The 57,072-nt window shown below is 72.3% G+C and carries 52 protein-coding genes (2 of these 52 cut by a window edge); 38 read left to right on the top strand and 14 right to left on the bottom strand.

Annotated elements, in window-relative coordinates:
* Positions 1–97, top strand: partial view of a metal-sulfur cluster assembly factor gene (locus KIS93_RS01260; protein ID WP_080037109.1) — the 3' end only. The gene continues 263 nt to the left of window position 1, outside the view; only the last 97 of its 360 coding nucleotides appear in the window; the start codon falls outside the window, past its left edge; it ends in the stop codon at positions 95–97.
* A gap of 316 nt (positions 98–413) precedes the next feature.
* Entirely contained in the window at positions 414–2,375 is a 1,962-nt protein-coding gene (locus KIS93_RS01255; protein ID WP_230466014.1) for a DEAD/DEAH box helicase, read from the top strand.
* A 165-nt stretch (positions 2,376–2,540) separates the two neighbouring features.
* Here KIS93_RS01255 and KIS93_RS01250 read toward each other — a convergent pair whose 3' ends face one another.
* From KIS93_RS01250 to KIS93_RS01240, 3 genes are read right to left on the bottom strand one after another with little or no spacing between them, the layout of a single operon-like run.
* On the bottom strand, positions 2,541–3,422 hold the full coding sequence (locus KIS93_RS01250; protein ID WP_080037111.1) for a carbohydrate ABC transporter permease: 882 nt from the start codon (positions 3,420–3,422) through the stop codon (positions 2,541–2,543).
* Complete coding sequence (locus KIS93_RS01245; protein WP_080037112.1) at positions 3,422–4,330, bottom strand: carbohydrate ABC transporter permease; 909 nt, start codon at positions 4,328–4,330, stop codon at positions 3,422–3,424. The genes KIS93_RS01250 and KIS93_RS01245 overlap by 1 nt, the downstream gene beginning before the upstream one ends.
* Positions 4,331–4,342: 12 nt before the next feature.
* A complete protein-coding gene (locus KIS93_RS01240) occupies positions 4,343–5,602 on the bottom strand; it encodes an extracellular solute-binding protein (protein WP_080037113.1) in 1,260 nt (419 codons plus the stop codon).
* Positions 5,603–5,850: 248 nt separating this feature from the next.
* On the opposite strand from KIS93_RS01240, the gene KIS93_RS01235 reads away from it, so the two are divergent.
* The 8 genes from KIS93_RS01235 to KIS93_RS01200 all read left to right on the top strand — a co-directional run bounded on the left by KIS93_RS01235 (position 5,851) and on the right by KIS93_RS01200 (position 12,132).
* Complete coding sequence (locus KIS93_RS01235; protein WP_080037114.1) at positions 5,851–6,816, top strand: acetylxylan esterase; 966 nt, start codon at positions 5,851–5,853, stop codon at positions 6,814–6,816.
* A 99-nt stretch (positions 6,817–6,915) separates the two neighbouring features.
* Entirely contained in the window at positions 6,916–7,179 is a 264-nt protein-coding gene (locus tag KIS93_RS01230) for a phosphoribosyl-ATP diphosphatase (RefSeq protein ID WP_080037115.1), read from the top strand.
* Positions 7,180–7,244: 65 nt separating this feature from the next.
* The gene (gene hisG / locus KIS93_RS01225; protein WP_080037116.1) at positions 7,245–8,090 is read left to right on the top strand and encodes an ATP phosphoribosyltransferase; all 846 of its coding nucleotides are present in this window, start codon (positions 7,245–7,247) and stop codon (positions 8,088–8,090) included.
* A gap of 54 nt (positions 8,091–8,144) precedes the next feature.
* Positions 8,145–8,729 carry a carbonic anhydrase gene (locus tag KIS93_RS01220; protein WP_222107161.1) on the top strand — a complete coding sequence of 195 codons (585 nt, stop codon included), beginning with the start codon at positions 8,145–8,147 and terminating at the stop codon, positions 8,727–8,729.
* A gap of 70 nt (positions 8,730–8,799) precedes the next feature.
* Positions 8,800–9,684: an ABC transporter ATP-binding protein gene (locus KIS93_RS67200; protein ID WP_080037117.1), complete on the top strand. Its 885-nt coding sequence runs from the start codon at positions 8,800–8,802 to the stop codon at positions 9,682–9,684.
* Entirely contained in the window at positions 9,684–10,421 is a 738-nt protein-coding gene (locus KIS93_RS01210; protein WP_080037118.1) for an ABC transporter permease, read from the top strand. The genes KIS93_RS67200 and KIS93_RS01210 overlap by 1 nt, the downstream gene beginning before the upstream one ends.
* Positions 10,418–11,530, top strand: a complete 1,113-nt coding sequence (locus tag KIS93_RS01205; RefSeq protein WP_080037119.1) for a sensor histidine kinase — start codon at positions 10,418–10,420, stop codon at positions 11,528–11,530. The genes KIS93_RS01210 and KIS93_RS01205 overlap by 4 nt, the downstream gene beginning before the upstream one ends.
* On the top strand, positions 11,527–12,132 hold the full coding sequence (locus KIS93_RS01200; RefSeq protein ID WP_080037120.1) for a response regulator transcription factor: 606 nt from the start codon (positions 11,527–11,529) through the stop codon (positions 12,130–12,132). Before KIS93_RS01205 ends, KIS93_RS01200 begins: the two co-directional genes overlap by 4 nt.
* A 39-nt stretch (positions 12,133–12,171) precedes the next feature.
* Here KIS93_RS01200 and KIS93_RS01195 read toward each other — a convergent pair whose 3' ends face one another.
* From KIS93_RS01195 to KIS93_RS01175, 5 genes are all read right to left on the bottom strand, one after another.
* On the bottom strand, positions 12,172–12,945 hold the full coding sequence (locus tag KIS93_RS01195; RefSeq protein WP_080037121.1) for an endonuclease/exonuclease/phosphatase family protein: 774 nt from the start codon (positions 12,943–12,945) through the stop codon (positions 12,172–12,174).
* A complete protein-coding gene (locus KIS93_RS01190) occupies positions 12,942–14,216 on the bottom strand; it encodes an aminotransferase class V-fold PLP-dependent enzyme (RefSeq protein ID WP_080037122.1) in 1,275 nt (424 codons plus the stop codon). The genes KIS93_RS01195 and KIS93_RS01190 overlap by 4 nt, the downstream gene beginning before the upstream one ends.
* A 54-nt stretch (positions 14,217–14,270) precedes the next feature.
* Positions 14,271–15,203: an alpha/beta hydrolase gene (locus KIS93_RS01185; protein WP_080037123.1), complete on the bottom strand. Its 933-nt coding sequence runs from the start codon at positions 15,201–15,203 to the stop codon at positions 14,271–14,273.
* Positions 15,204–15,242: 39 nt separating this feature from the next.
* Positions 15,243–15,863, bottom strand: a complete 621-nt coding sequence (locus tag KIS93_RS01180) for a TetR/AcrR family transcriptional regulator (protein ID WP_080037124.1) — start codon at positions 15,861–15,863, stop codon at positions 15,243–15,245.
* 81 nt (positions 15,864–15,944) lie between these two features.
* The gene (locus KIS93_RS01175; RefSeq protein WP_080037125.1) at positions 15,945–16,604 is read right to left on the bottom strand and encodes an alpha/beta fold hydrolase; all 660 of its coding nucleotides are present in this window, start codon (positions 16,602–16,604) and stop codon (positions 15,945–15,947) included.
* 112 nt (positions 16,605–16,716) lie between these two features.
* Between KIS93_RS01175 and KIS93_RS01170 the strand changes: the two genes are divergently transcribed.
* Positions 16,717–17,679, top strand: a complete 963-nt coding sequence (locus tag KIS93_RS01170) for a helix-turn-helix transcriptional regulator (protein ID WP_080037126.1) — start codon at positions 16,717–16,719, stop codon at positions 17,677–17,679.
* Between the two features lie 40 nt (positions 17,680–17,719).
* On the opposite strand, the gene KIS93_RS01165 is transcribed toward KIS93_RS01170, so the two are convergent.
* Entirely contained in the window at positions 17,720–18,745 is a 1,026-nt protein-coding gene (locus KIS93_RS01165) for an EAL domain-containing protein (protein WP_080037127.1), read from the bottom strand.
* Between the two features lie 272 nt (positions 18,746–19,017).
* On the opposite strand from KIS93_RS01165, the gene KIS93_RS01160 reads away from it, so the two are divergent.
* On the top strand, positions 19,018–19,677 hold the full coding sequence (locus KIS93_RS01160; RefSeq protein WP_080037128.1) for an acVLRF1 family peptidyl-tRNA hydrolase: 660 nt from the start codon (positions 19,018–19,020) through the stop codon (positions 19,675–19,677).
* Positions 19,678–19,689: 12 nt separating this feature from the next.
* Here the strand turns inward: KIS93_RS01160 and KIS93_RS01155 are convergent, their stop codons facing one another.
* Positions 19,690–20,508, bottom strand: coding sequence for an NAD(P)H-binding protein (locus KIS93_RS01155; RefSeq protein ID WP_080037129.1), 819 nt, complete (start codon positions 20,506–20,508; stop codon positions 19,690–19,692).
* An 88-nt stretch (positions 20,509–20,596) separates the two neighbouring features.
* Between KIS93_RS01155 and KIS93_RS01150 the strand changes: the two genes are divergently transcribed.
* From KIS93_RS01150 to KIS93_RS01090, 13 genes are all read left to right on the top strand, one after another.
* The gene (locus KIS93_RS01150; RefSeq protein ID WP_080046522.1) at positions 20,597–21,175 is read left to right on the top strand and encodes a TetR/AcrR family transcriptional regulator; all 579 of its coding nucleotides are present in this window, start codon (positions 20,597–20,599) and stop codon (positions 21,173–21,175) included.
* Positions 21,176–21,329: 154 nt separating this feature from the next.
* The gene (locus tag KIS93_RS01145; protein WP_080037130.1) at positions 21,330–22,349 is read left to right on the top strand and encodes a LacI family DNA-binding transcriptional regulator; all 1,020 of its coding nucleotides are present in this window, start codon (positions 21,330–21,332) and stop codon (positions 22,347–22,349) included.
* 678 nt (positions 22,350–23,027) lie between these two features.
* On the top strand, positions 23,028–23,684 hold the full coding sequence (locus KIS93_RS01140) for a DUF1961 family protein (RefSeq protein ID WP_080046523.1): 657 nt from the start codon (positions 23,028–23,030) through the stop codon (positions 23,682–23,684).
* A gap of 123 nt (positions 23,685–23,807) precedes the next feature.
* Entirely contained in the window at positions 23,808–24,437 is a 630-nt protein-coding gene (locus KIS93_RS01135; RefSeq protein ID WP_080037131.1) for a YesL family protein, read from the top strand.
* 119 nt (positions 24,438–24,556) lie between these two features.
* Positions 24,557–25,993, top strand: a complete 1,437-nt coding sequence (locus KIS93_RS01130) for an extracellular solute-binding protein (RefSeq protein ID WP_080037132.1) — start codon at positions 24,557–24,559, stop codon at positions 25,991–25,993.
* 61 nt (positions 25,994–26,054) lie between these two features.
* Positions 26,055–27,032 (top strand): ABC transporter permease, encoded by a 978-nt coding sequence (locus KIS93_RS01125; protein ID WP_222107160.1) that lies wholly within the window; start codon positions 26,055–26,057, stop codon positions 27,030–27,032.
* An 11-nt stretch (positions 27,033–27,043) separates the two neighbouring features.
* Positions 27,044–27,955, top strand: coding sequence for a carbohydrate ABC transporter permease (locus KIS93_RS01120; protein ID WP_155126588.1), 912 nt, complete (start codon positions 27,044–27,046; stop codon positions 27,953–27,955).
* Positions 27,952–28,572 (top strand): rhamnogalacturonan acetylesterase, encoded by a 621-nt coding sequence (locus KIS93_RS01115; protein WP_080037134.1) that lies wholly within the window; start codon positions 27,952–27,954, stop codon positions 28,570–28,572. The genes KIS93_RS01120 and KIS93_RS01115 overlap by 4 nt, the downstream gene beginning before the upstream one ends.
* Positions 28,569–31,145 (top strand): exo-rhamnogalacturonan lyase family protein, encoded by a 2,577-nt coding sequence (locus KIS93_RS01110; RefSeq protein WP_080037135.1) that lies wholly within the window; start codon positions 28,569–28,571, stop codon positions 31,143–31,145. Before KIS93_RS01115 ends, KIS93_RS01110 begins: the two co-directional genes overlap by 4 nt.
* Positions 31,146–31,257: 112 nt before the next feature.
* Positions 31,258–32,856 (top strand): ABC-F family ATP-binding cassette domain-containing protein, encoded by a 1,599-nt coding sequence (locus KIS93_RS01105; protein ID WP_080037136.1) that lies wholly within the window; start codon positions 31,258–31,260, stop codon positions 32,854–32,856.
* Positions 32,857–32,969: 113 nt separating this feature from the next.
* Positions 32,970–33,185 carry a helix-turn-helix domain-containing protein gene (locus KIS93_RS01100; RefSeq protein ID WP_020547488.1) on the top strand — a complete coding sequence of 72 codons (216 nt, stop codon included), beginning with the start codon at positions 32,970–32,972 and terminating at the stop codon, positions 33,183–33,185.
* Between the two features lie 123 nt (positions 33,186–33,308).
* The gene (locus KIS93_RS01095) at positions 33,309–34,124 is read left to right on the top strand and encodes an enoyl-CoA hydratase/isomerase family protein (RefSeq protein ID WP_080037137.1); all 816 of its coding nucleotides are present in this window, start codon (positions 33,309–33,311) and stop codon (positions 34,122–34,124) included.
* 358 nt (positions 34,125–34,482) lie between these two features.
* Positions 34,483–36,360: an ABC transporter ATP-binding protein gene (locus KIS93_RS01090; protein ID WP_080037138.1), complete on the top strand. Its 1,878-nt coding sequence runs from the start codon at positions 34,483–34,485 to the stop codon at positions 36,358–36,360.
* Between the two features lie 6 nt (positions 36,361–36,366).
* On the opposite strand, the gene KIS93_RS01085 is transcribed toward KIS93_RS01090, so the two are convergent.
* A complete protein-coding gene (locus KIS93_RS01085) occupies positions 36,367–37,251 on the bottom strand; it encodes a sulfotransferase family protein (RefSeq protein WP_080037139.1) in 885 nt (294 codons plus the stop codon).
* Between the two features lie 30 nt (positions 37,252–37,281).
* On the opposite strand from KIS93_RS01085, the gene KIS93_RS01080 reads away from it, so the two are divergent.
* Genes KIS93_RS01080 through KIS93_RS01070 form a run of 3 tightly spaced genes read left to right on the top strand, consistent with a single transcriptional unit; the run spans position 37,282 to position 39,817 of the window.
* Positions 37,282–38,019, top strand: coding sequence for an SIR2 family NAD-dependent protein deacylase (locus KIS93_RS01080; protein ID WP_230466015.1), 738 nt, complete (start codon positions 37,282–37,284; stop codon positions 38,017–38,019).
* Complete coding sequence (locus KIS93_RS01075; protein WP_080037141.1) at positions 38,006–38,914, top strand: S66 peptidase family protein; 909 nt, start codon at positions 38,006–38,008, stop codon at positions 38,912–38,914. Before KIS93_RS01080 ends, KIS93_RS01075 begins: the two co-directional genes overlap by 14 nt.
* Positions 38,915–38,947: 33 nt before the next feature.
* Positions 38,948–39,817, top strand: a complete 870-nt coding sequence (locus tag KIS93_RS01070; protein WP_080037142.1) for a hypothetical protein — start codon at positions 38,948–38,950, stop codon at positions 39,815–39,817.
* 1,051 nt (positions 39,818–40,868) lie between these two features.
* Here KIS93_RS01070 and KIS93_RS01065 read toward each other — a convergent pair.
* Positions 40,869–43,172, bottom strand: a complete 2,304-nt coding sequence (locus KIS93_RS01065) for an ATP-binding cassette domain-containing protein (protein ID WP_080037144.1) — start codon at positions 43,170–43,172, stop codon at positions 40,869–40,871.
* A gap of 225 nt (positions 43,173–43,397) precedes the next feature.
* Between KIS93_RS01065 and KIS93_RS01060 the strand changes: the two genes are divergently transcribed.
* The 3 genes from KIS93_RS01060 (at position 43,398) to KIS93_RS01050 (ending at position 45,635) form a co-directional block, all read left to right on the top strand.
* On the top strand, positions 43,398–44,132 hold the full coding sequence (locus tag KIS93_RS01060) for a hypothetical protein (protein ID WP_080037145.1): 735 nt from the start codon (positions 43,398–43,400) through the stop codon (positions 44,130–44,132).
* Positions 44,122–44,445 carry a hypothetical protein gene (locus tag KIS93_RS01055; RefSeq protein ID WP_080037146.1) on the top strand — a complete coding sequence of 108 codons (324 nt, stop codon included), beginning with the start codon at positions 44,122–44,124 and terminating at the stop codon, positions 44,443–44,445. Before KIS93_RS01060 ends, KIS93_RS01055 begins: the two co-directional genes overlap by 11 nt.
* Before the next feature lie 149 nt (positions 44,446–44,594).
* Positions 44,595–45,635 (top strand): glycerophosphodiester phosphodiesterase family protein, encoded by a 1,041-nt coding sequence (locus KIS93_RS01050; RefSeq protein ID WP_080037147.1) that lies wholly within the window; start codon positions 44,595–44,597, stop codon positions 45,633–45,635.
* 10 nt (positions 45,636–45,645) lie between these two features.
* Here KIS93_RS01050 and KIS93_RS01045 read toward each other — a convergent pair whose 3' ends face one another.
* Both KIS93_RS01045 and KIS93_RS01040 read right to left on the bottom strand, forming a co-directional pair.
* On the bottom strand, positions 45,646–46,800 hold the full coding sequence (locus tag KIS93_RS01045; protein ID WP_206067137.1) for a pyridoxal phosphate-dependent aminotransferase: 1,155 nt from the start codon (positions 46,798–46,800) through the stop codon (positions 45,646–45,648).
* Positions 46,801–46,893: 93 nt separating this feature from the next.
* Positions 46,894–48,030 (bottom strand): PP2C family protein-serine/threonine phosphatase, encoded by a 1,137-nt coding sequence (locus tag KIS93_RS01040; RefSeq protein WP_230466016.1) that lies wholly within the window; start codon positions 48,028–48,030, stop codon positions 46,894–46,896.
* A 450-nt stretch (positions 48,031–48,480) separates the two neighbouring features.
* On the opposite strand from KIS93_RS01040, the gene KIS93_RS01035 reads away from it, so the two are divergent.
* The 7 genes from KIS93_RS01035 to KIS93_RS01005 form a co-directional block, all read left to right on the top strand.
* Entirely contained in the window at positions 48,481–48,798 is a 318-nt protein-coding gene (locus KIS93_RS01035) for a hypothetical protein (RefSeq protein WP_186403516.1), read from the top strand.
* Between the two features lie 967 nt (positions 48,799–49,765).
* Positions 49,766–51,688, top strand: coding sequence for a lantibiotic dehydratase (locus tag KIS93_RS01030; RefSeq protein WP_186403515.1), 1,923 nt, complete (start codon positions 49,766–49,768; stop codon positions 51,686–51,688).
* The gene (locus KIS93_RS01025; protein ID WP_186403514.1) at positions 51,688–52,710 is read left to right on the top strand and encodes a hypothetical protein; all 1,023 of its coding nucleotides are present in this window, start codon (positions 51,688–51,690) and stop codon (positions 52,708–52,710) included. Before KIS93_RS01030 ends, KIS93_RS01025 begins: the two co-directional genes overlap by 1 nt.
* Positions 52,644–52,883 (top strand): hypothetical protein, encoded by a 240-nt coding sequence (locus KIS93_RS01020; protein WP_186403513.1) that lies wholly within the window; start codon positions 52,644–52,646, stop codon positions 52,881–52,883. The genes KIS93_RS01025 and KIS93_RS01020 overlap by 67 nt, the downstream gene beginning before the upstream one ends.
* 10 nt (positions 52,884–52,893) lie before the next feature.
* Positions 52,894–55,014 carry a hypothetical protein gene (locus tag KIS93_RS01015; protein ID WP_155126591.1) on the top strand — a complete coding sequence of 707 codons (2,121 nt, stop codon included), beginning with the start codon at positions 52,894–52,896 and terminating at the stop codon, positions 55,012–55,014.
* A gap of 212 nt (positions 55,015–55,226) precedes the next feature.
* Entirely contained in the window at positions 55,227–56,984 is a 1,758-nt protein-coding gene (locus tag KIS93_RS01010) for an ABC transporter ATP-binding protein (RefSeq protein ID WP_080037153.1), read from the top strand.
* A protein-coding gene (locus tag KIS93_RS01005; protein WP_222107159.1) for an ABC transporter ATP-binding protein crosses the window boundary here: on the top strand, positions 56,981–57,072 show its 5' end (the start). 1,819 nt of this gene lie beyond the right edge of the window; the window shows 92 of its 1,911 coding nt (coding positions 1–92); the start codon lies at positions 56,981–56,983; the stop codon falls past the right edge of the window. Before KIS93_RS01010 ends, KIS93_RS01005 begins: the two co-directional genes overlap by 4 nt.

Raw genomic sequence — 57,072 nt, 5'->3', positions numbered from 1 at the left:
CGTGAAGATCAACTGGGTCTGGCTGCCGCCATGGGGCCCTGACAAGATCACCGACGAGGGGCGCGAGCAGCTTCGTATGCTAGGCTTCAACGTCTGATCTTTCTGCTGTCACCCCTGACGGTAAAACGTCAGGGGTTTAAGCATGCCTTGCGGGTTTCGGAAAGTCCGGACCCATAGCCGGGGAATATCCGATAACATCCCCGGCGTTGAGTGACAGGAACACCTGACGTCTCATCACGCGTTTCGCATCGCCTGCGGCCGGTGCCCCGGGTGTGTCCCCCTCATCTTGACCCCGCCCCCCGATGGCGGCGGGTGCCCTTGAACCTCGTGCGGCCCCCGGGGCCGTACACCTTGGCTCGTCCTTTCGCAGAAGTGACGTGCCACTTCGACGGAAAGGCACGACTTTCGTGACCATGCTTGACGCTGTCATGCCCACGCTCGGCGACACCTCCGCTGCGGCCGAGACCGCCGCGGAGATCCCCGCCGCCGAGCCGGGCCCGTCCGAGTTCGAGCTGCTTGGCCTGCCCAAGCCGCTCGTCAACGGGCTGGCCAAGCTGGGCTTCGACAGCCCGTTCCCCATCCAGAGCGCGACGATCCCCGACGTGCTCGCCGGCAACGACGTGCTCGGCCGCGGCCAGACCGGCTCCGGCAAGACGCTCGCGTTCGGCCTGCCCACCATGGCGCGCATCGCCGGGGTGCGGCCGGCTCCCGGCCGGCCGCGCGCGATGATCCTCGTGCCCACCCGCGAGCTCGCCCTCCAGGTGCACGACGCCCTCGAGCCCCTCGGGCGCGGCCTCGGCCTGCGCATGAAGGTCGTCGTCGGCGGCATGTCCATGGGCAAGCAGATCGAGGCCCTGCGGCGCGGCGTCGACGTCGTCATCGCCACCCCCGGCCGCCTCGGCGACCTCATCCGGCAGGGCGAGTGCTCGCTGTCGGACATCGAGGTCAGCGTGCTCGACGAGGCCGACCACATGTGCGACCTCGGCTTCTTCCCCGTCGTCACGGACCTGCTCGCGCAGACCCCGTCCGACGGCCAGCGGCTGCTGTTCTCCGCCACGCTCGACGGCGACGTCGACAAGCTGGTGCAGCGCTTCCTCAAGGACCCGATCACGCACTCCGTGGCCCCGGCGACCTCGCCGGTCGACACCATGGAGCACCACGTGATGCAGGTCACCCGCGACGACAAGTTCGACGTGATCGCCGAGATCGCCAACCGTGAGGGCCGCACGATCATCTTCGTGCGCACCCAGCACGGCGTCGACCGGCTGTGCAAGCAGCTCGCCCGCGTCGGCGTCAAGGCCGGCGGCCTGCACGGCGGCAAGCGCCAGAACCAGCGCACCCGCATCCTGTCGGAGTTCCGCGAGGGCTCCATCAACGTGCTGGTCTGCACCGACGTCGCCGCGCGCGGCATCCACGTCGACAACATCAGCCTCGTACTGCACGTCGACCCGCCGCAGGACCACAAGAGCTACCTGCACCGCGGCGGCCGCACGGCCCGCGCCGGCGAGAAGGGCACCGTCGTCACGCTGGTGCTGCCCAACGAGCGCCGCTCCACCGACGCGCTCACCCGCCGCGCCGGCATCCACCCGTTCCGCCTCAAGGCCACGCCCGGCCACCCCCGGGTCGCCGAGGTGACCGGAGCCCGCACGCCGAGCGGCGAGTCCATCCCCGTGTGGGAGCCGGACGTCCGCAAGCCGCTGCGTCCCCGCCGTGACGGCGGCGTCTCCGAGCGCCGCGGTCGCCGTGGCCGCCGCGACTTCGACGGCGAGCGCCGCCCGCGCCGCCACGACGACGGTGACCGCCCGTTCGAGGACCGCCGCCCGCGGCGCCACGACGACGGCGGCCGCCCGTTCGCCGGCGGTGACGACCGGCGCCCGCGCCGCCACGAGGACGGCGACCGGCCGTTCAGCGGTGGCGAGCGTCCCTTCAACGGTGGCGAGCGTTCCTTCAACGGTGGTGAGCGTTCCTTCAACGGCGGTGAGCGTTCCTTCAATGGCGACGACCGGCGGCCGCGCCGGCACGGCGAGGGCGAGCGGCCGTTCGGGCGCTCGCAGGAGCCGCGCACGTTCGGCGACGACCGCCGCCGTGACGGCGGACGGGGTCGCGGCGGCTTCCGCTCCGACGACCGCCCGTTCCGCCAGGACGGCCCCTACCGCCAGGAGGGTTCGTTCCGCCAGGACGACCGGGGCCCGCGTTACAGCTCCGACCGTGGCCGCCCGTTCTCGGGCGACCGTGACCGCGACCGCGGCTTCCGCTCCGACGACCGCCCGGCGGCGCCGGCGCGCGACGGCTACCGCTCCGGCGGCGGCCGCTCCGACGAGCGCGGCACCGGCGGCGGCTACCGCCGCAACTCCGGCCGCCGCTTCGAGCGCTGACCGCCCACCCGTGACAGCCCGCCACCGCGCGGGCTGACCGGCCGCCGGTGAAACCCGCTTGCGGGCTGACCGGCCGTCCGGCGCACACCGCCCGCCTGTGTGCGGGCTGACCGGCTGTTCTTCGCTGCCCGCCGCACCTCACGAGGTGCGGCGGGCAGTGGCGTTTCAGCCCTTGAGTCCGCTGAGCGCGATGCCGCGGACGAAGTACCGCTGGAAGATCAGGAAGAAGACGATCGTCGGCACCGACGCCAGCAGCCCGCCCGCCATGATCGCCCCCTGATGGTCCGGCCCCGCGTAGTACGAGTTGAGCCGCGCCAGCGCGACCGGCAGGTTGGCCATCTCGTCGCTCTGCACGATGATCAGCGGCCACAGGAAGTTGTTCCACTCGGCGAGCACGATGAAGATCGACATCGCGGCGAGCGCGGGCCGCAGCAGCGGCAGCACGATGCGCCACCAGATCCGCCACTCCCCGGCGCCGTCCACCCGCGCGGCCTGGATCAGCTCGTCCGGCACCGACTGCAGGAACTGCACGAGGAAGAACAGCACGAACGCCTTGGCCAGCGCGGGCACGATGTAGCCGGCGTAGCTGTCGAGCCAGCCGAGGTTCCGCATGATCACGTAGTTGGGGATGAGCGTGGTCTGCCAGGGCACCATCATCGAGGCGACGATCAGCAGGAAGATGGCCCGGCGGCCCTTGATGTCGTGCTTGGCGATCACGTACGCGGCCAGCGAGCAGATCAGCAGCGCCCCCGCGGTGATGGCGGCGGTGATGAACACGCTGTTGAACAGGAACCGCCAGAACCCGAAGTCCACCTGGAAGCGCTGGAAGATGCCCTGGAGGTGGCCGGGGTTGACCCGTTCGGGCGACCATGCGGCGTCGTAGAAGTTGGCGACGGTGGGCGAGTGCGGTACGAACGACGGCGGGGTTCTGGCCAGCTCGGCGGGCGGCTTGAAGACGGTGATGAGCAGCCAGTAGAACGGCACGACCATGGTCACCGACAACAGGTAGAACGGCAGCCGCAGCAGGTGCCCGTTGAGCCGGGCCATCACAGCTCCTTCATCGCGCGGCCCAGGCGCAGGTTGACGAGGCTGAGCACGAAGATGATCAGGAAGAGCACCCACGCGATGGCCGAGGCGTAGCCGAGCTTGAAGTGGGTGAACCCCTGGTCGTAGAGGTAGGGGACGATCATCAGCCCGGAGTCGAGCACGCCGCCGATGTTGTTGGTGCCGCGGAAGACGATGTAGACCGCCTCGAACACCTGGAACGCGCCGATCAGCCCGGTCACGACCACGTACGTGGTGACGGGGCGCAGCAGCGGCAGCGTGATGTGCCGGAAGCGCCGCCAGGCCGAGGCGCCGTCGATCTCGGCGGCCTCGTAGTACTCCTGGGGGATCGAGCCGAGCCCGGCGACGTAGAGCACCATGCCGTACCCCATGCCGCCCCACACCGACATCAGCACGAGGATGGGGATCGTCAGCCCCGGCGTGGCCAGCCAGGCGACGGCGGTGCCGCCGAGCCGGCTGACGATGGTGTTGGCCAGGCCGACGTCGCTGGGGAACAGCACCCACTTCCACATGAGCATGAGCGCGATGGAGGAGGTGACGGAGGGCAGGAAGAACACGGTGCGCATGACGCGGTGCGCCCATCCGGAGCCGTTGAAGGCCAGGGCGAGGCCCAGCGACAGCAGGGTGCCGAGCAGGACGGACGCGACGACGTACACGCTGGTGTTGCGCAGGACGTGCATGAACCTGGCGTCCTGCGCGAGGTCGCGGAAGTTGTCCAGGCCGGTGAAGGCGGCCGGGTTGATCCCGTCGAACGTGGTGAAGCTCAGGTAGAGCGAGTTGGCCAGCGGCCAGATCAGGAACGCCGCGAACAGCCCCAGGAAGGGCAGCAGCATCGTGTACGAGGTGCCGTAGCGGCGCAGCCGGCTGCGCAGCGGCGCGGGGTTCGCCATGTGGGGCTCCTGTCAGCCGGCGTTGCGGGCCATCACCTTGGCGGCCTCGGCCAGCGCGGTCTTGACGTCCGCCTTGCCGAGGATGGCCGACTGCAGGTGCTTGGAGACGTCGGGCGCGCTCTCGTCCCAGCCGGGGCAGCCGGGCGCGGCCTTGCCGGTGCGGAACGCCCGCTCGAACACCCTGGCCTGGTCGGGCGTGAACGACGAGGAGTCCACCACCTTGTCGGGGCGCGGCGGGATGTAGGGCAGGTTGCGCTTCCTGGCCTCCTCCACGATCGCGGCGATGGCCTGGTCGCTGTACATGAACCTGACGAAGTCGGCGCCCGTGGCGGCGTGCTCGCTGAAGGAGGTCACGCCGATCGCCCGGCCGCCGATGAACGTGGTCGGCCCGGCGGGGCCGGCGGGCAGCGTGGTCATCGCCCACTTGCCCTTCAGCTTCGGCTTGTTGACGTCGATGCCCTTGGCGATCCAGTTGCCGCCCACCACCAGCGCGGTGCCGGTGTCGAGCGCGTCGGACGCCTCGACGCTGGCCGTCGGCGCCCCGTGCTCGCGGTAGAGCTTGACCCAGTACGTCAGCGCCCGCTCGGCCTGCGGGGTGTCGAGCGAGGGCTTGCAGTCGGGCGTGTAGAACGTGCCGCCGGCCTGGTAGAGGTAGTTGAAGTAGCCGATCCAGTCGAGGTTGCCCCAGTCCTGGCTGTAGGGCTTGTCGACGCCGGCCGCCTTGAGCCTGCCGATGGCCGCGGTCAGCTCGTCCCACGTCTTGGGCGGGGCGTCGAGCCCGGCCTTGGCCAGCAGGTCGGTGCGGTAGTAGAGGGCGAGCGTGGACATGTCGAGCGGCACGCCGTACACCGAGCCGTCGGGGGAGGTCGCCGACTCCCACTGCGCGGGCTGCGCCTGCGCCTTGAGCGCGTCGAGGCCGTGCTGGCGCAGGTCGACCATGGCGCCCCTGGCGCCGAACTGGATGGTCCAGGTCATGCCGCCGGAGATGACGTCGGGGCCGCTGCGGCTGGTGGCCGCCGCCAGGAGCTTGGCGTACGCGTCGTCCCACGACAGGGTCTGCACCTTGATCGTGACGTTGGGATGCTCGCGGTGGTAGAGGTCGGCCGCCTTCTGGAAGATCGCGGTCTCGTCGTCGCCGCCGGTGGACCAGAAGGACAGGGTCGCGGGGGCGTCACGGTCCGCCTGCCGGGTGGGGGCCTGGCCGCTCGTGGCGCAGGCCGCGGCCAGGAGTGCGAGCAGGACCGTGCCGCATGCCGCCGTCGTACGTCGCATGAAGAGCCATCCGATCTGTCGCCGCCTTTTCTGCGGATCTCATCACTTAAACGGGTAAGTGACAACTCCGAGTCATGTAAGTTTCACGGCGCTCTGACCGGCACCGCTGTGAGGTGTGGAGATGCGGTTTTGGCACGATTCAGCGCATCCGATTGGTCGGCTTTCCCGGTTCAGCGACCCTCGCTCCCGCTGCGGGGCCCCGGCCCGCGTACCGTGGACGAGCACCGCGCCCCCCGTAAGGAGCCCTCATGTTCGTCGACCTGCCCCTGCCGCAACTGCGCGAATACCTCCCCGACCGGGTCGAGCCCGCCGACTTCGACGCCTTCTGGCAGCGCACGCTCGCCGAGGCCCGCGCCCACGACCTGGCGCTCGAGCTCACCCCCGTCCCGACCGACCTCACCGTGGCCGACGTGTTCGACGTGACGTTCGCCGGATTCGGCGGGCATCCGATCAAGGGCTGGCTGCTGCTGCCGCGCCAGGCGAGCGGGCCCGTGCCGTGCGTGATCGAGTACCAGGGGTACGGCGGCGGGCGCGGGCTGCCGATCGACTGGCTGCTGTGGCCGAGCGTCGGGTACGCCGTGTTCGCCATGGACAGCCGGGGCCAGGGCGCCGGCGGGTGGCGGCGCGGCGACACCGCCGACCCGTACCCGGGCACGGGGCCGCAGACGCCCGGCGTGATGACCAGCGGCATCCACGACCCGCACGCCTACTACTACCGGCGGCTCTACACCGACGCCGTGCGCGCGGTCGACGCCGCCAGGGCGCATCCCGGGATCGGCGCGGTCGCGGTCGGCGGCGCCAGCCAGGGCGGCGCGATCGCGCTGGCGGTGTCGGCGCTGGTGCCCGACCTGGCGTGCGCGTTGCTGGACGTGCCGTTCATGTGCCACATCAGGCACGCCACGCAGATCACGCCGGAGCATCCGTACGCGGAGCTCGCCGCCTACTGCCGGGCGTTCAAGGACCAGGTGGAGCGGGTCTTCGAGACACTGGCCTACTTCGACGGGGTGAACTTCGCCGCACGGGCGCGCACGCCCGCGCTGTTCTCCGTGGGGCTGCAGGACGGCATCACGCCGCCGTCCACGGTGTTCGCCGCCTACAACCACTACGCGGGGGAGAAGGACATCCGGGTGTACCCGTACAACGGGCATGAGGGCGGGGAGTCCGCGCACGCCATGGAGCGGGTGGCCAGGGCGAAGAAGGCGCTGGGATCCTGAAGCGAGGGTGAGCCGTCTCGCGTGGCGGACGCGGGGCGGCGCCACCCCATGACGCAGACTAGGCTTAACAGGCACGTCATCCGACCGACGAGAGAGACCATGAAGACCTTCGAAGAGCTGTTCGCCGAGCTGTCAGAGAAGGCCACCACCCGGCCCGCGGGCTCGGGCACCGTGGCCGCGCTCGACGCCGGCGTCCATGCCATCGGCAAGAAGGTCGTCGAGGAGGCCGCCGAGAGCTGGATGGCCGCCGAGTACGAGTCAGACGACAGGGCCGCCGAGGAGATCTCGCAGCTCCTCTACCACGTGCAGGTGCTGATGATCGCCAAGGGCATCGGCCTCGACCAGGTCTACAAGCATCTCTAGGGCGCCGCGCGGCGCCCGCCACCAGGAGACAGCGGAAGGCAGACCACACGTAAGGACCTGAAGACATGCTGCGTCTGGCAGTACCCAACAAGGGCTCGCTCAGCGAGGCCGCCCAAGCGATGCTCAAGGAGGCCGGCTACCGGTCCCGCAGAGACAGCAAGGAGCTCGTCGTCGTCGACGACGCCAACGGCTGGGAGCTGTTCTTCCTGCGGCCCCGCGACATCGCCGTCTACGTCGGGGAGGGCACCCTCGACGTGGGCATCACCGGCAGAGACATGCTGATCGACTCCGGCGCGGCGGTCGAGGAGATCATGCCGCTCGGCTTCGGCGCCTCCACCTTCCGGCTGGCCGCCGCGGCCGGCACCATGTCGTCGGTGCACGACCTCGACGGCCGGCGCATCGCCACCTCCTACGCGGGCCTGCTCGACAAATACCTGTCCGACCAGGGCGTCGACGCCCGCGTGATCAAGCTCGACGGGGCCGTGGAGACGGCCATCAGGCTCGGCGTGGCCGACGCCGTGGCCGACGTCGTCGAGACCGGCACCACGCTGCGCAACGTCGGCCTCGAGGTGTTCGGCGACCCGATCATGAAGTCGGAGGCCGTGCTGATCAAGCGGCAGAGCGCGCCCGACACCCCCGGCGTCGACCAGCTCGTCCGCCGCTTCCAGGGCGTCGTGCAGGCCCGCGACTTCGTCATGATGGACTACGACATCCGCGCCGAGCGCATCGAGGAGGCCATCGCGCTGACGCCCGGCATGGAGGGCCCCACGGTCTCGCCGCTGCACCGCGAGGGCTGGGTCGCCGTGCGGGCCATGGTCCGGCGCAAGAACCACCAGCAGGTGATGGATCAGCTCTGGGACATCGGCGCAAGGGCCATCCTGGTCACCGACATCTACGCCTGCCGCCTGTGAGGTCTGCCCGCCAGGCCACCGGTAGCCCACCGGGCCGGCGGGCATACCCGTACCGTGCGTGACGAAGCGGTCGCCTGGCGTGGTTCGGCCAGGCAGACGTGGTCCTTACTGGAGCAGGGCAACCGGCGCTGGGCGGCGGGCGAGTCCTTCCGCCCGCGCCAGGACCCGCGCCGCCGCAGGCAGGTCGCCGCCGGCCAGCGGCCCAGGGCGGTGGTGCTGTCGTGCATCGACTCCCGGGTGCCGCCCGAAGTCGTCTTCGACGTCGGCCTCGGCGACCTGCTCGTGGTCCGCACCGCAGCCCACACCCTCGACCCGCTCGTCACGGCCGCCGTCCAGTTCGGCCCGCTGGACCTGCGGGCCGGCCTCGTCGTCGTCCTGGGCCACCAGCGCTGCGGCGCCGTCACGGCGGCGGCCCGCGCCTTACGCGCGCAGGTCACCCTGCCCGGCGAGCTGCCCGCCGTCGTCGCCGCCCTGCAGCCCGCCTACGCCACCTCAGGCGGCCGGGTCGCGCCCATGGTGCACGCCCACATCCGCCGCACCGTCGCGCACCTGCGAGCCGACCCCCTCCTTCGCGGCAGCGCCACCGTCATCGGCGCCTGCTACAGCCTCGACACCGGACGGGTGAGCCGCGTCATCTGACAAATGTCACCGCCAAGACCGGAGGGAACGCACTGCCGCCGCGCCGGAGCCGGCCCGTAGCGTTCCGCACATGAACGGCATCGTGTTCGACCACGTCAGCAAGCACTACGGGGACGTGCTCGCCGTCGACGACCTCTCCCTCACCATCGAGCCCGGCACCACCGTGGCCCTGCTCGGCCCCAACGGGGCGGGCAAATCCACCTCCATCAACCTGCTGCTCGGCCTGCTCAAGCCCAGCCGGGGCACGATCACCGTCCACGGGCGGGCCCCGGCGCAGGCGGTCGCCGCCGGCGAGATGGGCGCGATGCTCCAGGACGGCGCGCTCATCCCCGAGCTGACCGTCAAAGAGACCGTCGACCTCGTACGCGGCCTCTACCCGCGCCCCCTCGCCCTCGACGACATCCTCGCCATGGCCGACCTGACCGCCATCGCCGGGCGGCGGGCGAGCAGGCTGTCCGGCGGGCAGGCCCAGCGGGTCAGGTTCGCCCTCGCCGTCGCCGGCGCCCCGCGCGTCCTGCTGCTCGACGAGCCGACCGCCGCCATGGACGTCGAGTCCAGGCTGCGCTTCTGGGCCGCCATGCACGACTACGCGGCGGGCGGCCGGACCGTCCTGTTCGCCACCCACTACTTGGAGGAGGCCGACGAGCACTCCGACCGGGTGATCGTCATCGCCAGGGGCCGCCTGGCCGCCGACGGCACCGCCGACCAGATCAAGGCCGACGCGGGCGGCCAGACCGTCAGCTTCTCCCTCGGCGCCCAGCCCGCCGCCGGGCTCGACCGGCTGCCCGGCGTCACCGCCGTGGAGATCACCGACGGCGCCGCCGTCCTGCACACCACCGACGCCGACGCCACCCTCGCCGGCCTCTACCGCGGCACCACGCTCGACGTGCGCGACCTGCGCCTTTCCTCCGCCGACCTCGAGGCCGCCTTCCTGCGGCTCACCCGGGAGTCCTGATGCTGCTCACCTTCGCCAGGGCCGAGGCCCTGCGCACGCTGCGCAACCGGCGCTACCTCATCTTCGTCGTCGCCTTCCCCGTCCTGCTCTACCTCATCAACGCCAACATCTACGGCAGCCGGAGCGACGGGTCCGGCGTCGGCTACAACGTCGTGCTCATGGTGTCGATGGCCGCCTACGGGGCGCTGGCCGCGTCCATGATGAGCTCGGCCGTGCCGCTGGCCACCGAGCGGCAGACCGGCTGGCTGCGCCAGATCCAGATCACCCCGCTGCCCTCGTGGGCCGTCGTCGCCGCCAAGCTCGGCAGCTCGATGGCGCTCGTGCTGCCCTCGCTGCTGCTCGTGGGGCTGGTCGCGATCGTGCAGCAGGGCGTGTCGCTGCCGCCGGAGCGGTGGGCGGAGCTGCTGGTGGCCCTGTGGCTGGGCGTCGTGCCGTTCGTCGCGCTCGGGCTCGCGCTCGGCTCGGCGCTGTCCGCCGAGGCCGCCCAGCCGGCCACGATGATCTGCATGTTCGCCCTCACCATCGCGGGCGGCATGTGGTTCCCGCCCGAGCTGTTCGGCTCCGGCATGAAGGCCGTCGCCGAGCTGACCCCGTCCTACCACTACGCGAGCATCGGCTGGAGCCTGGCGGGCGGCCACGGCCCGGCCATGCCGGACGTGCTCGTCGTGCTCGCCTGGGCGGTCGTGCTGGGCGGGGCGGCGGCGGTGCTGTACCGGCGGGCTACCGTACGCGTATGAGCTTCGCCGACCGGATCAGCTTCAACGAGACCGGCTCCCCCAGGCGGCGGCTGGCCGGCATCTCGGTCGGGCTGGTCTACCTGGTCTTTCCCGTCGCGGAGATCGTGACCGGCGAGATCACCGGCGCCCGGGCCGTCTGGGCGGGGGCGACGCTGGCCGCGTACGTCGCCTCCTTCCTGGCCACGGTGCTCAGCCCCAAGAGCATGACCGAGCACAGCAGCCGGACCTACCCGCTGCTCGCGCTCACCACCGCGCTCGGGGTGGCCGCCGCGGCGGTGTTCGGCGGGGCCTGGCTGTCGCTGCCGGTCTACACGGTCGTGCTGTACGGGTTCACGCTCCCTGCCCTGGGGGCGCTGTGGGCCATCGTCCTCACCCTGATCGTCGTCATCGCCGCCGGCGTGGCCCACGGCAACGACGCCGCCGGCCTCATCGTGCTGGCCCTCCAGGTGGTGACGCTCGGCGTGCTGTTCATCAGCATCCGCAACAGCAGGGCGATGAGCATCCGGCTGCGCCTGGCCCAAGACGAGGTGGCCCGGCTGGCGGCCACCGAAGAGCGGCTGCGCATCGCCCGCGACCTGCACGACCTGCTCGGCCACAGCCTGTCGCTGATCGTGCTCAAGAGCGAGCTGGCCGGGCGGCTGGCCGAGCAGTCGCCGCAGCTGCGCAAGGAGATCGGCGACATCGAGACCGTCGCCAGGAAGGCCCTCGTCGAGGTGCGCGAGGCCGTCACCGGCTACCGGCGGCGCAGCCTGGAGGAGGAGCTCGACAACGCCAGGGCGGTGCTGCGGGCCGCCGGCGTGCACGCCGAGGTGCGGCTGGCCGGCACGCCGCTGCCCGAGCCGCTCGACGGCCTGCTCGGCTGGGGCGTGCGCGAGGGCACCACCAACGTCGTCCGCCACGCGCGCGCCACGCGGTGCGAGATCAGGATGACGTACGAGGACGGCACCGCCATCCTTGAGATCGTGGACGACGGGAGCGGCGGCGCGGGGCCGTACGAGCAGGGCAGCGGGCTGCGCGGGCTCACCGAGCGGGTGACCGGCGCGGGCGGCACGGTCACGGCCGGCCCCACCACCGGCGGCCACCGGCTGAGCGTGCGGGTGCCCGCGTGATCAGGGTCATCCTGGCGGAGGACCAGGGCATGGTACGCGGCGCGCTGGCCTCCCTGCTGAGCCTCGAACCCGACATCGAGGTCGTCGGCGAGGCCGCGAACGGCGACGAGGCGCTCACCGTGGCGACCGCCACCCGCCCCGACGTGGCGCTGCTCGACATCGAGATGCCCGGCACCGACGGGCTCGCCGCCTGCGCGAGCATCACCGCCCGGGTGCCGCGGTGCCGGGTGATGATCCTGACCACGTTCGGCCGGCCCGGCTACCTGCGCACGGCGATGGAGGCCGGGGCGGTGGCGTTCCTCGTCAAGGACAGCCCGGCCAGGGAGCTGGCGGCGGCCATCCGGCGGGTGCACGCGGGGGAGCGGGTCATCGACCCGACGCTGGCCGCGGCGGCGCTGAGCGCGGGCCCCAACCCGCTGTCGGGCCGCGAACGCGACGTGCTGGCCGCCGCGGCCGACGGCGCCACGATCGGCGACATCGCGGCGGCCCTGCACCTGTCGGAGGGCACGGTCCGCAACTACCTGTCCTCGGCCATCCAGAAGACGCACGCCCGCAACCGCATCGAGGCGGTGCGCCGCGCGAAGGCGCAGGGCTGGGTATAGCTGGGCAACCCGGTATCGCGCACCGTGCCAGGGTGCAGCTCAGTAGCGCAGCTCGGCCAGCACGCCGTAGTGGTCGGAGCCGGGCTCCGGGCCGTCGCCCACCACCTCGCAGCGCACCGGATGCCCCGCGCCGCCCGCCCTCGGCCAGGCGCTGAGCACGTAGTCGAAGCGCCGGTCCGGATACAGGCCCGGCCGGGCCCACGGGTTGGCGTTGCTCCAGGTGTGGCCGGGCCCGCCGCCGCCGGCCACCTCCCACGCGTCGTAGAAGACCAGCCCCGGCACCGGCACCGCGCTGCGCCCGGTCAGCATGCGCAGCTCGTCGCTGTCGGGCGGCGCGTTGAAGTCGCCGCACACCAGCGCCGGATGCCGCCGCGAGGCCGCCTCCGCCACGAACGCGGCCAGTGCCCGCACCTGCTCCTGCCGGGCCTGCGAGTCGCCCAGCCGGTAGGCGCCGATCATCACGCTGAACACCTGCAACGGCCCGCGCGGCCCGTCCAGCTCGCAGAACAGCGCGCGCCCGGGCAACACCCCGCCCCGTTCCGCCGGCAGTAGCCGGTCCTCCTGCCGCACGATCGGCCAGCGGGACAACACGGTGACCGGCGCGTCGGCGGGCAGCGCCGCCACGTGCTCGTAACCGAGCCGCTGGCCGGCCCACTCCTGTAACGCCACCACGTCGGGCGACAGGTCCCGCACCACCTTCTCGATGCGCCCGGCCCGCTCGGCGTACGGGCCGTGCTCGCCCCACACGTTCCAGGTCAGCACGCGCACGCTGGTGCCGATCAGCGGCCCGTACGGCTGCTCCCAGTCCGTCACCTCAGCCCCTCCATCGCCTTGATCGCCTGATCCACCTGCTCGGGGCCGGTCACGATGCTCGTGCCGAAGCGCAGCAGCGAGGGCCGGTACGGGGTCACGCTCGCGACCACCTTGCGCTCCCGCAGCCGCTCCACCGCCTCGAACGGCTCCACGCCGGCCACCGAGCAGCACACCAGCCCCGCCGACAGGCCGGGGGAGCGCGGGGTGGCGAGCGTGACGTGCGGAAGCTCGGCCAGGCCCGCCTTGAGGCGGCCGGCCAGCTCCTGCGTGCGGGCCCGCACCCGGTCCGCGCCGATCGCCGTCATGAACGCGAACGCCTGCGGCATCGCCCACCGGTGCTCGAACGCCTTGTAGCCGCCCGGCGTGACCAGCTCGGCCGTCGTCGCGCCGGGGGAGCCGCCGTCCTGCCAGGCGGCGAAGGCGGCCTGGCTGAAGCTGGGCACGATGGGGGCCAGCGCGTCCCAGGCGCGGCCCCACACGATGCCGGTGCCGCGCGGCCCGAACAGCCACTTGTGGGTGCCGCTGGCCAGGAAGTCGCAGCCCAGGTCCGCCATGGTGCCGCCCATCGCGCCGAACCCGTGCACGCCGTCCACGCACAGCAGCGCCCGGTCGTGCTCGGCGCGGCCCCGGTTCGCCTCGGCCAGCATGTCGGCGATGGCGCGGACCGGCACGCGTACCCCGGTGCTGGAGTGCACCCAGGTCAGCGCCACCACGCGGGTGCGGGGGCCGAGACCGGCCTTGACCGCTTCCACCATGCGGCCGGCGGAGGCCGCGGCCGGGTCGTCGTACAGCTTGACCCTGCGCACCTTCGCGCCCGTGCGCGCGGCCAGCAGCCGCAGGCCCTCGTGGGTGGCGAGGAAGTCGTGCTCGGTGGTCAGCACGTCCTGGCCGGGGCGCAGGACGAGGCCGGAGTAGAGCAGCGCCAGGCCCATCGTGGTGCTGTCGGTCAGCGCGACCTGGCCCGGCTCGGCGCCCAGATAGCGGGCGGCGGCCTCGCGTACCTGCCGGTCGGGCTCGGCGCCGCCGGGCGGGGTGTACTCGGGGTCGGCGTCCAGCGCGTCGCGGTGCCTCCTGATCGCCTCCCGGACCGGCGCCGGCGCCGGGGCCAGCACGAACGCGGCGAACTGCGCGTACGCGGGATCGAGCGCGAACTGGGCGCGCACCGACGCCCAGTCGGCGGGGTCGAAGCTCCGGGGCGCGGGAGATCCGGCGGTGCATCCGGTCACTCCGGCCAGCAGCCCGGCGCCGAGCAGGGCCCGTCTGTTCAGCATGCCTGCTTCCTACCCCGCCTGGGGGTGCCCGGCGTCCTCCCGGACGGCCCGCTGTCAGCGTCCGGCGTGCTTGTCGAGGAAGCGGCGCTGCTCGGCGAGCAGCTCGCGGTCCTCGGGCGCCCCGCCGAGCCCGCCGTGCGGCATCGCCTCGCCGACGTGCAGCTCCGCCTCCACGCCGGCCAGGCGCAGCTTGCGGTGCATGAGGACGGCGTTGGACAGGAACAGGTCACGGGTTCCGGTCTGGAGGTAGGTGGGAGGGAAGCCGCTCAGGTCGCCGAACAGCGGCGACAGGTACGGGTGGGCGAGGTCGGCGCCGGCGGCGTACAGCTCGTTGGCCTCCTTGAGGCTGCCGAGGAACGTGTCCACGCCGGCGTTGGTGCGGAAGCTGTCGCCGGATTCGGTGAGGTCGACCTCCGGGCTGTTCAGCAGCAGGGCGGCGGGCATCGGCAGCCCCTCGTCGCGGGCCCTGAGCAGGAGGGCGGCGGCGATGTTGCCGCCGGCCGAGGCGCCTCCGACGTAGAGGTCGCGTGGCTCGCGCCGCTCCAGGGCCGCGCGGTAGACGGCGACGGCGTCGTCCAGCGCGGCGGGGTACGGGTGCAGCGGGGGCATGCGGTAGTCCACGCCCCAGGTGGCCATCCCGACCGTCGTGGCGGTGACCGCGGTGTTGGCGCGGGCGGCCTCACCGCCTCCGAACAGCAGCGCTCCGCCGTGGAAGTCGAGGTAGAGCGGGCCTTCCTCGTCCTCGCCCGCGACCCAGACGGTCACTCCCGCCATCGTCCGTGCCTCGGCGGAGGCCGACACGGGCATCGCCGTGAGGCGCTGCACGATGTAGGCGTTGGTCTGCTCGGCGAGCGCGAGCCACGCGGCCGTGTCGCCGGCGGGCGGGTAAGGGGCCCGGGTGACGCGCATGGCGAGCCATTGCCTGGCCTGCTCGCTGACGGTCGGCGGCGCGGGGAAGCCGGTCGACCGGTCGATGAGATCGGACATCGTGCTCTCCTGTCGTGAGGGGTGGCGTTCAGGCGAGGATCAGTCGAGGAGGGCCTGCACGGCGGGCGCGTACCGGTCGATCAGGGCCGGCATCCCGTCCGCGGTCAGCGCGTCGTCCTCGACGATCGCGATCGAGTACAGCAGCCCGCGCAGGGCGGCGGCGGCGAGCCGGGCGCGCAGGTCCGCGTCGGGATGCGGCAGGCGCGCCCGCAACGGCCCGATGAGCGCCTCGTCGAACACCTCCCGCAGGCGCGCCCGCACGGCCTCGCTGTCCGACACCTGCGTCAGGATGGCGAAGAAGCGCAGGCTCCCCTCGCCCACGCTCACCAGGAGCGCCTCCAGGATCCGCCGGCCGAGGGTCTCGCGTGGCCCGTCCAGCGCGTCCAGGACCGTCGGCGTCGGCCCCAGGATCGACAGCAGCAGGTTCTCCTTCGACTTGAAGTGATGGATCACCAGCGACGGGTCGATGCCGAGCTCGGCGGCGATGCCGCGCATGGTGGTCGGCCCGTACCCGGCCTCCAGGAACTGCCGGGCGGCGACGCGGGCGATGGCGGCCCGCGTCGTCTCCACGGCCGGATCGTCGGTCGCCGTGACGTCAGCGTGCGGTCGCCCTGCCGCCTCCCGCACCGGCGCCCGCACGGTGTTTCTGGTTGAGTCCATCGCTTCTTCCTGGTTGAACACTGTTGAGTTGAACAGTGTTGAGCACCATAACAGGGCGAAGCGGCGCCGGGAAGTGGCGGGTCACGGGGCCAGGAGGCGGGCGAGCTCGGCCGGCCGGGTGAACATCGGCCAGTGACCGGAATCGAGGTCCACGAGGTCGAGGTGCTTGACCTTCGCCAGCTCGGGCACGTCACCGGCGGCGATCCACTCCTGAGCCTCGGCCGGGGTGAACTCTGGACACACGACGAGGACGGGGACGTCGAAGCGGCGCTCGTCCGTCAGGCGTACCACACCCTGCACCACCCCCGCGGGGACGGGGATCGCCGCTGCCGCGAAGTCGTGGCGGGCCCGCTCGTCGAGGTCGGCGGAGTCCGGCCCCTCGAACGGCTCCCAGCCGGGGAACGGCATGACGCCGTCGCGCACCTCGAAGAAGTCGGCGTAGGCGCGCCCGTCCGTGGCCGGGAAGCCGCCGACGAACGCGACCCTGGCGATCCGATCCGGGCGCGCGTCGGCGGCCAGCCAGGCCAGGGTGGCGGCGGCGGAGTGCCCCACCACCATGGGCTCTCCCGAGGCCGCGTCCACGGCGGCGAGCACGGCCGCCACCTGGTCGTCGAGGGTGGCCGAGGCGTGCAGCGGCAGGCTGACCGGCACCGGGCGGTGGCCGAGCGCCTCGATCGCCGGGACGACGTCGTCCCACGCGGAGGCGTCGAGCCACAGGCCGGGGATGAGCAGGATGTCCATGAGCAGGTGTCTCTTCTTTCGGAACGTTCGGGTGAGGTCCTGGCCACGGACCCTAAGCCCCATTCCGGACGTTCTGCTTCCTGTTCAGCGCGCGAGCCTCTAACGTGCACGTGTGCCGACCGACCTCAGCCCCACCGCGCGGGCCCTGCGCGCCATGGAGATCCTCCGCACCCGCCCCGGCGTGACGGCCGGCGAGCTCTCCGCCGGTCTGGGCGTCACGGAGCGGGCCGCCCGCCGGTACGTCGCGATCCTGCGCGAGGCGGGCATCCCCGTCGAGTCGGTGCGCGGCCCCTACGGCGGGTACCGGCTCGGGCGCGGGACCCGGCTGCCCCCGGTGGCGTTCACGGAGCCCGAGGCGCTCGGCCTGGTCATGGCGGTCCTCGCCGGCCGGCCCGCGGACGCCGACGTCGCCGCCGCCCTGGACAAGGTCATCCGGGCCCTGCCCGAGAGCGTCGGACGGCAGGCGGCGGTGCTGCGCGAGCACGCCGCGGCGACGCCCGACCGGTTGTCGGCCCGCCCGGATCCCGCCACCACCAGCACGCTCGTGGCCGCCGTGGCGGAGCGGCGGCGCGTGGTGGTCGCCTACCGCAGCGAGTCCGGCAACGAGTGGGAGGCCGAGGTGGACCCGTGGGCGGTCGTCGTCCGCCACGGGCGCTGGTACCTGCTGTGCTTCTCCCACCGCGCGCGGGCCGTCCGCACGTACCGGATCGACCGCGTCCGCGAGGTCCGGCGCGGCGCCCGCTCCTTCCGGCCGCCCGCCGGCCTCGACCCGGTGGCGGCGCTGGAGGAGAACCTGGGCACGGGGTGGGAGTACGCCACCCGGGTCGTCTTCGACGCGCCCCTCGCGGAGGTGGCGCCCTGGATCCGGCCGCCCATGGGGCGGCTCGAACCGTCGGGTGACGGCTGCGTGCTCATCGGCAGCACGAGCAATCCCGCGATGTACGCGCAGGAGTGGCTGCCGACCATACCGTTCTCGTTCTCCGTTGAGGGCGGCCCGGAACTGCGTGCCGCGCTCGCGAAGCTCACGGCCCGCCTCTCGGCCGCCTTGTCCGGCCCGTCCGATGTCCATTCCTGAGTCGGAACGGATCTACAACGTAAAGGCGGCCTGCCCTGACTCAGCCCCTGATCGCGGCGACCTGCCTGATCAGGTCCGAGACGCGGACGATGCCGAGGCAGCGGTTCAGCTCGTCGGTGACCACCAGGTCGTCGTAGACGCGGGCCGCGTCCCGGCCGGCGGCCTGCATGGCGGCGATGGCCGGGGTCGTGCGCGGCACCGTACGGGGCGGGTCGGCCAGCCGCTGCGCCGGCTTCGAGCCGTGCAGCGCGTGCCCGTAGCGGGCCGCGAACGACAGCAGGAACCGGCTGCGGTCCAGGCTGCCCTTGGGGCGCTGGTACTCGTCCACGAGGATCACGCTGGTGATCGTCGGCTCGTGCCCGAACGCCGCCACCGCCTCCTCCGCCTTCGCCTCCGCCGGCAGCGTCACGGCCGGCAGCAGCAGCTCCTGCACGCGGGGGCCGAGCATGACCGTGCCGGGGGAGTCGTCGGCGATCGGCAGCGGCACCCGTACCTTGCCGTCGGGGCCCGGCGCGAGCAGCGGGCCGTGCGCGAGCCGCACGCCCAGCCCGCGCGCCGTCGCCGCCTGCGCCTCGCGCTCCACGCCCGGCGCCATGACGTGCGCGCCGATGCCGCGCGCCAGCGTCACCACCGCCCGCGCCACCGCCGTGGCGCGGTGGTCGCCGGGGATGCGCGCCACCACGTCCGCGCCGAGGGCCAGCAGGTACGGCGAGCAGTCGGTGACCAGGTCCAGGGCCGCGCCCGCGGCGCCCACGTCCGCGAACCCGAGCAGGTACCCGATCGTGCGCAGGCCGTCGAGCCCGACCTTGAGCAGCGGCCTGTCCTGCTCCTGGCACGGTCCAGTGAGCAGCAGGATCGCCTCGCGCGGATGCCTGCCCGCCCTCCTCAGCGCCTCGTGCAGCGGCGCCAGCGCGCCCGCGCCCGACAGCACCACCCGCACCGGCAGTTCGAGCACCATGGGCAACGGCGCGGCCCGCAGGACGCCGGTGGCGTCCACGATGGCGGGGTGCGCGATGACGGCCCCGGTGTCGAGATCCACCAGGGGACTGGTGAGCAGGGAGGACACGTACAGATCGTGCTCCAGTCACAGGCGCACCAGAAGGGCCGCGAAACAGAATTAACCGACATTTCCGCTTTGGTTCCGATGGGGGTGGGGTGGGGCGTCCGCTCTGGGGCGTCTGCATGAGTGGGGCGGGCGGGGCGTCCGCTCGGGGTGCGTATGAGTGCGGCGGGCGGCGGGGCGGGTGCTCGGGGTGCGTATGAGTGCGGTGGGCGGCGGGGCGGGTGCTCCGGTTGCCGTGTGAGAGGGGCGGGCGGGCGTCCGCTAGCCTGCGGGGCATGAGCGCGCGTCCGGCGAGGGGCGGCGGGCGGTGGGTCACCGTGCCGCCGGAGCGCCTGCACCCGTGGATCGACGGGTTCGCCGCGCGGCACGGGCCGTTCTCGGCGAGCGGGGACGAGCGGGTCGTGCGGCTGCAGGCCGGCGACGGCGCGGTGGCCGAGCTGCACGTGCCGTTCCCGCCCATGACGCCGCCCGGGCCGCCGCACGTGACCCGGCTCGTCGCGCACGCCGGGCGCGAGCGGCGGGTCGGGGTGTTCCTGGTGCGGCTCGGCGGGTACGCGGCGGGGGTCTTCCACGGTGGCACGCTGGTGGCGTCCAAGGTGGGGTCGCGGCTGGTGCAGGGGCGCACGGCGGCGGGCGGCTGGTCGCAGCAGCGCTTCGCCAGGCGGCGCAGGAACCAGGCGGCGCAGGTGTTCGACGACGCGGTGGGGACGGCGGTGCGGGTGCTGACGCCGTACCTGGGGGAGCTGGACGCGGTCGTGCTCGGCGGCGACCGCCGGGCCATGGACGCGCTGCGGCCGGATCGGCGGCTGGCGCCGCTGCTGGCGCTGGAGGCGGAGCCGTTCCTGGTGGTGCCGGACCCGCGGCTGGCGGTGCTGCGTGACACGCCCGCCCTGTTCAGAGCGGTACGCGTGCGCGTGATCGACCCCTCCGGCTGAGCCGTTCCGCGTTCATGCGAACAGGTGCCGGTGGTCGGTCAGGAACTCCTGCCAGGAGCGGGGCGCGTGGCCGGTCAGCTCCGCCACCACCGTCGTGGTCGCCTCCCAGCTCCCGTCGCCGGTCTCCGCCTGGAGGGCGGCCAGCTCGCCCGCGAACGGTTGCGGGATGCCCTGGCGCACCAGATGGGCGGCCATCTCGGGGACGGACAGGTTGACGTACCGGGCCTTGCGGCCCAGGGCCTTGCCGATCTCGGCGGCGATGCCGTCGTGCGACAGGGACGGCGGGCCGGTGAGCTCGTACACGCGTCCCGGCCCGACCGGGGCGGTCAGGAGGGCGGCGGCCACGTCGGCGATGTCGCGGGTGTCGATGTAGTTGACGCCGGCGGAGCCGTACGCGCCGTACATGGTGCCGTCGCGGAAGTCACGCGGCAGGGTCTGCATGAAACCGCTGGGCCGCAGGATCGCGTACGGGACGCCGGACTCCTCCAGGTGGGCGTCGACCAGGCCGTGCAGACCCATGGCGAGCCGGCGGCCGGGGGCGGCGCCGCGTACCGACACCGCGACGATCTGCGCGACCCCGGCCTTGGCGGCGAGGTCGATGACGGCGCGGTGCGCGGCCACGAAGCCGGGCCAGATGCCGCTGTTGAGGAAGAGGCGGTCGCCGGGGGAGAGCAGGTCGCCGATGGTCTCGGGGCGATCGAAGTCGGCGATCGCGTACCGGCTCTGGAGGTCGTCGGCGGGGCGGCGGACGACGGCGAGCGGGTCGTGGCCGTGCAGCCGCGCGGCGAGCGCGCGGCCGATGTTCCCGGTGGCGCCGGTGATCACGATCATGGGGATCCCTCCCGATAAGTGGAATCTTGGATTCCGGTTGCCTGGACGGTATCCTAAGCGGAATCGGATCGTCCACTTGGAGTCGTACGTGCGCGCTGATGCCAGACGGAACCTCGGCAAGATCGTCGCGGCGGCGGCGGAAGTCGTCGCCGAGCGCGGCGTCAACGCCCCCATGGAGGCCATCGCCAAGCGCGCCGGCGTCGGCGTCGGCACGCTCTACCGCCGCTTCCCCGACCGCGACGCGCTGATCGCCGCCGTCGGCGACCACTACATCCACACGATGGCGCAGGCGCTCGACACCGCCTCCCGCACCTCCGCCGACGCCTGGAGCGCCATCTGGGACTTCGTCTCCTGGGCCGCCGCGCCGGGCCGCGCCGCGCTGTCCACCGCGCTGGCCGTGCTGCCCGAGGAGGTCATCGTGGAGCGGGCCGAGTTCGCGCGGATCCGGGACGAGTGGGTGGCGCAGCTCGCCGAGCTCGTACGGCGCGCGCAGGCCGAAGGCTCCATGCGGCCCGACGTCGGCGTGGACGACCTGCTCCACCTGCTGAACGTCTTCACCTGTCACCCCGACAAGCTCCCCGCCCCGGTGGCCGCCGACCCGGGCCGGTACCTGCGCCTCATGCTCGACGGCATGAAGGCCAGCGCCGCCACACCTGCCGGAGCGTGACCACCCCGAGTCTTTGAGACGATTCAAAACAATCTTGATTGCCGCTATGATGAGCCGCGGTGAACCGCAGTTGGCGGTTCGTCGTACGCAGGGGGTTCCTGCGCTCTATCAGTCTGGCTTCCGTACTTTCAGCGGCACGGCCTCGTGAGGATCGATGGCGACCAGGAACATCAAGGAGGTCGCGCAGCTGGCGCGCGTCTCGGTGGGGACGGTGAGCAATGTACTCAACCGCCCGGAGATCGTGTCCCCCGCCACACGCGAACGCGTCTTCGAAGCGATCAAAAAACTAGGCTTCGTCCGCAACGAGGTGGCCCGCCACCTGCGGGTGGGCCGCAGCAGAACCGTCGGGCTCGTCGTGCTCGACGTCTCCAACCCGTTCTTCGTGGACGTCGCCCAAGGCGCCGAATCCGTCGCCGACGACCACGACTCCATGGTGGTGCTCTGCAACAGCGCCGGCGACACCGGCCGCGAGCGCCGCCACCTCGACCAGCTCGAACAGCAGCGCGTCATGGGCATACTGATCACCCCCGTCGAGACGGAAAGCCCCTGGGTGGAGGAACTCATCGCCCGCGGCACCCCCGTCGTGCTCGTCGACAGCCCCGCCACCGGCCTCCAATGCTCCGTCGCCGTCGACGACCGGCTCGGCGGCCAGATCGCCGGCGCCCACCTCATCGAACGCGGCCACCGGCGCATCATGTTCGTCGGCGGGCCCATGTCCATCAAACAAGTCGCCGACCGGCACGCCGGCGTCACCAGCGCCGTCGCCGCCGCCGACGGCGCCGTCGAACTGCTCACCAGCAGCGCACCCACCCTCACCGTCGCCGAAGGCCGCGCCATCGGCGAACGCGTCGCCGCCCAGCCCCCCGACGAACGGCCCACCGCCGCCTTCTGCGCCAACGACATGATGGCACTCGGCTTCTTACAAGCCATGGCCTCCCACGGGCTGCGCGTGCCCGAGGACCTCGCCATCATCGGGTACGACGACATCGACTTCGCCGCCGCCGCGGCCGTGCCCCTGTCGTCCGTACGGCAGCCTCGGGAACTGCTGGGGCGGACGGCCATCGAGCTCTTGCTGGAGGAGGTGGCCGAGCCTGAACAGCATCGGCACCGGCAGGTCATCTTCCAGCCTGACCTGGTGATCCGGGAATCCAGCGCCCTGCGACGCGACTCCTGAACCTGGCCCTTCTTCTTTGGTCTGCCCCCTTTGCTGGGGGGTGGGTTTTGTGCGGTGGCTTCTTGCGCGGTTCGGTTTCTCGTGGTGGGGCTGCGCGCGGTGGGGGGACTGCGTGCGGTGGGAGTTTTGTGCGCTCGGATCCGCGCCGACGGGCCTCCGCGCGCTCGCCTGTGCACGTTCGGCTTGGCGTGCTCGGCTTCACGCCCTCGCCGGTGCACGCCGGCTTGGCGCGTTCGCCGGTGCACGTCGGCTCGGCGCGTTCGTCTGCGCACGCTCGGCTCGGCGCGTTCGCCTTGCCGTACTTGCCGCACTTGTCGCACGCTCGCTTGCCGCCGTACGAGTGCGCCGGGCCCGTCGCACACCGTCCCGCCGACGCGGCGCGCCAGAGCGTGAAGCCGCAGGTCGACGCCCGCCTTCGCGATGCTGGGCTTCGCGCGCGGCTCCGCCGTGCCAGCGTGCGCGGTGCTGGCGCACGCGGTGCTGGTGTGCGCGGCGCTGATGCATGCGGTGCTGGTGTGCGCGGCGCTGATGCATGCGGCGCTCACGCACACGGTCCCGGGGCGCTCACGCACACAGTCCCAGGGCACCTGGTGCTGGGCTGCGCGGCGTAGCCCCTTGTCTTGCCCGCTAGCGCGTCGCGCGTTCCGTACCGCCCCCAACCGCTCGAGAAAGGCCCCCATGGACACCCTCTACACCAACCCCCTCGCCACCCCCCAAGACCTGGTCGCCTTCCGAATGGAGGGGGATGGGGTGATGTCGTTTCCGCAGGGCAGGCTCAGGTTGGAGAGTCTGCGGCCGCTGTCCGATGGGCAGGCGGCCAACGTCGTGCTCTGGTGTCCGGAGGACTTTCCGGAGGACGTGCGGGTGGAGTGGGACTTCTGGCCGGTCAGGGAGCCGGGGCTGGCGATCATGTTCTTCCATGCACGAGGACGATCAGGGGAGGATCTGTTCGATCCCGCCCTGGCTCCGCGTAGCGGCCCCTACGAGCAGTATCACCACGGCGACATCGACGCCTACCACGTCTCCTATTTTCGCCGCATGTGGCCCCAGGAGCGGGCCCTGCACACGTGCAACCTGCGCAAGAGTCACGGCTTCCACCTGGTGGCGCAGGGGCCGGATCCGTTGCCGGGGGTGATGGACGCCGACGGGCCCTACGCGATGCGGATCGACGTCAAGGGGGGCGTGGTGACGTTCTCAATCAACGATTTGGTCTCGTTCCGCTGGCGGGATGAGGGGGTGATCGGCGGTCCTGCCCTGGCAGGAGGCAAGATCGGGTTCCGGCAGATGGCTCCGCTGATCGGAGAGTACGCAAATCTGCGGGTATCTCGTCATTGACTTTGAGTCGATTCAACACTAATTTCGCACCAACCGCCGTTCACTCGCTTGTAACTGGGCAGGAACCACGGTGCAATACTCCACCCCCGTATCCGTGCACATGCCACGAGAAGGTGGTGCCGGATGAACCATCCCGCCATGTCGTTCAGGATTCAAGCTGCCTGCTCAGAGGTCATCTGGGCGGTTCGCCTGAACCTGGTCTGGCTCGTGTTCACCCTCGCGGGAGGCGTGATTCTCGGGCTCGGGCCCGCTACCGTGGCCGCCTACACCCTGGCTCGGAGGCATGCCCGGAATGAAACGTTTCAGGTTTGGCGCGAATTCTGGACCGTCTACCGACGGGAGTTCGTCCGGGCCTCGTTGCTGGTCCTGCCGGCGGTGCTCGTCGCCGTCGTGCTGGTCGGCAACTACCTCTACTTCTCCGCCCTGGGGCCTGGCTACGGGGTGCCGCGGATCGCGAGCTTCGTGGCGCTCATCCTGCTGGCGGGGGTGGGGGCTCACGTAGGGCCGCTCTACGCGCACTACGACCTGCCGCCCTGGGCCTACTGGCCCAAGGCGGCGCAGCTAGCGCTGCTGCGTCCGGCCTCGACCGTGATCCTGCTGCTAGCGCTCTCCGCCATCGCCTACGCCACCACGGCGCTGCCCCTCCTGGCGCCGCTGTTCAGCTTCGGCGCGTGGATCTACCTCAACACGTGGCTCTGCCAGCGCTTCTTCCAGGAGAACGAGGCGCGCCTGCTTTCGAAAGGGAACTCATGAGCGCATCCCGTCGCCGGCGGTTTCTCGCTGGTGTGTTAACGCTAACGGCTGCTCTCACCGCTTCGGCCTGCTCTGGTGGCGGCGACGCGGCTCAGTCCGACCCGAACACGATCACGTTCATGGCGAAGCTGTTCGGCACGGCGCCCGAGCCGACCGGCGAGCTGCAGCAGGCGATCGAGAAGTTCCTCGGCAAGAAGATCAAGGTCACCTGGGTCCCGAACGCCGAGTACACCGAGAAGATGAACGTCACGCTGGCCTCGGACAGCATCCCGCAGGTCGTGGTCGTGGACCCGAAGATGCCGGCGTTCGTGAAGGCCGCGCAGGCCGGGGCGTTCTGGGACCTGACCGACAAGCTGGACAAGTACCCGAACCTCAAGCCGGCGGACGCGCGCACGGCGCTCAACGCCTCCGTCAACGGCAAGATCTACGGCCTGTACCGGATGCGGCCCCTCCTCCGCTCGGCGATCGTCATCCGCAAGGACTGGCTGGAGAAGGTCGGGCTCAAGGAGCCGACGACGATCGACGAGTTCTACGAGGTGGCCAAGGCCTTCACCGAGAAGGACCCGGACGGCAACGGCAAGAAGGACACCTACGGCCTCATCATCCCGAAGTGGCCGGCCAGCTCCTACGCCAGCGCCAGTCCGTACGACGTGGTCGAGACCTGGTTCGGCGCCCCGAACGGCTGGGGCGAGCGTGACGGCAAGGTCGTGCCCGGGTTCGACACGCCGGAGTTCATCGAGGCGAACAAGTTCCTCAAGAAGATGGTCGACGAGGGCCTGGTCAACCCCGACTTCGCCACCCTCGACACCGCCAAGTGGAACGAGCCGTTCTTCCACGGTCGCGGCGGCATGATCATCGACGTCAACATCCGCTCCCGTCAGCTCCTCGACCTGTTCAGGGAGAACGGCGACAAGGACTACGGTGACAAGGTCACCATGGTCGGCAACCTGGCGCGTTCCGACGGCAAGAAGTTCTCCTACCCGTTCAGCGGCTACGCCGACTCCCTGGCCATCTCCAAGCAGAGCGTGCGCACCGAGGCCGAGTTGGACAACGTGCTGAAGACGCTGGACAAGCTGGCCACCAAGGAGGGTCAGGTCCTGCTGCAGAACGGCATCGAGGGCCGCAACTTCAAGGTGGAGAACGGTGACACCGCCACGCTGATCAACGTGGACGACCCGGCCGTCAGGACCGTCCAGGACAACGTGGACGACGCGTTCACCCAGCTCAGCACCAAGGGCACGATGGACATCGGCGGCATCGCCTACCAGCGCATCCCGCCGTTCCAGCCCTACCGGGACATCATCGAGAAGCAGAAGAAGCTGGTGGAGGAGGACCTCAAGACGGCGGTGCACAACGTCGCGCTGCCCGTCGTGGCTCCGACCCAGATCGAGAAGGGCCCGCAGATCGACAAGATCATCGGTGACGCGCGGGTCAAGTTCCTCTCGGGCGCGATCGACGAGGCGGGCCTGAAGGCCGAGATCCAGAAGTGGCACGACGGCGGCGGCACGCAGATCATCACCGAGGTCAACGACCTGCTCGCCAAGCTCCCCAAGTAGGACGACCCCCCGCGTGAGGGGCCCGGCGCCGCCCGGGCCCCTCGCATGAAAGGAGGCCGCTGTGGCCACCGACCTGGCGACGCCTCCGACGGCGGCGCCCAAGGCGAAGAAGCCGAAACGGGCCGACAAGGTCCCGCTCGGCACGGCGGTGCTGCGCTACCGCTGGCTCTACCTGATGCTCCTGCCGGGCCTCGCCTACTTCGTGATCTTCAAGTACCTGCCGATGTACGGCGTGACGATCGCGTTCCAGGACTACCTGCCCTTCCTCGGCTACTCGGGCAGCCCCTGGGTCGGTTTCAAGCACTTCGAGCAGCTCTTCTCCGGGCCCGACTTCACCCGGCTGCTGGCCAACACGCTGATCCTGGCGGCGCTGCACATCCTGTTCGTCTTCACCGCGCCGGTCATCGTCGCGCTGATGCTGAACGAGCTGCGGGTCAACATCCTCAAGCGCTCGATCCAGTCGCTCATCTACATCCCGCACTTCCTGTCGTGGACCATCGTCGCGGCGCTGACGTACGTGCTGTTCGCGGCCGACTTCGGCGTGATCGCGGCCTGGATGCGCGACCTCCTGGGCGACACCACGAAGATCGACTACATGGCGCAGGAGCAGTGGTTCCGCGAGATCGTCATCATGCAGCAGCTGTGGAAGATGACGGGCTGGGGCACCATCATCTACCTGGCCGCGCTGGCCGGCGTGGACCCCAACCTGTACGAGGCCGCCCGCATGGACGGCGCCAGCCGCTTCCGGCAGCTCTGGCACGTCACGCTGCCCGCGATCCGCCCGACGGTCGTCGTCATGGCCATCCTCGCCTCGGGCAACCTGCTCGACTCCGGCTTCGAGCAGATCTGGCTGATGACCACGTCACTGAACCGCGAGGTCGCCGAGGTGTTCGACACCTACGTCTACTACGCCGGCGTCCAGAACGGGAACTTCAGCTACTCCACCGCCGTCGGCCTGTTCAAGGGCGTGGCCGGCGTGATCCTGATCTTCGGCTCCAACTGGCTGGCCAAGCGCATGGGCCAGCGGGGACTGTTCTGAGGGGCCCCGGCATGACCACTATGACTGAGACCAAGCCCAAGAAGCTCGCGGTCAACAACAACAGCTCCGTCGGCAGTCGCATCTTCGACACGCTCAACGTCGTCGCGCTCGTCGGCCTGGCGCTGATCACGGTGCTGCCGCTGATCTACGTGCTGGCCGCGTCGTTCGCCACCGAGCCCGAGATCGCCGCCCGGCCGTTCTTCCTGTGGCCGCACAAGATCGTCACCGAGGCGTACGAGTACATCTTCGCCACCCCCACCTTCATCAGGTCCCTGCTGACGACCGTCGTCGTGACGGCGGTCGGCATGGTGGTGCAGGTCATGCTGACCTTCACCATGGCCTACCCGCTGGCCAAGCGGTACCTGCCGGGCCGCGCGCTGGTGCTGAACCTGGTCATCTTCACGATGGTCTTCACCGGCGGCATGATCCCGACCTACCTGGTGGTGCGCGACCTGGGGCTGCTCGACAGCTACTGGGCGCTGATCCTGCCCCTGGCGATCAACCCGTTCTACCTGATCATCGTCAAGAGCTTCTTCCAGGAGCTGCCGCAGGCGCTGGAGGAGGCGGCCAGGATCGACGGCTGCAACGAGATGGGCGTCTTCTTCAAGATCGTCCTGCCGCTGTCGAAGCCGATCATCGCGACGTTCTCGCTGTTCTACGCGGTGGCGATCTGGAACGACTACATGTCGCCGCTGCTCTACATCTCCGATCCGGACAAGTGGACGTTGCAGATCCTCGTCCGCCAGCTCGTCGCGACCGACCCCGCGGCCGCTCTGGCGCAGATGGACCGCACCTGGGTGCCGCCTGAGCAGGGCGTCAAGTTCGCGATCATCGTGATCGCGACGCTGCCGATCCTGTTCTTCTACCCGTTCCTGCAGAAGCACTTCGCCAAGGGCGTGCTGATCGGGGGCGTCAAGGAGTGACGCGGACGGTCCTGCTGGCGGGGGACTCGACGGTCGCCTCCTGCCCGGCCTTCGAGGCGCCGATGTCCGGCTGGGGGGCGCAGCTCGGGTCGTACGTCGGCGGCCCGGTGCGCAACTTCGCCAAGGGCGGCGCCACCACGGCCAGCCACCGGGAGGAGGGGCTGTGGGCGGCGCTGCTGCGCGAGGTCGTGCCCGGTGACGTCGTGGTGCTCCAGTTCGGGCACAACGACCAGAAGGAGCCCGGCCTGCCGTATCAGGACAACCTGCGCGCCTTCGTCGCGGAGGCGCGCGGGGCGGGTGCGGTCGCGGTGCTGTGCACGCCGGTGCAGCGGCGCCGGTTCGAGGGCGGGCGGCTGGTGCCCACGCACGGCGACTATCCCGACCGGGTGCGCGACCTGGCCGCCGCGCAGGGCGTACCGCTGATCGACCTGACGCGCGCCACCACCGAGCTGTACGAGCGCCTCGGCCCCGAGGGCTCGAAGGCCCTGTTCACCCACTTCCCGCCGGGCACGCACCCCCTGTACCCGGACGGCGTGGCCGACGACACCCACTTCTGCTTCCGCGGCGCCGACGCGGTGGCCGCCATCGTCGCCGAGCGACTGAAGGAGATCGCATGACCGCACTGCGCTGGCTGGACCGGCCGGGAGAGCAGGGGGTGACCTGGGGGGTCCCGTGGCCGCGCGGCACGGTCGAGGCCGGCACGCCGTTCGCGCTGACCGGCGACGGCGGCGCCCCGGTGCCGGTGCAGAGCTGGGTGACCGCGACCTGGCCGGACGGCTCGGTCAAGTGGACGGCCCACGCGGCCGCCGCGCACCCGCCCGCGCGGGAGTACCGGCTCGAACCCGGCGGCGAGCCGGCCGCTCCCGCCACGGCCGTCACCGTGACGCGCGAGGGCGGCGACCTGGTGGTGAGCACCGGCGTCGTCACGTGGCGGATCGGCGGCGGCGCGGTGGCCAGGTCGATCTCGCGCGGGAGCCGCGAGATCGTCAGGGACGTGCGCCTGGTCAGCCTGCGCCAGGCCGAGCCGACCCCGGACGAGGGCGGGCACGTCGCCCGCGAGCAGGCCGAGGGCCTGGTCGAGAGCGTCACCGTCGAGCAGGAGGGGCCGGTGCGGGCCGTCGTGCGGCTGGAGGGCAGGCACGGCGGCTGGCTGCCGTTCACCGTGCGCCTGTACTTCTACGCCGGCGCCGAGCACGTGCGCGTCCTGCACACCTTCGTCTGGGACGGCGACCCCGAGCACGACTTCCTGGCCGGGCTCGGGCTGCGCGCCGGCGTGGTCATGCGCGACGACCTGCACGACCGGCATGTCCGGCTGGCCGGCGGCGCGGGCTTCCTGACCGAGGCGGTACGCGGGCTGACCGGCCTGCGCATCGACCCCGGCGAGGCGGCCCGCCGCGCCCAGGTCGAGGGCCGCCCGGCCGGCGCGCTCGCCCCCGGCGTCGCGACCCGGCTGCACCTCATCCCCGCCTGGAACGACTACACCCTCGACCAGAGCTCCGCCGACGGCTACACGCTGCGCAAGCGCACCAAGGACGGCCACGCCTGGGTGACGATCCCGGCCGGCGCCCGCTCCAAGGGCTACGGCTACGTCGGCGGGGTCAGCGGCGGGCTCGGGTTCGGGCTGCGCGACTTCTGGCGGCTGCACCCCACCCGCCTCGACGTCAGGAACGCGGCCACCGACCTGGCCACCGTCACCGTCTGGCTGTGGTCGCCGTCCGCCCCGGCGATGGACCTGCGCTTCTACCACGACGGCATGGGCCAGGACACGTTCGAGGAGCAGCTCGAAGGGCTGGAGATCACCTACGAGGACTACGAGCCGGGGTTCGGCGATCCGCGCGGCATCGCCCGTACGCACGAGCTGAGCCTGCGCGTCCACGACGCGACGCCCGCCGCGCACGAGCTGGCCGCGCACGCCGCCGCGATGGAGGAGCCGGGGCTGCTGGTCGCGGGCCCCGAGCGGGTGCGCGAGGCGGGCGTGTTCGGCGTGTGGGGGCTGCCCGACCGCTCCACGCCCGCGCGCGCCGAGATCGAGGACCGCCTCGACTTCCTGTTCGACCTGTACGTCCGCGAGCGCGAGCAGCGCCGCTGGTACGGGTTCTGGGACTACGGCGACGTCATGCACACCTATGACGAGGACCGCCACACCTGGCGCTACGACATCGGCGGCTACGCCTGGGACAACTCGGAGCTGTCGCCCGACCTGTGGTTGTGGCTGCAGTTCCTGCGCACCGGCCGGGCCGACGTCTTCCGCTTCGCCGAGGCCATGACCCGCCACACGGGCGAGGTGGACGTCTACCATCTCGGCAGGTGGAAGGGCCTGGGCAGCCGGCACAACGTGCAGCACTGGGGCTGCAGCTGCAAGCAGCTGCGCATCTCCAACGCCGCCTACCGGCGCTTCTACTACTACCTGACGGCCGACGAGCGCACCGGCGACCTCATGGACGAGCTGAGCGTGCCCGAGGAGACGTTCCTGGCGATCGACCCGCTGCGCAAGGTGCGCGAGGACGTCTACACGCCGGACCCGGCCGCGCTGTCGGTCGGGCTCGGCACCGACTGGGGCTCGCTGGCGGCGGCCTGGCTGACCCGGTGGGAGCGGCACGGGGACGAGCGGGCCAGGGACCGGCTGCTCGGCACGATGGCCGACATCGAGGCGATGCCGCGCCGCTTCCTGACGGGGGAGGGGCGGCTGGACCTGGAGAGCGGGCGGTTCGACACGACCCGGGACCAGATCTCCGTCTCGCACCTGTCGTCGCTGTTCGGGCTGCCGGAGATGTGCGCCGAGCTGATCGCGCTGGACCTGGGCGTGCCGGGGTTCGAAGAGGCGTGGCTGGAGTACTGCCGGCTCTACCTGGCGCCGCCGGAGCGGCAGGAGGCCGAGGTGGGGCGGCGGCTGAGCGGAATCTCGCTGATCCAGGCGCACAGCCGGCTCACGGCGTACGCGGCGGCGCGCACCGGCGACGCCGAGCTGGCCGCGTGGGCGTGGCGCAAGTTCCGGCTTGAGGAGGGCGACCAGCTCAACCGCAACCCGTTGCAGCAGCAGGAGAACTGGGAGCTGACCCTGATCGACGGTCCGCGGGTGCCGCACCCGGTGCGCGAGGCGCCGTTCGTCAGCACCAACAGCGCCGCGCAGTACGGCCTGGCCGCCATTCACAACCTGGTGCTGATCGGGGAGCATCTGACGGAGGATTAACCAGACGTGGGGCTCCCACTGGGAGCCCTACACTGATCGGTATGCATACTCCCGATTGACCGGCGGTGCACGCCCAATCCTGTTTCCTAGCTCGGGAGTGTTTCCGGTCACCATGATCATCGCTAATGATATCGAGCTGCGCGCGGGCGCGCGCCTGCTCATCGAGAAAGCCTCGTTCCGGGTCAATCCCGGCGACAAGATCGGCCTCGTCGGCCGCAACGGCGCGGGCAAGACGACGCTGACCAAGGTGCTGGCGGGCGAGGGCATCCCCGCCGCCGGCACGGTCACCACCACCGGCAGCGTCGGCTACCTGCCCCAGGATCCGCGTACCGGCGACCTCCAGGTGCTGGCCCGCGACCGCATCCTGTCGGCGCGCGGCCTCGACGAGGTCATTCGCAAGCTGCGCGAGGCCGAGCTCGGCATGTCCTCCGCCGACGAGCGCACCAGGGAGAAGGCCGTGCGCCGCTACGGCCGGCTGGAGGATCAGATGCACGTGCTCGGCGGTTACGCCGCCGAGTCCGAGGCCGCCTCGATCGCCTCCAGCCTGGGGCTGCCCGACCGGGTGCTGGGGCAGCCGTTGCAAACGCTTTCCGGCGGTCAGCGCAGGCGCGTGGAATTGGCGCGAATTCTTTTCAGCGGGGCGGAAACTCTCCTTCTCGACGAGCCCACAAACCACCTAGATGCGGACTCAATCGGGTGGCTTCGTGATTTTTTGCGCAGTCATCAAGGTGGCTTGGTGATCATCAGCCACGACGTCGGGCTTCTTGAAGCGACGGTCAACAAGGTCCTGCACCTCGACGCCAACCGGGCCGTGATCGATCACTACAACGTCGGCTGGAAGGCGTACCTGGCCCAGCGCGAGACCGACGAGAAGCGCAGGAAGCGCGAGCGGGCCAACGCCGAGAAACAGGCCGGGGCGCTGCTGGCGCAGGCCGACAAGATGCGCGCCAAGGCCACCAAGGCCAAGGCGGCCCAGGACATGATGCGCCGCGCGCACCGGCTGCTGGCCGGCACCGAGGAGGAGCGGCAGAGCGACAAGGTGGCGCGGCTGCGCTTCCCCGAGCCGCAGCCGTGCGGGCGCACCCCGCTCATGGCCGAGGGGCTGTCCAAGTCCTACGGGTCGCTCGAGGTCTTCACCGACGTCAACGTGGCCATCGACCGAGGTCACCGGGTGGTCATCCTCGGCCTCAACGGCGCGGGCAAGACGACGCTGCTGCGCATACTCGGCGGCCTGGAGAAACCCGACACCGGAGAGATCAAGCCGGGCCACGGTCTCAAGATCGGTTATTACGCGCAGGAGCACGAGACCCTCGACGCCGACCGTACGCTGCTGGAGAACATGCGCTCGGCGGGCGGCGAATTCACCGACACCGAGTTGCGCAAGGTGCTCGGGTCGTTCCTGTTCACCGGCGACGACGTCGACAAGCCCGCGGGCGTTCTGTCCGGCGGCGAGAAGACCCGTCTCGCACTGGCGATCTTGGTACTGTCGAGCGCCAATGTCCTCCTTCTCGACGAGCCCACGAACAACCTCGATCCGGTCAGCCGCGAGCAGGTTCTCAACGCTCTGAGGTCGTATTCAGGAGCAATCGTCCTAGTCACACATGACGAGGGTGCCGTTGACGCCCTGTCACCGGATAGGGTGATCTTGCTACCTGACGGAACTGAAGACGCGTGGAGCGACGAATTTTCCGATCTTGTGGCACTTGCCTGATCTTAATTTGAGTGGGTACGGATCTTTTCCCGTGGAGTAGGTAGCCGATCCCGCTGAAATGACTGATCATGGCGGAGTAACGCTGCGGAAGTCCGGCACTACAGGAGGTACTCGTGGCCGAGACACTGAAGAAGGGCACCCGGGTCACCGGGGCCGACCGGGAAAAACTGGCCGGCGATCTCAAGAAGCGCTACGCCGCGGGCGAAAGCATCCGCGCCCTGGCCGCTTCGACCGGTCGGTCTTACGGGTTCATCCACCGCATCCTCAGCGAGTCCGGTGTGACTCTGCGCGGGCGCGGCGGGGCGACCCGAGGCAAGTCCAAGCGCTGACGGCCGCCTCGGAACGTGCGACCGCAGCCGCCCGTCCCTAGTCAGCCGCCGTCGCGCCCGTGCCAGAACGATATTCTGTAGGCTCGGGCGCGACGGTCAGCACTCCGGACGAAGGAGCGGGCGATGGCGGAAGCGCAGGCGCAACAGCGCGGGGGGTATGCGGACGACGGCCCTGCCTCGGCAGAGGGCGGAGTTCGCCTCGAGGTGGACGGTGAGATAGCGACGATCACGCTGGCCCGGCCGGACAAGCGCAACGCACAGACGTTCGCGACATGGTCGGCACTGGCTCGCATCGGCGAGAGCCTGCCCGAGCAGGTACGCGTCGTCGTCGTGAAAGGTGAGGGACCGTCCTTCTCGGCAGGGATCGACCTGCGAATGTTCACACCTGAGGGGGTGCCCGGACAGGGCTCGTTCAGCTCGGCGGCCAGGAGCGACGGCGCCGATTTCGAGCAGCGCATCAGGCAGGCCCAAGCGGGGTTCCTGTGGCTGCGCCGCCCCGAGATCGTCTCCATCGCCGCAGTGCAGGGGCATGCGATCGGCGCGGGATTCCAGCTCGCGCTCGCCTGTGACCTGCGGATCGTGGCCGACGACGTCTCGTTCTGCATGAAAGAGCCCGCACTGGGCCTGGTGCCGGATCTGACAGGCACCAAGCCCCTGGTCGAGCTGGTGGGCCTGGCCAAGGCGATCGACATCTGCCTGACCGCCAGGACCGTGCACGCCGACGAGGCCATGCGCATCGGCCTCGCCGAGAGAGTGGTCGCCGGGGGCGACCTGGATCAAGCGGTACGCGAGAAGGTCACCCAGCTGCTGTCCACCAACCGGGACGCGGCCGTGGCGACCAAGCGGCTCCTCCAGGGGGCGCGGGCACGCACCCTGGAGGAGCAGAGTGTGGCCGAAGGGATCGAGCAGGCGGCGCGCATCAAGGCGTTGTTCGGCTGAGTGAACGCGGTCGGCTGAGTGAACGCGGTCGCCTGATTGAATGCGGTCGGCTGATTGAATGCTCAAGGAAAAACGGGCTGACGTGCGTCGGCGGTGAGCGCTTTCCGCCCGCCGCCGCGCTCTGAGGGGTCGTGCTGCCGTTGAATTGAGGGGTTGGCCCGATATGCGCGGGTGCGGCTGATCGGCGCTCAGAGGGGCTTCAGGACGCGCCCAGAGGGCAACGGCGGGCGCCACGCCGGGTGCCGGCGGCGGCGTCACGGGCGGCGTCGCAAGGCCGTGGATTTCGCGGTGAGCGGAGCCGGGAATCCCGGGACGCTCCCGCGGCGCTGTCCCCGGCGGAGGAGGAGGGATCCCCCGGATGGCGATGATGGGTGGGGGCTTCGGCCCCAGCATGATGATGTCCCTGCGGCGCGACGGCTCGGTCACCAAGCAGCGGCTGCGCCCCGGCACGGTGCGGCGCATCGCGGGCTACGCCCGCCCGTACACCCGGCAGATCACGGCGTTCCTGCTGCTCGTCGTGGCCGGGGCGGTGATCGTGATCGCCAACCCGCTGCTGATGAAGGCGATCATCGACGACGGCGTCCTGCCCGGGCGCACGGGCGTGGTGATCGGGCTCGCCGTGGCCATCGCCGCGCTCGCCCTGGTCGACGCCGGGCTGACGCTGGCGCAGCGGTGGTTCTCCGCCCGCATCGGCGAGGGCCTGATCTACGACCTGCGCACCGAGGTGTTCGACCACGTGCAGCGCATGCCGGTCGCGTTCTTCATGCGCGCCCAGACCGGCGCCCTGGTCAGCCGGCTCAACACCGACGTGATCGGCGCCCAGCGCGCCCTGACCAGCACGCTGTCCTCCGTGCTGGCCAACGTGGTCAGCCTGGTGCTCGTGCTGGGCGCGATGCTGGTGCTGTCGTGGCAGGTGACGCTCGTCGCGCTCGTGCTGCTGCCGATCTTCATCGTGCCCGCCAAGTACGTCGGCCGCCGCATGTCGGCGCTGACCCGCGAGCAGATGCAGCTCGACGCCGAGATGAGCTCCGTCACCACCGAGCGCTTCAACGTCGCCGGCGCCATGGTCGCCAAGCTGTACGGCAGGCCCGAGGACGACGCCGAGATGTTCGGCGCGCGGGCGGCCAGGGTGCGCGACGTCGGCGTGACCGTCGCCATGTACGGCACCGTGTTCCGCGTCGCGCTCGGCCTGATCGCCGCGCTGGCCACCGCCCTGGTCTACGGCATCGGCGGCGTCCTGTCCGTCTCCGGCGCGTTCGAGCTGGGCACGCTGGTCGCCCTGGCGGCCCTGCTGATGCGCCTGTACGGCCCGCTCACGTCCCTGTCGAACGTGCACGTGGACGTCATGACCGCGCTCGTCAGCTTCGACCGCGTCTTCGAGATCCTCGACCTCAAGCCGATGGTGGCGCAGAAGCCGGGCGCGGTGCCGGTGCCGGAGGGCCCGGTGACCATCGAGTTCGACGACGTGCACTTCCGCTACCCGGCGGCCGAGGAGGTCTCGCTCGCCTCGCTGGAGTCCGTGGCCAGGCAGGACAGCGGCGGCCCCTCGTACCCGGTGCTCAAGGGCGTCTCCTTCACCGCCGAGCCGGGGCAGCTCATCGCGCTCGTCGGTCACAGCGGCGCGGGCAAGACCACGATGACCTCGCTGGTGTCCCGGCTCTACGACGTCAACGAGGGCGCGGTGCGCATCAACGGCCTCGACGTCCGCGACGCCACCCTCGACTCGCTGCGCGACACCGTCGGCGTGGTCATGCAGGACCCGCACCTGTTCCACGACACGATCGGCGCCAACCTCCGCTACGCCAGGCCCGGCGCGAGCGACGAGGAGATCTGGGAGGCGCTGCGGGCCGCGCAGATCGGCGACCTGGTCGAGAGCCTGCCCGACGGGCTCGACACCGTCGTGGGCGACCGCGGCTACCGCCTGTCCGGCGGCGAGAAGCAGCGGCTGGCGCTGGCCCGGCTGCTGCTCAAGGCGCCGCGCGTGGTGGTGCTCGACGAGGCCACCGCCCACCTCGACTCCGAGTCGGAGGCCGCGGTGCAGGTGGCGCTGAAGACCGCGCTGGAGGGCCGTACGTCGCTGGTCATCGCGCACCGCCTGTCCACGATCAGGGAGGCCGACGAGATCCTCGTCGTCCACGACGGCCGGATCGCCGAGCGCGGCCGGCACGAGGAGCTGCTGGCCCGCGGCGGCCTGTACGCCGAGCTCTACCGCACCCAGTTCAGCTCGGCCGCCTGAGCGCCGTCAGGCCCCCTGGTAGCCCAGCCGCTTGAGCTCCTCCCTGGCCACCTTCTCCACCAGCTCCAGGTCGTCGCGCCGCAGCCGGGTACGCCACGCGCCGACCTTCGGCACCGCCGTGTCGTACAGCACGACCTTCGACACCCGCGTCTCCAGGAACTCCGACAGCGTCGCCACCGACTGCGGCGGCCGCTCCACCAGGTCCTCGTAGCGCAGCGTGAGAAGCTGCGGCTCGGGCAGCGCGCGGCGCAGCTCCGCGCTCAGCCGCACCGCGCTGCGCCAGCGCAGCGCGCTCTTGCCCGCCGCCGGCATCGTCTTCCACCGCTCCAGGTGCTCGTCCTTGTTAACGCCCAGGAACGCGTTGGGGAACTCGGTGTGCTCGCTCAGCATCGCCGGCTTGAACCAGGCCAGGCACGCCGGATCGCCCAGCATCCCCGACACGACGTCGCGGCCGTCGCGGATGAGCTGCACGAACCGGGCGTCCGGGAACGCCTGCAGCAGCACCGGCGCGCTGTAGATCAGGTCGGGGCTGCCGTCGCCGAACCGGGTGACGTCGGCAGCCGACACGCACGGGCCGGTGCCCGTGACGCCGCCCGCCTCACGACACGGCTCGGCGCACTCGCCGCAGGAACGCGGCAGCACCTGCCACGACTCGGAGAGCGCGTCACGCAGCACGCGCACGGCTCCCGACGTACGGGCGATGGACGGCTTGCGGGCGAAGGCGTACACCACGTGCGCCACGCTCGCGCGGCCCATCGTCACGTGGAAGCCCGGCGACCGTTTCAGGGCGCGGGCCAGCAGGTCCACGCCGGAATGCGGAGCTCCGAGCAGGAAGACCGGCCGGCGGACCTTGATGCCGTTGACCACGAGGATGTGGGGCGGAAGTCGCATACGGAAAGCAAGTGTGACACCGTTTGCCAGGTGAACGAGCCAACGTCAGTGTCGGTGCTCACCGGAGCGGGCATCTCCACCGACTCCGGCATCCCCGACTTCCGGGGGCCGCAGGGGGTCTGGACGAAGAATCCGCAGGCAGAGGCCAACGCGTCCATCGACCGCTACCTGGCCGACCCCGACGTCAGGCGGGCCACCTGGCAGGCCAGGCTCGAGTCCCCGGCCTGGCGGGCCGAGCCGAACGTCGCCCACCGCGCCCTGGTCGACCTGGAGCACGCCGGCCTGCTGCGCGCGCTCATCACCCAGAACATCGACGAGCTGCACCAGCGCGCCGGATCGTCGCCGGAGAAGGTCATCGAGCTGCACGGCACCATGCGCCGCGCCGAGTGCCTGTCGTGCGACCTGATCACGCCCATGGAAGAGGTGCTCGCCAGGGTGGCCGCGGGGGAGGCCGACCCGCCCTGCCCGCGCTGCGGCGGCATCCAGAAGTCGAACACGATCTCGTTCGGCCAGCAGCTCAAGCCCGAGGTGATCCAGGCGGCGCTCGACGCGGCCCGCTCGTGCGAGCTGTTCCTGGCGGTCGGCACCTCCCTGACCGTGCACCCCGCCGCCGGGCTGTGCGGCGAGGCGCTCGACGCCGGCGCCCGCTTCGTCATCGTCAACGGCGAGCCGACCCCGTATGATCCGTTCGCCGATCAGGTCATCAACGAGCCGATCGGCCAGGCACTACCCGCGCTCGTCAAGGAGCTGATCGATGCGGCCAGGTGACACCGTCGCCGTCGTCTCCCCGTCAGGCCCGCCCAACGCCGTGCTGCTCAGGCGCGGCGTGCGGCGCCTGGAGTCACTCGGGCTGAAGGTGGTCGTGGGCGAGCACGTCCTCGACCGCCAGGAGCTCGACTACCTGGCCGGCGCCGACGCCGCCAGGGCCGCCGACCTCCAGGCGGCCTGGTGCGACCCCGCCGTCTCCGGCGTGTTCTGCTGCCGGGGCGGCTACGGCGCCGGGCGGCTGCTCGACCTGCTCGACTGGGACGCCATGCGCGAGGCCGGCCGCCTGTCGGGGCCCAAGGTGCTGCTCGGGTCGAGCGACATCACGGCGCTGCACAACGCGTTCGCGATCGAGCTGGGCGTGCCCACCCTGCACGGGCCGATGGCCGCCTGCGACGTCATCGCCGGCGACGAGAGCGGGCCCGAGCCCATCACGTGGGAGAGCCTGCGCGCCGCGCTCTTCGGCCCGCCCCTCACCGTCACCGGCGACCGCGTGCTGGCGCCCGGGCGGGCCGAGGGCGTGCTGCGCGGCGGGAACCTGTCGCTGATCGCCTCCATGTGCGGCACGCGGTGGCAGCCCTCCTTCGACGGGGCGATCGCGTTCCTGGAGGACATCGGCGAGGAGCCGTACCGGATCGACCGGATGCTCACCCAGCTCCTGCAGGCGGGCGTGTTCGACGGGGTGCGCGGGATCGCCCTCGGGTCCTGGGTGAAGTGCGGTGATCCGTACCCGGTGCTGGCGGACCGGCTGCGGTCACTCGGAGTGCCCATCGTGGCCGGTTTGCCGGTGGGGCACGGGTCGCCGCAGTACAGTGTCTGGCTGGGGGCACTTGGTGCTATCGATACCGAATCGTGCTCCCTAACTGGCGCGATGCGGAACGAGGAGCAGGCAAGGTAGGAGGGACGAATCCGACAGAAAGGGACACAGCGCGTGAGCTTGTTCAGGCGTGAGCCCTCTCGCCGACGCGTCGAGGACGTCGATCTCGACTCGCTGCTCGCGCTCGTCGCCGAATCCCTCGGATACACCTTCGCCTTCGCCCCCGACGGCACCGCCATCACCCTGGCGGCCGGCGACGCCCCGCCGCTCGCCGTCCGCCTCACCGGGCTGCGGCGCGAAGCCGGGCGCAGAGCCAGGGAAGACTGGCCCATGCTCGTCTCCGAACACCTCGCCCACGCCGTCGCCACCGCCGGCGACCAGCTCGACGTGTGCGACCTCACCCAGGTCCGGCCCCTCCTGCGCACCCGCGTCGAAGCCGTCGACGAGATCCCCGACCTCACCCGCGTCGTCGGCCGCCACCTCAACGCCGACCTCGTCGAACTCCTCACCGTCGGCTCCCGCCCCGTACGCCCCGAAGAGTCCGGCTGCTGGCCCGTCCCCACCGGCCAAGCCCTCGACCTCGCCGTCGCCAACGTCCGGGCCGCCGAGCGGCTGCGCGCCGAACACCTCGAACTCGCCGGCACCCCCGTCACCCGCCTCACCGCCTCCAGCCCCTCGGCCGCCACCCACCTGCGCTGGCTCCCCGACCACCTCACCGTCCCCGCCGACGGCGTCCTCGTGGTCCTGCCCGACCCCTACACGCTGCTCCTGCACCCCGTGGACGGCATCGGCGTGGTCCGGGCCATCGAACGGCTACGCGTCCACGCCGCCCGGATGGACGGGCTCAGCTCGCAGGTGTACTGGTGGCAGTCGGGGCGGCTCACCTGGATCCGCGCCGACATCGTCGCCAGGGACGGCCAGACCCGCCTCGTGGTCGCCCCACCCCCGGACTTCGCCCGAGTGCTGGCCCGCCTGGCCGTCTGACGTCCCGCCATACTTCGGCGCGGGCCCCCTTCGGGGGATGCGCTCACGCCACGCCTGGCAGGCGCTGTGCCCCGTCGCGCTCGCCGGCTCGCATCGCCCGCCCCCGCCAGCTTGCGCTGCGCCGGTCGGCTCGTGTCGCCCCGCATGCTCGCGCCGCGTCTCGCCCGCTCGCCTGCGCCGCTTGCTCGCACTGGCGCCTGCTCGCCCGCTCGTGGCGCTGCCCGCGCGTGGTGCTGCGCTCGCTCGCACCGCGCCTCACCCGCAGCCAGCACCGCGCTGCGCCTCGCTCGCGCTTTGAGGTGCGCGCCGTGCCGCGTCGCGTCGCGCTCGCCGCTCGCGTCGCCTGCGCTGGGCCCGCCGACTCAGGTCGCCCCGCGTGCTCGCACTGCGCTCGCTCGCTCGCACCAAGCGCCGCACCAAGCGCCGCACCAAGCGCCGCACCAAGCGCCGCACCAAGCGCCGCACCAAGCGCCGCACCAAGCGCCGCACCAAGCGCCGCACCAAGCGCCGCACCAAGCGCCGCACCGCGCGTCGCTCGCGCTGTGTCTGCCCCGTGCCGCGTCGCGCTCGTCGCTCGCGTCGCCTGCCTGCGCTGCGCCGGTCGGCTCGTGTCGCCCCGCGTGCTCGGCAGCGCCTCGCCTGCGCGCCGTCTGCGCCGCTCGATCGCACTGGCGCCTGCTTGGCCGCTCGTGGCGCTGGCCGCGGGTCGTGCTGCGCTTGCTCGCATCGTGCCTCGCCCCGCTCTCGCCGCGTCTGCCCGCGCCGTGCCTCGCACGCGCTGTGCCCGCCCTGTGTCGCGCTTGCCGCCTGCGTCGCCTGTGCTGAGCCTGCCTGCGCTGCGCCCATCGGCTCGTGTCGCCCCGCGTGCTCGCGCCGTGCCGTGCCGTGTTGCGCCGCGTTCGCCGCTCGCGCTGCCCGCTCGCCTGCGCCACGGTGCGTGCGGCGGGCCGCTCGTGTCGGCGGCCGGGTCGGGCCCGCCTGCCCGTGGCGGGCCCGCCGGCCGCGTGGGGCCACCCTCTCCTCCCGGATTAGGGGAGGAGAGGGCGGCCCGTCAGGGGTGGTTGATGTAGTCGCGGAGGTGGATGGCCGTCAGCGAGTCGCCGTGGGCGACCAGGTCCGCGGGGGTGCCGGAGAAGACGATCTGGCCGCCGTCGTGGCCGGCGCCCGGGCCGAGGTCGATGATCCAGTCGGCGTGGGCCATGACGGCCTGGTGGTGTTCGATGACGATGACCGTGTTGCCGGCGTCCACGAGGCGGTCGAGGAGGGCGAGGAGTTGGTCGACGTCCGCGAGGTGGAGGCCCGTCGTGGGTTCGTCCAGCACGTACGTGTTCCCGTTCCGCGCCATGTTGATCGCGAGCTTGAGCCGCTGGCGTTCGCCGCCCGACAGGGTGGTGAGGGGCTGGCCGAGGCCGAGGTAGCCGAGGCCGACGGCGACGAGGCGGTCGAGGATGGTGCCGGCCTGGCCGGTGGGGAAGAAGTCGCGGGCCTCGGAGATGGGCATCTCCAGGACTTCGCTGATGTTCTTGCCGCGCAGCCGGTACGTAAGGACTTCGGGGGTGAAGCGCTTGCCTTCGCAGGTCTCGCACACCGATGCCACCTCGGCCATCATGGCGAGGTCGGTGTAGATGAGGCCGATGCCCTTGCAGGCGGGGCAGGCGCCTTCGGAGTTGGCGCTGAACAGGCCGGGCTTGACGCCGTTGGCCTTGGCGAAGGCGGTGCGGATGGGGTCGAGCACGCCGGTGTAGGTGGCCGGGTTGCTCCTGCGTGAGCCGCGGATGGGGGACTGGTCGGCCACGACGACGCCGTCCCGTCCGGCGACGTGGCCGTGGATGAGGGAGCTCTTGCCGGAGCCGGCGACGCCGGTGACGACGGTGAGCACGCCGAGCGGGATGTCCACGCTGACGTCGCGCAGGTTGTGCAGGGTGGCGTTCCTGATGGGGAGGTGCCCGGTGGGTTGGCGGAGGGTGTCGCGCAGGCGTACCCGATGGTCGAGGTAGCGGCCGGTCAGGGTGCCTGAGGAGCGCAGCCCGAGCAGGTTGCCGGAGTAGCAGATCTGCCCGCCGGCGGTGCCGGCGCCGGGGCCGAGGTCGACGACGTGGTCGGCGATGGCGATGGTCTCCGGCTTGTGCTCGACGACGAGCACGGTGTTGCCCTTGTCGCACAGGGCGAGGAGCAGGCGGTTCATCCGCTGGATGTCGTGCGGGTGCAGGCCGGCGGTGGGCTCGTCGAAGACGTAGGTGACGTCGGTGAGGCTGGAGTTGAGGTGGCGCACCATCTTGACGCGCTGCGCCTCGCCGCCGGACAGGGTGGCGGACTCGCGGTCGAGGCTCAGGTAGCCGAGGCCGATCTCGACGAGCGAGTCGAGCGTGGAGCGCAGCCCTTCCAGTACGGGCCCGACGCGCGGGTCGTCGATGCCGCGGATGAAGTCGGCCAGGTCGTTGACCTGCATGGCGGAGCAGTCGGCGATGTTGAGGCCGTCGATCCTGGCGGCGCGGGCGGCCTCGTTGAGCCGGGTGCCGTCGCAGGCGGGGCAGGGGGCGAGCCTGATGGCCCGGTCGGCGAACGCCCGCGCGGCCGGTTGCATCGACTCGCGGTCCTTGCCGAGGTAGCCGCGCCGGACGCGGACGAGCAGGCCCTCGTAGGTGAAGTTGCCGGTGCCGTACTTGAGCTTGGTGGCGGGCTTGTGCAGCAGGTCGGCCCACTGCTGCTCGGTGAAGTCCTTCAGCTTGACGTCGGGGTCGAACAGGCCGGAGCCGGCCACGATCTGCCAGGGCCAGGTGTCGACCGCGTACCCGGGGGCCTTGATCGCCCCTTCGTTCAGCGACAGCTCCCTGTCGACCACTTCGTTGACGTCGATGTCGGTGGCCTTGCCCAGCCCCTCGCACTCGGGGCACATGCCTTCGGCCATGTTGAAGCTGAAGGCGGAGGCGGAGCCGACGTGCGGCTCGGCGATGCGGCTGAAGATGATCCGCAGCATGGTGTGCGCGTCGGTGGCGGTGCCGACGGTGGAGCGGGCGTTGGCGCCCATCCGCTCCTGGTCGACGATGATGGCGGCGCTCAGGTTGTGCAGGGCGTCCACGTCGGGGCGGGAGCGGCTCGGCATGAACGCCTGCACGAACGCGGTGTAGGTCTCGTCGATGAGCCGCCGCGACTCGGCGGCGATCGTGTCGAAGACGAGCGAGGACTTGCCGGAGCCGGAGACGCCGGTGAAGACGGTGAGGCGGCGCTTGGGCAGGTCGACGGAGACGCCCTTGAGGTTGTTCTCCCTGGCGCCGCGGACCTGGATGTTGTCGTGGCTGTCGGCGGCGGTGTGATCACGCGTCTGGACGGTGCTGGCCTGGTGGCTGGAGAGCACGGGACCCTTCCATCGTCGGCTGATTATTTATGGTGTAAAGAGTTTGGCCGGGACAGCTTACCCCGGACCGGGGCGGGCCGGGCACCTCTGCGGGCGGGCGAACATGTCGTGAACTCGTCGCGACGCCCCGCTCCGGGCCTGCTCGGCGGGGTTAGCGTGACAGTCGCCAGCAGTAGAGATCCGTCGGAGTGCGTCGAGTTGCGCAGGAATCATCGGGAGCCCGGCGTGCGCGCCGTCCTTGCGGGGGGAAGGCTCGTCTCGGTCGGGGTCGAGCCCTGGCTGACGCGCGAGCCGCCCGAGACTGTGGCCGCTCTGGTGGCCGAGGCGGTGGACGCCGCCTTCGCCGGGGAGTCGCCGGTCGACGCGGCCGTGCCGTTCGTCGAGCCGCTGGCCCTGGCGCGGGAGTTGCGGGCCGTGCGGGCCGACCTGGACGCCAGGATGGCGCGCGTGACCGCGTCCATCGAGGTGAGCGCGGCGGCGCTGCGCGCGCGGGCGGGCGTGCCGCTGCTGGACTTCGGGGAGCTGTTCGACCGGCTGATCGAGATGCTGGAGACGATCGGCGGCGTGCCCGACGGCGACGTGCGCGGCACTTCCGAGGGGCCGGTGAGCGCCGTGTGCGCGCCGGGGCCGCGGCTGGTCGCGCTGAGCGTGACGGCCCGCGCCCTGTACGGCGGGCCGCGGGCGCTGGGGGAGCGCGTGGTGGACGGCGTCAACGCCGCCCTGGACGACCTGCGGTACGGGCTGCTGCGGCGGCGCGCGGAGGCCGGGGCGGGCACCGAGGAGATCATGGCCAGGGTGGAGGAGCTGCGGGGGCTGGGGGTGCGGCGGATGCGGGCGTACGCGCGGGCGATGGCGGCGATGATGGACGAGGTCGGGGCCGCCGGCGCGGTCGGACCCGTGACCGGCGGCCCCTCAGGAGGCCGCGGGCGCAGGGAGCGGGTGGTGGGGCGTGAGCCTTGAGCTGCCCGCCGCGCTGGCGGCCGTCGAGGCGTTCCTCGCGCGGCCGTTCCCCGGCGACGACGAGGACGCCCTGGTGCGGCTGGGCGACGGCCACGACGAGCTGCCTGGCCCGGACGCCAGGGTCGCGGGCCTGGAGCTGAAGGCGCGCGCCGGGGCGGTGCTCGCCCGCAAGGGGATCATCCTGCTGCAGTACGGGCTGGTCGCGGCCGCGCTGGCCGAGACGTTCGCGGCGGGCGGCACCCCGGGGATGATGGTGCGGCTGGCCGGGCAGCGGGCGCTCGACGCCGTCACGGCCGATGACCTCCCGGCCTGACAGCTCCGTGACCACCTCTCGGCCTGACGGGTGCGCCAGGTGATCGCGCAGCCTTCGCCCGCCGCTCACCCCGCGTACGCCGTCCCGTACCCCGGATGCCCGATCTTGTCGCGTGACCAGCACCTCGACGCGGACGGACGGAAGAGACGATGAAGAGATGGCACGCGCTCGCGGCGTCGGCGGCCCTGGCGCTCGCGGCCCTGCCCGGGACGGCCGCCGCCGACGGGCACCGGGGCCGGGACTTCGACCTCCAGGCGCACCGGGGCGGCATCGGGCTCGTGGTGGAGAGCTCGCTGCCCGCGTTCGCGAACGCGCTGGAGCTCGGCGTCACCACGCTGGAGCTGGACGTGCAGATCACCGAGGACGGCCAGGCCGTCGTGACGCACGACCGCAGGATCAGCGACAGGAAGTGCCGCGACACCGCGCCGGCCGTCGAGGGCGACCCGGAGTTCCCGTACGTCGGCAAGTACGTCAACACGCTCACCCTGCGGCAGGTCAGGACCATGGACTGCGGCTCGCTGACGCTCGCGGAGTTCCCCGGGCAGCGGGCCGTGCCGGGCGCGCGGATGGCCACGCTGCGCGAGGTGTTCGACCTGGTCCGGCGCTACCGGGCGCACGGCGTCAAGCTCAACGTCGAGACCAAGGTGGAGGCGGGCGCGCCGGCCGAGACGGCGCCCAGGGAGCAGTTCGTCCAGGTGACGCTGCGCGAGATCCGCCGGGCCGGGCTGCTGCGCCAGGTGACGATCCAGAGCTTCGACTGGGGCGCGCTCATGCGGATGCGCGAGCTGGAGCCGCGCCTGCCGCTCGTCGCTCTCACCAACCGCGACTTCCTGCAGACCGGGCAGCCGGGCGCCTCGCCGTGGCTGGGCGGCCTCGACATCGACGACTTCGGCGGCGACCCGCTCGCCGCGATCGCGTCGTTCGGGGCGCGGGCGTTCTCGCCGGTCCACGGGTTCCCGCAGAACGGCAAGGTCACGGACGCGGACTACCAGCCGTACGTCACCAGGGACATGGTGCGGCGGGCCCACGCCCTCGGGATCAAGGTGATCCCGTGGACGGTGGACGACGAGGCGACCATGAACAAGCTCATCGACGACGGCGTGGACGGCCTCATCACCGACTACCCGGACCGGCTGCGGCAGGTCATGGACGCGCGCGGGCTCAAGCTGCCCAGGCGCTACCACCTGTGACGCGCCGCCGCTACGCGGAGACGGCCCGGTGGTGCAGGCCGATCACGGGGATCTCGTGCAGGCTGCCCGAGTACAGGAACTGCGTCATGCCGATGAGCAGCCGCCGTACGTCCTCCTGAGGGCGGACGACGAGGCGCAGGAACTGGCTCGTCGTGCCGAGCTTGTTGCCGCATTCGCGCACGTACACGCCGTGCTCGGTGAGCAGGTGGTCGCGCAGCGGCACCCCGTCGTGCCCCGGCGGCAGCTTCACCAGCAGGAAGTTGCCCTGCGAGGCGAACACCGACAGCCCCGGCATCGTGCTGAGCTGCTGGAACATCGCTCTCCTGTCGTTGCCCAGGCGCCTGAGGCTGTCCTGGTACTCGGGCATGAACTGCCGCATCATGAACACCACGACCTCGGCGAAGGAGTTGAGGTTCCACTTCGGCAGCGCGTCCCGCACCCGGCCGGCCAGGGCGGGGTTGGCCACCATGTAGCCGAAGCGGATGCCGTGCAGGCCGAAGTTCTTGCCGAGGCTGCGCAGCACGATCACGTTCGGCCGCACCGCCGCCTCCAGGGCCACCCCCGGGTACGGCTCGGCGTCCACGAAGTCGCCGAACGACTCGTCCACGATCACCAGGTCGAGGTCGATGAGCTGGTCGAGCAGGTGCAGGACCTCGTGCTTGGGCAGGTAGCCGCCGTCGGGGTTGTTCGGGTTGCAGATCACCGCCACCCGCGAGCCGCGCGTACGGATGAACGAGACGTAGTCGTGCACGTCGAGCGTGAAGTTGCGGCTCTCCAGCAGCGGGTACATGTCCACCCGCTTGCCCGTCTCCAGCGGCTGGTCGGTCCAGCGGCCGAAGGTCGGGATCGGCACCGCGAGGCTCTCGCGGACCAGCAGGTGGTCGATCCACGTGATCAGCTCCGTGGAGCCGTTGCCCATCGCGACCGTCTTGGGGTGAAGCCCCAGTGTGGAGCAGAGCTCCTCGGTGATCGTGCCGGCGTCGCTGGGGTAGAACTTGAGGATCGTCTCCAGATTTCTCCCGAGGTGCTCGAAGATCTCCGGTGTGGGGAAGTACGGGTTGCAAGGGATGCAGAAGTCCACCGGGGCGCGCTCTCCTGACGAGCCGCGCAGGAGTGAGAAGTACGACGGGCTGTGCGCCTGCGCCCGCAAGAGACTGAGCTCCACGACACCTCCATGGACCACGTGTCCGATGTGTGTAGGTACGCGCGGGTGTGGTGAGTGGTTCATGGAGCCGGGGGCTGCTCCATGGAGCGTGATCTAGAGAGCCGGGTCGGCTCTGCGGAGGGCGGACCTCGCGGCCGGGTCGGCTCTGCGGAGGGTGAGGATCGCGATGTCGTCGCGCGGGACCGCGCCGGTGAAGGCCCGCAGATCGGCTCCGAGCGCGGCGGCCAGGCCGCCGGTCGGCGCGCGGGCGTAGGCGCGCAGCCGCGCCTCCAGCGGGTAGAACGCGCCGCCGGGGTCGCGGGCCTCGGTGACGCCGTCCGTGCACAGCAGCATCGTCGCGCCGCGCGGGAACGTGAACCTGGCCCCCTTCCTGGGCGCCGACGACAGCGCCGCCAGGCCGAGGGGCACGGCGGGCTCGCCGAGGTCCACCTGGGCCGCCTCGCCGTCGTGGATGACGAACGGGGCGATGTGGCCGCAGTTGACGGCCTCGACGACGGGCTCGCTGCCGATGTCGAGGACGAGGGCGGTGACCAGCCGCTCCGGCTCGCCGGTCTGGGCGGCGAAGGCGTTCTGCCTGACCACGGAGTTCTCCAGGGCGGCCACGACGCCGGTGAGCGTGTGCTCGCGGTAGGCGGCCTCCCTGAACGAGCCGAGCACCGCCAGCGCCGTGCCGATGGCGGGCAGCCCCTTGCCCTGCACGTCGGCGATGAGCACGCGGGTGCCGTGGCGGGAGGCGGCCACCTCGTACATGTCGCCGCCCACCATCGCGTCCTCCTCCACCGGCTGGTAGAGGCCGTTGACGACGACGTCGGCCGTGCGCAGGGGCAGCGGGCGCACGATCAGCCGCTGCAGCGCCGCCGCGGCCGAGCGCAGCCGGTGCACCTCCTCCTCGCGCCGCACCCGGTAGCGGCAGCCGAGCATGCTCAGCCCCCCGAACACCCCCATGAACCCGGCGGCCAGCAGGTTGTCGTCGGCCTGCGCGCCGATGGCCACGCCGGTGACGATCTCCACCAGGATCACCCACACGGTGGCGAGCGCCGTCTGCCACACCTCGCCGAGCGCCGAGACGATCGCCGGCAGGAAGATCAGCAGCGGGAACAGCCGCACCGCCGTCCCCGTGGCGATGTCCAGCGTGACCACCACGGCCGTGACGAGGATGCCCGCCACCGCCATCACCGGCGTCCGCAGCCTCGGCCCGTCGCGGCGCCGCGACCGCGCGTCGTCCGTCACTGGTCCCCGTCACCCCCCCATGTCACCTTCTATCAACCCGTTTCCCCTCCGTGGCGCGCTGGCGCGCGGCCTTGACCGCACCTTGCCCTGCCATACGAAAGGGAACGCCTCCGGGCGTCACGACATGATTATCCGAACGGCCGTTGACGCGTTTTAAATCCGGCCGGGTTAATGCGGATCGAGGTCGTTTCCGGCGGGCGCCGCAAGACCGGCGCTGACGCTGTGTGCTGCAAGGATAGGGGCGTTGGCTACGGAAAGTAAACAGTGGTGCCCTGTATGGCGGGATTTGCTGGCGTTGGCGGGTAATTTTCCTTGGGGGTTTAAGGGTGGGGTAGTGGGCTCTCATTTTCTTTTAATCGCCGAACTCATTGACACAAGAAAATGATCTTGTAAATATCTGAGTTAACGACGACGCGGACCGACGAATTCACTGGAAAGGGAGAGGCACATATGGACACCGAGCACGACTGGACCCTGCTGCCGGCCGTGGTCGTCCGGAGCGCCGGATTTCCCTGGGAGCTCGTCCTGTCCCTCGTCCACCCCAGGGCGGCCGAGACGGCCGCCGCGGTCGTCCGCCTGGAGCGGCAGGCACTCGACCTGCTCACCGAGGCGCCCGGCCGCGACCCGACGCCCGCCCGCCCGGCGCACCCAACGGGCGGGCGGGCAGGGAACGCGTCGGCGGCGGTCGCCTGCCGCGCGGCCTGCGCGGCCGCCTGCGCGGCCTCCGCCCGCTGCCCGACGGCACCCCAGGGCCCGAAGACTGGCTGACGGCCTGGAACGACGTGACCGCCCGGCTGGAGGAGGCCAGGCTCACGCTGTCCGGCCTGGTCGCCGGCGACGCCGCCCGCGCCAGGGCCGCCGTGGCCGAGATCGTCGCCGACGAACGTTTCCTCGACGCGCTCGTCTCCGACGCGCCCGGCCTCTACCGCGACCTGCGGCGCGGCGCCAAGGGCGGCCGGACCCGGCGCGAGCTCGCCGAGCAGGTGCAGCGGCTGTCGGCGTCGTGCGAGACGGCCGGCTGCTACGGGCCCGTCAACTACGGGGCCGTCACTGCCGGGCATCCCGGCGGCTACACCTGGGAGGGCGCCGCCGCGTGCGCCCGGCGGGTGGCGTACCCGGCCGCCCGGGTGAGCGAGGCGCTGCAGCAGCGCGTGCTCGCCGAGCCCGGGCTCGTCGCCGGGCTGGTGCCACGGCGCAAGACCTGGACCGGGGAGGTGCTCGACGGTGCCGCCTTCGTCGGCCACTGCGACGGCGGGCGCACGCTGGCCGAGATCGCGGCCGGCACGGGCGCGGGCGTCGAGCGGGCCTCGGCGGCGCTGGCCGTGGCCGTACGACGCGGGCTGCTCACCCACGACCTGTGCCCGCCCGCCACCATCTGCGACCCCCTGGGCTGGCTGCGCGAACGGCTGATCGCCAGAGGGGTCCGCGTCGCCGCCGGAGACCCGCCCGCTGAGGAGGGTGGCGGCCGTCCCGCTCCCGGGCACGGGCGGGGCGCGTTCTCCGGGCGTTGCGAGTGCGGCTGCGCCGAGGCGACCGGACGAGGCCGCGCCGGACGCGAGGAGAGCACCGGACGAGGCCGCGCAGGCAGTGCCGGGAGCGCCGGGCGAGGTCGCGGCGGGGCGAGGAGAGCGCCGGGCGAGAGCGCGCCGGGGACCAGGAGGGTGACGGGCCACGCCGCGCCGGCGGCGAGGGTGGCGGGCCAGGTCGCGAGGGCGGTGGGGCGTGGGAGCCGCGGGTGCGCAGGCTGCTGGCGTCCGGGGTGCCCAAGCGGGCGTTCGTGGCCCGTGGCGGCGTGCCGGCGCAGCGCGTCCGGGCCACCATCGGGGCGCGGTCCGTCCAGGACGCGCACCTGCCGCTGGGGCGGCGCGTCGGCGAGATCAGCGAGCTGCTCGCCCAATACCCGGCAGCCTCCCCCGACGTGAAGCTCGCCGTGCAGCGGCGCATCGAGGCGCTGGCCGGAGGCGGCCGCCAGGACGACCGGGCCGTGGTCCACGAGGCCGCCGCCGGCACGCTGCGCGTCACCGTCGGCGACGCCCTGGCCGCCGACCTGCGCGGCCGCGTGCCCAAGGTGCTCGACCTGCTCGCCGAGGAGGCCGAGCTCACCCGGCAGCGCACCAACCGGCTGCTGGCCGGACGGCTCGGGCCGGGCACGTACGAGCTGGCCGAGGTCCTGCGCTCCACCGGCGACCTGGAGATCGAGCACGGCGACCGGCTGGCCGCGCGCATCGCCGCCCTCGTCCGCGAGGCGCCCGCCGGCGCCGCCGAGCTGAACCTCGCCGGCCTGCTCGACGACCCCGCCCCGCCGGCCGCCCCCGTCCTGTGCTCGGCCGACGTCATGGTGGCCACGCCCGCGCTGGAGGCGTACGAACCGGGGAGCACCCCGCTCGTCCTCAGCCGCCTCCATGACGCGGTGCTGCTCACGCCGTGGGCGCTGCAGTTCCACGAGGAAGGCGCCGCGTGCCTGGCCGAGCGCGACGCCGCCATCAGACGGGCGCTGTCCGGGTTCACCGTCCTGAACGTCATCTCCCGCCGCACCAACGGCGTGCCGCCTCTGGAGCTGCCCGGGCCCGTGCTGGAGCTCGGCGGCGCGGCGGCCGACCCGCGGCGGCGGCGCATCGGGCTCGACGAGCTGTACGTGCACAGCGACGGCCGGCGCGCCGTCCTGCACGCCAAGGGCATGGAGGAGCCGCTGCTGCTGCACAACGGCGACCATGACACGGCGCTGCACACGGCGTTCGCGCTGCCCAGGATCCGGGTGCCGCGGCTGGCCGAGCTGTCCCGCGTGCCCCGGCTCACCTGGGACAACGTGGTGATCTCGCGGCGGCGGTGGCGGCTCGGGCGGGCCTCGTTCGAGGCGCTGGCGCAGGCCGGCGACGATCGCGAGTTGCTGGTGGCGATGGCCCGGCTGCGGGAGGTGCACGAGCTGCCCGAGGCGTTCTACGCCGCCACACCCCGCGAGCGGCGCTCCTTCTACGTCGACACCCGCTCGCCCGCCCTGCTCGAAGGACTCGCCCGCCTGGCCGCCTCCGCCGATCGGGTCACGCTGACCGAGGTGCTGCCAGGGCCTGAGGCGTGCTGGCTGCGGGAAGGGGAGCGGCGCTACGCGGCCGAGCTGCGGTGCGTCTACCTGCGGCCGGCCGGCCGAGCCACGGCGCCCGCCGAACGGGCCGAGCGCGCGAGCGCGACGTCCGAGGAAGGCGGGGCACGGCAGGCGGGTGCGGTGACGCGCTCCGGCCGCGCGCCGCAGCCGGCCCGGTCGGCGGTACCGCAACCGGCCGGGGCCGCTCCGCAACCGGGCGATCCCGCGCCGCAACCGAGCGCCGCCGTGCAGCAGTCGGACAGGGCGGCACCTCAGCCGGGGAACGCCGTGCAACAGCCCGGCATCGCCATGCAGCAGCCGAGCGCTGCGGCGCCGCAACCGAGCGCCGCCGTGCAGCAGCCGGGCGCGGCCGGGCCGGAGCCGGTGGTGCCCCTGCGCCGGTCGCACGGTTCTGCCGGGCCCGTTCAGCAGCTTCAGCCCCATGGCCCGGCTCATGGGGCCGGGCCGCACCCGCAGTGGTTCGTCCGGCAGGTCGCCGGACCGATCCGGCAGGCGCACGGACCCGCGCACCGCGCACAGCACTCGCACCCCTACCCCTGGCCCGGAGAGGGCGGTTGATGGAGCTCCTTGTCGTTCCCCCGTTCACCGACTTCACCACCGAGACCGTCCCGCCGCCCGGCACCGAGGTGCTCGACCTGGGCGCCCGCATCGTCGAACGCCTCGCCGACCCCGCCCGCCTGCGCACCGTCACCGCGCACCGCCGCGACGGGCCGCACACCGCGCTGATCGGACGGTCGGCGGCGGCCGTCATCGAGCAGGCCGCCTACGACACCGCCCACCTGCGGGCCGTCGGCGCGGCCCTGCGCCTGGCGGGCGACCCCGCGCTCCGGCTCAGCATCGACGGGCTCGAGCTGGCCGAGGGCAGCACCCAGAGCAGCCGCGACGTGCTGGCCGCCGCCGCCAGGTGCGAGCTGTTCAGGCCCGAGGTGGAGCAGGCCGTGGAGGTCGCCAAGGAGCGGCGGGCGCACGTCGTGGTGGACGGCGAGCGGCAGCTTCCCGCCGCGTTCGCGCTGGTGCGGGCGCTGGGGGCGGAGCGGGTGACGCTGTGCGGGCGGCTCGTGACCGAGCAGGTCGCCGCATTGCGCCGGGTCCCCGAACTGGCCGGGGCCGAGTGGCTGGCGTGGGCGCCAGAACGGGTGATCCGGCCGCACTGGCACGGCGACGGCGTCCCCGTCCGGTGGGTGACCGGGCTCGGCACCCCGCCCGCCACTGGGCCGTGGGCGGGGCGGCTGGACGCCACGAGGGTGGCCGCGTTCCCCCTCGGCACGCTGGCCCGCTGCCGCGGGCTGACCATCATCGTCACCCGCATCGACTTCCTGGCCGCCGTGACCGGACTCGACGGCATGACCGTCAACCTGCGCCGCCTGCTGGCCGCGATCCCCATGGCGGCGCCGGTCACGTGCGAGCTGGCCGTGGGCGCGCCCGGCTTCGGGCCGGCGTCGTGGGGGAGTCGCTGGAGCTGCTGGCGGACGGGCCCGGCGGGGTGCGGCTCGGCGGGCTGCGGCCGTACCGGATGGGCATCCGCACCGTCTGGGCCGGGCACAGCGTGCGCTTCCCGCCGCCGGCGGGGCACGACCTGACCCGGTGGGTCGAGTTCGACGCGCCCGAGACCATGCGGGCCTGGGAGGTGGCGAACACCATCAAGACCTGGCGCGGACGCCTGCACAACCTCCCGCCCGGCCGCCTCGCCGCCTGCACCGTCGCCGGTGACGCCCCGCCCCCACCTGGGCGCCGTGCGAGGCCGGGGTGCTGAGGAGGCGCGCGTGAGCGGCCCGTGGCGGGCCGAGCGGGCGTTAGGGGAGCTCCACGAGCCCGAGCCGGGCGGGCGCGCAGGCCCTGAACGCGAGCCGGGCTCGGTGGGGCCGGCCTGGGTGGTTCCCGCTGGGCGGGGAGGGCTGGTCGTGGAGTTGCGGCCGTGGCTCCTGCTGCGGACCACCGGCCTGCCGGTGTCGCTGCTTGACGGGCTCGGGCATCCGGACCTGGGGCGGCTCAGCGAGCGGCTGCTCGCCGCCGAGCGCCGGCTGGCCGCCGAACGCCGCTGCTTCGAGCGGCTGGCCGCACCCCTGCGTGGCGACGTCCTGCGGCTTGGCCCCGAGCGGCGGGCGCAGGCCGGGCAGTGCGTCAGGAGCGTCCGCGCCGGGCTGCCGCTGAGCGGGGCGGAGCTGGAGCTGCTGGGCTCACTCGGGCTGGGCTCGCTCGGGCTGGGCTCGCTCGGGCTGGGCTCGCTCGGGCTGGGGGAGTGGGCGCGGCGCTGGCAGTCCGCCGTCGTACGGGCGGGCGCGGCGCGTGCGGCGGCCAGGAGCGCGTACGCCGCCGCCCGGCTCGCGACCCGGCGCCGTGTCGCCGAGGCGTTCGACGACGAAGCCGTACGCCAGGCCGCCTTCCTCGCCGACCCCGCCTTCTACCAGGCGATCGTGAAGCATCCCCTGGCCCGCACGCCCGGAGGCGGCACGGCCAGGCGCTCCCGCCTGCTCAGCGCGGCCGCCCACCGGCACCTGCGGCGGTTAGCTCTAGGAGGCGAGGGCGGGCCCGTGTTGTGGGCGCGCTTCGACGCCGGGGAGTCGTCGCGGGTGGGGGAGCCGGGGCCCGAGCGGGTGATCGTGGCGGCGGGTGACCGGCTGACCAGGCAGGTCGCGGACGCGGCCCGGGTGGAGGAGCTGCGCGCCCGGTACGCCGCCGCGCCCTGGCCCCGCCGCCCCCAGCACCTCGAAGCCGCCCGCCTGGAAGCCGCCCGCCTGGAAGCCGCCCGCCTGGAAGCCGCCCGCCTGGAAGCCGACCGGGTCGAAGCCGACCGGGTCGAAGCCGGCCGGGTCGAAGCCGGCCGGGTCGAAGCCGGCCGGGTCGAAGCCGGCCGGGTCGAAGCCGGCCGGGTCGAAGCCGGCCGGGTCGAAGCCGACCGTTGTGACGGCACCGGAGCCTTCGACGTGGCCGGTGATCGGACGGGTGCACGGGTGGCCGGCCGGCCTCATCCGCACGGGTGGGCGGGGCGGGCGCGGCACGGTGGAGGGCGCGGGCGGCACGAGATCTTCCGCGAGGAGCGCTCCAGCCCGTACAGCGAGAAAGTCACGATCGGCGGCGGTGCGCTGGCCGGGCTGCGGCGCGCGCTCACGGTGGTGCTGCCGCTGTGGCGGCTGGCGGCGCTGCTCGCCGCCGAGCCCGCGCACGCGGGCGCACTCACCGCCGCCCTGAACGCGCTTGCCGCGCAGGCGATCCGCCGCTCCGGCGTGACCTCCGACGGGCAGGAGGTCATCAGGCTGACCGCCCGGGACGTGGCCGGCGCCACCGCCGGGCTGTGGGACCTGGCTCCCGAAGACCCCGGCCCGAGCCTGCCCGGCCCCGAGCTGATGGCCGTCGGCCCCCGGCTGGACGAGGCGACCTGGGTGCTGTGCGGCGTGCGTGACGACTGCCGCGCCCTGTACGAGGGGCTGCCCGCCAATCTGCACTCCGCGCCCCGCACGCTCACCGACGGCCTCCCGCCCGGGCCCGCGTGCGCCACCCGCGCCGGGCCGCCCGTGATCGACCTCGGAGACCACACCCCGCGCGTCCTCATCGACGACCTGATCTACCAGCGGGCCCGCTGGCGGGTCCCCCTCCCGCTGGAGCGGGGCGCGGACGCGTTCGACCGGTGGCTCGGCATCCACCGCCTGCGCCGCCGGCACGCCCTGCCCCGCCACGTCTTCGTCCGCCACCCCGCCGACCCCCGCCCCTTCTCTGTCGACTTCTGCGACCCCTTCGCCGTGGAGGATCTGGCCAGGCGCGACCCGGCGGAAGTGCTGGTCACCGAGCTGCTGCCCGCCCCCGGCCGGCTCTGGTGGCGGGTGGACGGCCGGGAGCAGTGCGCCGAGCTGCGACTCGGCTGCGTGATACGGCCCGCGGCTCGCTGAGATCCGGCTGCGTGATACGGCCCGCGGCTCGCTGAAATCCGGCTGCGTGCCGCGGCCCGCGCCCCGCTGAAAACCGGTTGCGGGTCGCCGGCGCGGCCTGGTGTACTCCCGGGCGGAAGCGCAGCCCATGATCAGGAGGAGGCCCGCGATGGCTGAAGCGTTCGTGATCCCTCAGCTCAGTGAATCCTCCAACGCAAAGGGCATGACGCTTCTTGAGATCGGTCGATCCCGAGGTCCCCTCATCATCAGCTGAACCTTCCGTCCTCCGCCTGCTCCGCCCCGGACCGGGCGCCACTGCCGCGCTGGCCGCCGCCATCGCCGCCGCGACCGCGCTCCCGCTGGCCATGCCGCAGCTGACCCGGCGCTTCGTCGACGACGCCGCCGGCGGCGCCGGGCTCCGGCACCTGACGCTGCTCGCCCTCGGCTACCTCGCGCTCGCCGTGGCCGGCCAGGCCGCCAGGATGGCGACCGCGTGGCTGGCGGGCAGGCTCGCCTGGGACGGCACCAACCGCCTGCGCGAGCGCCTGGCCGGGCACGCGCTCGGCCTCGACCTGTCCTTCCACGGCCGGCACACCCCCGGCGAGCTGATCGAGCGGGTGGACGGCGACGTCGTCGCGGTCGCCGACTTCGTGGTGGCGTTCCTGCTGGACGTGGTGGCCAGCGTGCTGCTGCTGTCCGGCGTGGTCGTCGTCGTGCTCGCCATGGACTGGCGCATCGGGGCGGTGCTGCTCGTGTACTGCCTGCTCGTCGGGTATGGCATGGCGCGCGCCCAGCGGCTGGCGGTGCCGTCGGCGGCCCGCTCGCGGGCGGCGAGCGCCACCCTGTTCGGCACCCTGGAGGAGCGCCTGGCCGGCGCCGAGGACCTGCGCGCCAACGGCGCCGGCGAGCACACCGTGCGCCGCTTCCACCAGGTCAGCGCCGCCCTCTTCCGCGCCGAGCACCGCGACGCCCGCATCGGCACCATGCTGCTGGCCGGCACGTCCGTGGCGTTCGCCGCGGGCACGGCCATCATGCTGAGCCTGGCGGCGTGGGTCATGGAGACCGGCGCGCTCACGGCCGGCACGGCCGTGCTGCTCTTCCAGTACACGCTCATGGTGCGGGCGCCGTTCGAGCGGCTGATCGGCCAGATCAGGCAGTACCAGGCGGCCCTGGCCGGGCTGGCGCGCATCGCGGCGCTGCTCGCCGAGCGGCCCGCGCTGACCCCCGGCACGCGCCCGCTGCCCGCCGCCGGCGCGCTCGCCCTGCGCGTCGAGAACGTCGCCTTCTCCTACCCGGACGACGACGAGCAGGTGCTGTCCGGCATCGACGTCACGCTCGCGCCCGGCGAGACGCTGGGCCTGGTGGGGCGCACCGGCAGCGGCAAGACCACCCTGGCCCGGCTCGTGCTGCGGCTGCACGACCCCGTCGAGGGCGCCGTCCGGGTGGGCGGCGTGGACCTGCGCGCGGCCGACCCGCGCTCGCTGCGGGCCAGGGTCGCCGTCGTCACGCAGGACGTGCAGCTCTTCACGGCCAGCGTGCGCGACAACCTGACCCTGTTCCGGCCCTCGCCCGGCGACGCCCGGTTGATGGAGGTGCTGGACGAGGTCGGGCTCGGCACCTGGGCGGCCGGGCTGCCCGACGGCCTGGACACCGTGCTCGACGCCGGGTCCGGCAGCGTGTCGGCGGGGCAGGCGCAGTTGCTCGCGTTCGCGCGGGCGTTCCTCACCGATCCCGGGCTGGTCGTGCTCGACGAGGCGTCCAGCCGCCTCGACCCGGCCACGGAGCGCCGCATCGAGGACGGCATCGGCCGCCTGCTCGACGGCAGGACCGGGGTGATCATCGCGCACCGGTTGTCGTCGCTGTCCCGCGTGGACAAGATCGCGGTGCTCGACCGGGGCAAGATCGTCGAGTACGGCCGCAGGGACGAGCTGGCGGCCGACCCGGACAGCCGGTTCGGGCGGCTGCTCGACCTGGCGGGGGTGGGCCGATGAGCAGGTCCGGCCTCGATGAGCGGGCCCGTGCTCGGCGCGGCGGCGGTGGCCCGACGAGCAGGCCCATGCGGCCGGTGATGCGGGTGGC

It is taken from the genome of [Actinomadura] parvosata subsp. kistnae, assembly GCF_900323885.1.
GTDB lineage: Bacteria > Actinomycetota > Actinomycetes > Streptosporangiales > Streptosporangiaceae > Nonomuraea > Nonomuraea composti.
The sequence above is the reverse complement of the archived record's forward strand: the minus strand, read 5'-3'. Positions and strand labels throughout refer to the sequence as shown.

Bases quoted from the DNA above. Each gene is read 5' to 3' on its own strand.
- KIS93_RS01020 (WP_186403513.1), top strand. From the start codon at position 52,644: ATGGGCATCCGCACCGTCTGGGCCGGGCACAGCGTGCGCTTCCCGCCG.
- KIS93_RS01235 (WP_080037114.1), top strand. From the start codon at position 5,851: ATGTTCGTCGACCTGCCCCTGCCGCAACTGCGCGAATACCTCCCCGAC.
- KIS93_RS01230 (WP_080037115.1), top strand. From the start codon at position 6,916: ATGAAGACCTTCGAAGAGCTGTTCGCCGAGCTGTCAGAGAAGGCCACC.
- KIS93_RS01160 (WP_080037128.1), top strand. From the start codon at position 19,018: ATGAGCGCGCGTCCGGCGAGGGGCGGCGGGCGGTGGGTCACCGTGCCG.
- KIS93_RS01050 (WP_080037147.1), top strand. From the start codon at position 44,595: ATGAAGAGATGGCACGCGCTCGCGGCGTCGGCGGCCCTGGCGCTCGCG.
- KIS93_RS01120 (WP_155126588.1), top strand. From the start codon at position 27,044: ATGACCACTATGACTGAGACCAAGCCCAAGAAGCTCGCGGTCAACAAC.
- KIS93_RS01245 (WP_080037112.1), bottom strand. From the start codon at position 4,330: ATGGCGAACCCCGCGCCGCTGCGCAGCCGGCTGCGCCGCTACGGCACC.
- KIS93_RS01145 (WP_080037130.1), top strand. From the start codon at position 21,330: ATGGCGACCAGGAACATCAAGGAGGTCGCGCAGCTGGCGCGCGTCTCG.
- KIS93_RS01185 (WP_080037123.1), bottom strand. From the start codon at position 15,203: ATGTCCGATCTCATCGACCGGTCGACCGGCTTCCCCGCGCCGCCGACC.
- KIS93_RS01135 (WP_080037131.1), top strand. From the start codon at position 23,808: ATGAACCATCCCGCCATGTCGTTCAGGATTCAAGCTGCCTGCTCAGAG.
- KIS93_RS01240 (WP_080037113.1), bottom strand. From the start codon at position 5,602: ATGCGACGTACGACGGCGGCATGCGGCACGGTCCTGCTCGCACTCCTG.
- KIS93_RS01250 (WP_080037111.1), bottom strand. From the start codon at position 3,422: ATGGCCCGGCTCAACGGGCACCTGCTGCGGCTGCCGTTCTACCTGTTG.
- KIS93_RS01130 (WP_080037132.1), top strand. From the start codon at position 24,557: ATGGCGAAGCTGTTCGGCACGGCGCCCGAGCCGACCGGCGAGCTGCAG.
- KIS93_RS01175 (WP_080037125.1), bottom strand. From the start codon at position 16,604: ATGGACATCCTGCTCATCCCCGGCCTGTGGCTCGACGCCTCCGCGTGG.
- hisG (WP_080037116.1), top strand. From the start codon at position 7,245: ATGCTGCGTCTGGCAGTACCCAACAAGGGCTCGCTCAGCGAGGCCGCC.
- KIS93_RS01105 (WP_080037136.1), top strand. From the start codon at position 31,258: ATGATCATCGCTAATGATATCGAGCTGCGCGCGGGCGCGCGCCTGCTC.
- KIS93_RS01110 (WP_080037135.1), top strand. From the start codon at position 28,569: ATGACCGCACTGCGCTGGCTGGACCGGCCGGGAGAGCAGGGGGTGACC.
- KIS93_RS01140 (WP_080046523.1), top strand. From the start codon at position 23,028: ATGGACACCCTCTACACCAACCCCCTCGCCACCCCCCAAGACCTGGTC.
- KIS93_RS01035 (WP_186403516.1), top strand. From the start codon at position 48,481: ATGGACACCGAGCACGACTGGACCCTGCTGCCGGCCGTGGTCGTCCGG.
- KIS93_RS01095 (WP_080037137.1), top strand. From the start codon at position 33,309: ATGGCGGAAGCGCAGGCGCAACAGCGCGGGGGGTATGCGGACGACGGC.
- KIS93_RS01205 (WP_080037119.1), top strand. From the start codon at position 10,418: ATGAGCTTCGCCGACCGGATCAGCTTCAACGAGACCGGCTCCCCCAGG.
- KIS93_RS67200 (WP_080037117.1), top strand. From the start codon at position 8,800: ATGAACGGCATCGTGTTCGACCACGTCAGCAAGCACTACGGGGACGTG.
- KIS93_RS01255 (WP_230466014.1), top strand. From the start codon at position 414: ATGCTTGACGCTGTCATGCCCACGCTCGGCGACACCTCCGCTGCGGCC.
- KIS93_RS01025 (WP_186403514.1), top strand. From the start codon at position 51,688: ATGGAGCTCCTTGTCGTTCCCCCGTTCACCGACTTCACCACCGAGACC.
- KIS93_RS01075 (WP_080037141.1), top strand. From the start codon at position 38,006: ATGCGGCCAGGTGACACCGTCGCCGTCGTCTCCCCGTCAGGCCCGCCC.
- KIS93_RS01085 (WP_080037139.1), bottom strand. From the start codon at position 37,251: ATGCGACTTCCGCCCCACATCCTCGTGGTCAACGGCATCAAGGTCCGC.
- KIS93_RS01090 (WP_080037138.1), top strand. From the start codon at position 34,483: ATGGCGATGATGGGTGGGGGCTTCGGCCCCAGCATGATGATGTCCCTG.
- KIS93_RS01190 (WP_080037122.1), bottom strand. From the start codon at position 14,216: ATGCTGAACAGACGGGCCCTGCTCGGCGCCGGGCTGCTGGCCGGAGTG.
- KIS93_RS01210 (WP_080037118.1), top strand. From the start codon at position 9,684: ATGCTGCTCACCTTCGCCAGGGCCGAGGCCCTGCGCACGCTGCGCAAC.
- KIS93_RS01180 (WP_080037124.1), bottom strand. From the start codon at position 15,863: ATGGACTCAACCAGAAACACCGTGCGGGCGCCGGTGCGGGAGGCGGCA.
- KIS93_RS01155 (WP_080037129.1), bottom strand. From the start codon at position 20,508: ATGATCGTGATCACCGGCGCCACCGGGAACATCGGCCGCGCGCTCGCC.